Origin of the sequence: Streptomyces sp. NPDC018833 (assembly GCF_044390825.1) — a bacterium.
Taxonomy (GTDB): domain Bacteria; phylum Actinomycetota; class Actinomycetes; order Streptomycetales; family Streptomycetaceae; genus Streptomyces.
Genome location: NZ_JBIRZM010000013.1, coordinates 191,839 through 241,935, shown reverse-complemented (window position 1 = coordinate 241,935; position 50,097 = coordinate 191,839). Strand labels below are relative to the sequence as shown.

At 72.6% G+C, this 50,097-nt stretch carries 38 protein-coding genes; 20 read left to right on the top strand and 18 right to left on the bottom strand.

Annotated elements, in window-relative coordinates:
- Nucleotides 1-407 precede the first annotated feature (407 nt).
- Together ACH5AF_RS25330 and ptsP are read left to right on the top strand one after the other, a co-directional pair.
- The gene (locus ACH5AF_RS25330; RefSeq protein ID WP_398904477.1) at nt 408-857 is read left to right on the top strand and encodes a PTS glucose transporter subunit IIA; all 450 of its coding nucleotides are present in this window, start codon (nt 408-410) and stop codon (nt 855-857) included.
- 75 nt (nt 858-932) lie between these two features.
- Nucleotides 933-2,603, top strand: a complete 1,671-nt coding sequence (ptsP, locus tag ACH5AF_RS25325; RefSeq protein WP_398904476.1) for a phosphoenolpyruvate--protein phosphotransferase — start codon at nt 933-935, stop codon at nt 2,601-2,603.
- Nucleotides 2,604-2,663: 60 nt separating this feature from the next.
- Here ptsP and ACH5AF_RS25320 read toward each other — a convergent pair whose 3' ends face one another.
- Together ACH5AF_RS25320 and ACH5AF_RS25315 are read right to left on the bottom strand one after the other, a co-directional pair.
- Nucleotides 2,664-3,572 carry a hypothetical protein gene (locus ACH5AF_RS25320; protein ID WP_398904474.1) on the bottom strand — a complete coding sequence of 303 codons (909 nt, stop codon included), beginning with the start codon at nt 3,570-3,572 and terminating at the stop codon, nt 2,664-2,666.
- Between the two features lie 109 nt (nt 3,573-3,681).
- Nucleotides 3,682-5,658, bottom strand: a complete 1,977-nt coding sequence (locus ACH5AF_RS25315) for an acetoacetate--CoA ligase (RefSeq protein ID WP_398904472.1) — start codon at nt 5,656-5,658, stop codon at nt 3,682-3,684.
- Nucleotides 5,659-5,886: 228 nt separating this feature from the next.
- Between ACH5AF_RS25315 and ACH5AF_RS25310 the strand changes: the two genes are divergently transcribed.
- A complete protein-coding gene (locus ACH5AF_RS25310; protein ID WP_398904471.1) occupies nt 5,887-8,319 on the top strand; it encodes a glycoside hydrolase family 31 protein in 2,433 nt (810 codons plus the stop codon).
- Nucleotides 8,320-8,331: 12 nt separating this feature from the next.
- On the opposite strand, the gene ACH5AF_RS25305 is transcribed toward ACH5AF_RS25310, so the two are convergent.
- Complete coding sequence (locus ACH5AF_RS25305; RefSeq protein ID WP_398904469.1) at nt 8,332-8,841, bottom strand: NUDIX domain-containing protein; 510 nt, start codon at nt 8,839-8,841, stop codon at nt 8,332-8,334.
- Nucleotides 8,842-8,902: 61 nt separating this feature from the next.
- Here ACH5AF_RS25305 and ACH5AF_RS25300 point away from each other — a divergent pair, with 61 nt between their 5' ends.
- The 6 genes from ACH5AF_RS25300 (at nt 8,903) to glpK (ending at nt 14,535) form a co-directional block, all read left to right on the top strand.
- Nucleotides 8,903-9,718: a M15 family metallopeptidase gene (locus ACH5AF_RS25300; RefSeq protein ID WP_398904467.1), complete on the top strand. Its 816-nt coding sequence runs from the start codon at nt 8,903-8,905 to the stop codon at nt 9,716-9,718.
- A gap of 31 nt (nt 9,719-9,749) precedes the next feature.
- The gene (locus ACH5AF_RS25295) at nt 9,750-10,097 is read left to right on the top strand and encodes an Mpo1-like protein (protein WP_398904465.1); all 348 of its coding nucleotides are present in this window, start codon (nt 9,750-9,752) and stop codon (nt 10,095-10,097) included.
- A 64-nt stretch (nt 10,098-10,161) separates the two neighbouring features.
- Nucleotides 10,162-10,605, top strand: a complete 444-nt coding sequence (locus ACH5AF_RS25290) for a Zn-ribbon domain-containing OB-fold protein (RefSeq protein WP_398904463.1) — start codon at nt 10,162-10,164, stop codon at nt 10,603-10,605.
- Nucleotides 10,602-11,792, top strand: a complete 1,191-nt coding sequence (locus ACH5AF_RS25285; RefSeq protein WP_398904488.1) for a lipid-transfer protein — start codon at nt 10,602-10,604, stop codon at nt 11,790-11,792. The genes ACH5AF_RS25290 and ACH5AF_RS25285 overlap by 4 nt, the downstream gene beginning before the upstream one ends.
- 411 nt (nt 11,793-12,203) lie before the next feature.
- A complete protein-coding gene (locus ACH5AF_RS25280) occupies nt 12,204-12,965 on the top strand; it encodes an MIP/aquaporin family protein (RefSeq protein ID WP_398904462.1) in 762 nt (253 codons plus the stop codon).
- A gap of 52 nt (nt 12,966-13,017) precedes the next feature.
- Nucleotides 13,018-14,535 carry a glycerol kinase GlpK gene (gene glpK / locus ACH5AF_RS25275; RefSeq protein WP_398904460.1) on the top strand — a complete coding sequence of 506 codons (1,518 nt, stop codon included), beginning with the start codon at nt 13,018-13,020 and terminating at the stop codon, nt 14,533-14,535.
- Nucleotides 14,536-14,720: 185 nt separating this feature from the next.
- On the opposite strand, the gene ACH5AF_RS25270 is transcribed toward glpK, so the two are convergent.
- The 4 genes from ACH5AF_RS25270 to ACH5AF_RS25255 are packed head-to-tail and all read right to left on the bottom strand — an operon-like array spanning nt 14,721 to nt 19,025.
- Complete coding sequence (locus ACH5AF_RS25270) at nt 14,721-15,326, bottom strand: GTP-binding protein (RefSeq protein WP_398904458.1); 606 nt, start codon at nt 15,324-15,326, stop codon at nt 14,721-14,723.
- Entirely contained in the window at nt 15,307-15,711 is a 405-nt protein-coding gene (locus tag ACH5AF_RS25265; RefSeq protein ID WP_398904456.1) for a DUF742 domain-containing protein, read from the bottom strand. The genes ACH5AF_RS25270 and ACH5AF_RS25265 overlap by 20 nt, the downstream gene beginning before the upstream one ends.
- A 9-nt stretch (nt 15,712-15,720) precedes the next feature.
- A complete protein-coding gene (locus ACH5AF_RS25260; RefSeq protein ID WP_398904455.1) occupies nt 15,721-16,176 on the bottom strand; it encodes a roadblock/LC7 domain-containing protein in 456 nt (151 codons plus the stop codon).
- On the bottom strand, nt 16,173-19,025 hold the full coding sequence (locus ACH5AF_RS25255; protein ID WP_398904453.1) for a nitrate- and nitrite sensing domain-containing protein: 2,853 nt from the start codon (nt 19,023-19,025) through the stop codon (nt 16,173-16,175). The genes ACH5AF_RS25260 and ACH5AF_RS25255 overlap by 4 nt, the downstream gene beginning before the upstream one ends.
- A 496-nt stretch (nt 19,026-19,521) precedes the next feature.
- Between ACH5AF_RS25255 and ACH5AF_RS25250 the strand changes: the two genes are divergently transcribed.
- Nucleotides 19,522-19,986, top strand: a complete 465-nt coding sequence (locus tag ACH5AF_RS25250) for a hypothetical protein (protein WP_398904451.1) — start codon at nt 19,522-19,524, stop codon at nt 19,984-19,986.
- Nucleotides 19,987-20,083: 97 nt separating this feature from the next.
- Here ACH5AF_RS25250 and ACH5AF_RS25245 read toward each other — a convergent pair whose 3' ends face one another.
- From ACH5AF_RS25245 to ACH5AF_RS25230, 4 genes are all read right to left on the bottom strand, one after another.
- A complete protein-coding gene (locus ACH5AF_RS25245; RefSeq protein WP_398904449.1) occupies nt 20,084-25,474 on the bottom strand; it encodes a hypothetical protein in 5,391 nt (1,796 codons plus the stop codon).
- A 121-nt stretch (nt 25,475-25,595) separates the two neighbouring features.
- Nucleotides 25,596-26,534 carry a hypothetical protein gene (locus ACH5AF_RS25240; protein WP_398904448.1) on the bottom strand — a complete coding sequence of 313 codons (939 nt, stop codon included), beginning with the start codon at nt 26,532-26,534 and terminating at the stop codon, nt 25,596-25,598.
- A 70-nt stretch (nt 26,535-26,604) separates the two neighbouring features.
- On the bottom strand, nt 26,605-28,131 hold the full coding sequence (locus tag ACH5AF_RS25235; RefSeq protein ID WP_398904446.1) for a hypothetical protein: 1,527 nt from the start codon (nt 28,129-28,131) through the stop codon (nt 26,605-26,607).
- Nucleotides 28,132-28,252: 121 nt separating this feature from the next.
- Nucleotides 28,253-28,963: a GntR family transcriptional regulator gene (locus ACH5AF_RS25230; protein WP_398904445.1), complete on the bottom strand. Its 711-nt coding sequence runs from the start codon at nt 28,961-28,963 to the stop codon at nt 28,253-28,255.
- 320 nt (nt 28,964-29,283) lie between these two features.
- On the opposite strand from ACH5AF_RS25230, the gene ACH5AF_RS25225 reads away from it, so the two are divergent.
- The 4 genes from ACH5AF_RS25225 to ACH5AF_RS25210 all read left to right on the top strand — a co-directional run bounded on the left by ACH5AF_RS25225 (nt 29,284) and on the right by ACH5AF_RS25210 (nt 32,942).
- Complete coding sequence (locus ACH5AF_RS25225; protein WP_398904443.1) at nt 29,284-30,561, top strand: MFS transporter; 1,278 nt, start codon at nt 29,284-29,286, stop codon at nt 30,559-30,561.
- Between the two features lie 112 nt (nt 30,562-30,673).
- Nucleotides 30,674-31,438, top strand: coding sequence for a LamB/YcsF family protein (locus ACH5AF_RS25220; RefSeq protein WP_398904441.1), 765 nt, complete (start codon nt 30,674-30,676; stop codon nt 31,436-31,438).
- The gene (gene pxpB, locus ACH5AF_RS25215) at nt 31,435-32,079 is read left to right on the top strand and encodes a 5-oxoprolinase subunit PxpB (RefSeq protein WP_398904440.1); all 645 of its coding nucleotides are present in this window, start codon (nt 31,435-31,437) and stop codon (nt 32,077-32,079) included. Before ACH5AF_RS25220 ends, pxpB begins: the two co-directional genes overlap by 4 nt.
- Nucleotides 32,076-32,942, top strand: a complete 867-nt coding sequence (locus ACH5AF_RS25210) for a biotin-dependent carboxyltransferase family protein (protein WP_398904438.1) — start codon at nt 32,076-32,078, stop codon at nt 32,940-32,942. The genes pxpB and ACH5AF_RS25210 overlap by 4 nt, the downstream gene beginning before the upstream one ends.
- Nucleotides 32,943-33,043: 101 nt before the next feature.
- Here the strand turns inward: ACH5AF_RS25210 and ACH5AF_RS25205 are convergent, their stop codons facing one another.
- From ACH5AF_RS25205 to ACH5AF_RS25180, 6 genes are all read right to left on the bottom strand, one after another.
- Nucleotides 33,044-36,640, bottom strand: a complete 3,597-nt coding sequence (locus ACH5AF_RS25205; protein ID WP_398904436.1) for a hydantoinase B/oxoprolinase family protein — start codon at nt 36,638-36,640, stop codon at nt 33,044-33,046.
- Nucleotides 36,637-37,560, bottom strand: coding sequence for an SGNH/GDSL hydrolase family protein (locus ACH5AF_RS25200; RefSeq protein WP_398904434.1), 924 nt, complete (start codon nt 37,558-37,560; stop codon nt 36,637-36,639). The genes ACH5AF_RS25205 and ACH5AF_RS25200 overlap by 4 nt, the downstream gene beginning before the upstream one ends.
- Nucleotides 37,561-38,189: 629 nt before the next feature.
- Nucleotides 38,190-39,350, bottom strand: a complete 1,161-nt coding sequence (locus ACH5AF_RS25195) for a glycosyltransferase (protein WP_398904432.1) — start codon at nt 39,348-39,350, stop codon at nt 38,190-38,192.
- A complete protein-coding gene (locus ACH5AF_RS25190) occupies nt 39,347-40,471 on the bottom strand; it encodes a glycosyltransferase family 4 protein (protein ID WP_398904430.1) in 1,125 nt (374 codons plus the stop codon). The genes ACH5AF_RS25195 and ACH5AF_RS25190 overlap by 4 nt, the downstream gene beginning before the upstream one ends.
- Nucleotides 40,472-40,580: 109 nt before the next feature.
- The gene (locus ACH5AF_RS25185; RefSeq protein WP_398904428.1) at nt 40,581-41,999 is read right to left on the bottom strand and encodes a HEAT repeat domain-containing protein; all 1,419 of its coding nucleotides are present in this window, start codon (nt 41,997-41,999) and stop codon (nt 40,581-40,583) included.
- A gap of 331 nt (nt 42,000-42,330) precedes the next feature.
- Nucleotides 42,331-42,723 carry an ankyrin repeat domain-containing protein gene (locus ACH5AF_RS25180; RefSeq protein ID WP_398904426.1) on the bottom strand — a complete coding sequence of 131 codons (393 nt, stop codon included), beginning with the start codon at nt 42,721-42,723 and terminating at the stop codon, nt 42,331-42,333.
- A 310-nt stretch (nt 42,724-43,033) separates the two neighbouring features.
- Here ACH5AF_RS25180 and ACH5AF_RS25175 point away from each other — a divergent pair, with 310 nt between their 5' ends.
- Both ACH5AF_RS25175 and ACH5AF_RS25170 read left to right on the top strand, forming a co-directional pair.
- Nucleotides 43,034-43,228, top strand: a complete 195-nt coding sequence (locus ACH5AF_RS25175) for a hypothetical protein (protein ID WP_147990831.1) — start codon at nt 43,034-43,036, stop codon at nt 43,226-43,228.
- A 37-nt stretch (nt 43,229-43,265) separates the two neighbouring features.
- Nucleotides 43,266-44,858, top strand: a complete 1,593-nt coding sequence (locus tag ACH5AF_RS25170; protein WP_398904424.1) for a hypothetical protein — start codon at nt 43,266-43,268, stop codon at nt 44,856-44,858.
- A gap of 53 nt (nt 44,859-44,911) precedes the next feature.
- Here the strand turns inward: ACH5AF_RS25170 and ACH5AF_RS25165 are convergent, their stop codons facing one another.
- On the bottom strand, nt 44,912-46,411 hold the full coding sequence (locus tag ACH5AF_RS25165) for a PLP-dependent aminotransferase family protein (RefSeq protein WP_398904422.1): 1,500 nt from the start codon (nt 46,409-46,411) through the stop codon (nt 44,912-44,914).
- A 101-nt stretch (nt 46,412-46,512) separates the two neighbouring features.
- Here ACH5AF_RS25165 and ACH5AF_RS25160 point away from each other — a divergent pair, with 101 nt between their 5' ends.
- From ACH5AF_RS25160 to ACH5AF_RS25145, 4 genes are all read left to right on the top strand, one after another.
- Nucleotides 46,513-47,160: a YitT family protein gene (locus ACH5AF_RS25160; protein WP_398904421.1), complete on the top strand. Its 648-nt coding sequence runs from the start codon at nt 46,513-46,515 to the stop codon at nt 47,158-47,160.
- On the top strand, nt 47,157-47,921 hold the full coding sequence (locus ACH5AF_RS25155; RefSeq protein ID WP_398904420.1) for a glycerophosphodiester phosphodiesterase family protein: 765 nt from the start codon (nt 47,157-47,159) through the stop codon (nt 47,919-47,921). The genes ACH5AF_RS25160 and ACH5AF_RS25155 overlap by 4 nt, the downstream gene beginning before the upstream one ends.
- A gap of 39 nt (nt 47,922-47,960) precedes the next feature.
- On the top strand, nt 47,961-49,316 hold the full coding sequence (locus ACH5AF_RS25150) for an MFS transporter (protein ID WP_398904418.1): 1,356 nt from the start codon (nt 47,961-47,963) through the stop codon (nt 49,314-49,316).
- 255 nt (nt 49,317-49,571) lie between these two features.
- Complete coding sequence (locus ACH5AF_RS25145) at nt 49,572-49,946, top strand: RNA polymerase-binding protein RbpA (protein WP_026278069.1); 375 nt, start codon at nt 49,572-49,574, stop codon at nt 49,944-49,946.
- Nucleotides 49,947-50,097: the final 151 nt, after the last annotated feature.

The following is a 50,097-nucleotide window of genomic DNA, read 5'->3' as shown; positions in this document are numbered from 1 at the left end:
ATTTTTGGCACGCTGTTGAGTTCTCAAGGAACGGACGCTTCCTTTGTACTCACCCCGGACACTGTCCGACGCTTTCCTCCGGGCGCTTCCCTTCGACGTTTCAAACACTATCAGGCTTTCTCGGCCTCTCTGACCACCACCCTGCGGACAGCAGTGGTTTAGACCAGTTAGGATCTCGGCTTGATAGGCGCTGCCGACCTCCGACTCGATGTCGCGTTGGGGTCAGGCAGGGGTACGAGAGTACAGGTCGGCCGCAGACGAGGCAAATCGCTTGCGGCACCCCCTAGGTCCGTCAACTGGTAGTTGTTATGCGGAACTAGGACTTCTTGTGACATACCCTGCTGAACAGTGTGTCGTCCGGTACGAGCAGTGACGACGCAGCACGAATCCCCGCTCTGGGAGGCTCCATGACCACAGTGACGTCCCCTCTCGCCGGACGGGCCATCGGGCTCGCAGCCGTGCCCGATCCCGTGTTCTCCGGAGCGATGGTCGGTCCTGGGACTGCCATCGATCCCGATCGCGGGGCTACGGAAGCCGTCTCCCCCGTCGCCGGCATCATCGTCTCGCTGCATCCGCACGCGTTCGTCGTTGTCGACGATCAGGGACACGGTGTGCTGACGCACCTCGGTATCGACACCGTGCAGCTCAACGGCGAGGGCTTCGAGCTCCTCGTCAAGAAGGGCGACACCGTGCAGCGCGGACAGGCTGTGGTCCGGTGGGACCCGGCGGCCGTCGAGGCGGCCGGAAAATCTGCGATCTGCCCGGTCGTGGCGCTTGAAGCCACTCCCGACGCTCTTTCCGACGTCCGTGAGGACGGCGACGTGAAGGCCGGCGACAGCCTCTTCGGCTGGCAGTGACCGCCGTACGCCGGTGACGGCGAGTCGGACATCCACCGCGGCGGCACGCGCCGCCGCTCAATCGGAGACGGTGACATGGAGACAACGCTGCGAGGCGTCGGCGTGAGCCACGGAGTGGCGATCGGCGAAGTGCGGCACATGGGCACGGCGGTTCTCGAGCCGCCTGCCAAGCAGATACCGGCAGAGGACGCCGAGCGCGAGCAGGGGCGGGCTCGGAAGGCCGTCGAGGCCGTCGCCGCCGATCTGATCGCGCGGGGCAATCTCGCCGGCGGCGAGGCGCAGGCCGTGCTCGAGGCGCAGGCGATGATGGCGCAAGACCCCGAATTGATGGCGGACGTGGACCGTCGTATCGCCGTCGGCAGCACGGCCGAGCGTGCCGTGTACGACGCGTTCGCCGCCTACCGGGCCCTGCTGGCGGGTGCTGGTGAGTACCTCGCGGGCCGGGTCGCGGACCTGGACGACGTGCGGAACAGGATCGTGGCCCGGCTGCTCGGGGTGCCGATGCCGGGTGTGCCGGACAGCGACGAGCCGTACGTGCTGATCGCGCGCGATCTGGCGCCGGCCGACACCGCTCTGCTCGACCCCGCCCTGGTGCTCGGTTTCGTGACCGAGGAAGGCGGGCCGACGAGTCACAGCGCGATCCTGGCGCGGGCGCTCGGTGTCCCTGCTGTCGTGGCTCTGCCGGGCGCGGGTGAGCTGGCCGAGGGCACGCTGATCGCGGTGGACGGCAGCACGGGCGAGATCTTCGTCGAGCCGAGCGAGGAGAAGCGGGCCGAGATGGAGCGGGCCGCTGCCGAGCGCAGGGCCGTGCTCGCGGCGTCGAGCGGTCCGGGTGCCACGTCGGACGGGCACAAGGTGCCGCTGCTGGCGAACGTGGGCGGTCCCGCGGACGTGCCGGCGGCGGTGGACGCCGGGGCCGAAGGCGTCGGGCTGTTTCGTACCGAGTTCCTGTTCCTCGACGACAGCAGACAGGCGCCGTCGGAGGAGAAGCAGGTCCAGGCCTACCGCCAGGTACTGGAGGCGTTTCCCGAGGGCCGGGTCGTGGTGCGTGTGCTCGATGCGGGCGCCGACAAGCCGCTCGACTTCCTGACGCCGGCCGACGAGCCGAACCCGGCGCTGGGCGTGCGCGGGCTGCGCTCGCTGCTGGACCACCCGGACGTGCTGCGGACGCAGCTGTCCGCGCTGTCGAAGGCGGCGCAGGGGCTCCCCGTGTATCTCGAGGTCATGGCGCCGATGGTGGCGGACCGTACGGACGCGAAGGCGTTCGCGGACGCGTGCCGGGAGGCGGGGCTGCAGGCGAAGTTCGGGGCGATGGTGGAGATTCCGTCCGCCGCGCTGCGGGCGCGTTCGATCCTCCAGGAGGTGGAGTTCCTTTCGCTGGGGACCAACGACCTCGCTCAGTACACATTCGCCGCCGACCGGCAGGTGGGTGCGGTGTCGCGACTGCAGGATCCTTGGCAGCCGGCGCTGCTGGATCTGGTGGCGCTGTCCGCCGAGGCCGCGAAGGCCGAGGGCAAGAGCTGTGGTGTGTGCGGTGAGGCTGCCTCCGATCCGCTGCTTGCCTGTGTGCTGACTGGTCTGGGTGTCACGTCGCTGTCCATGGGTGCCGCGTCGATCCCGTATGTGCGGGCGACGCTGGCGAAGTACACGCTCGCCCAGTGCGAGCGGGCCGCGGCGGCGGCGCGTGCCACGGACACCGCCGGGGAGGCACGGCTGGCCGCCCAGGCGGTGCTGTCCGGCGAGTAGTCGTCGGGACGGATGTGTGGAGGGGGCCTTTCGCCGTGCGGCGGAGGGCCCCCTTCGGTGTCAGTGATGGGTGTCCGGGTCGTCGGTGGCGAGGGGGAATCCGGCGCAGTATTCGACGCCGGGCTCGGGTGACAGCGGTTCGCCGGTGGCCGCGTCGGTGCAGTAGGCGCTGAAGACCTCGCCCGCGGTGAGCGGGATCAGCCTGCCGTTCTCCAGGCGCCAGCCGTGGAGGTGGTCGGGGGTGCCTGGGACGCTGGTGCGCAGCACGACTCCGCCGGTGGCCTCAAGGGCGATCCCTGCGGCGAGGACGCTGACGAACTCGGCGCCTTCTTCGGCGTCGAGCTCGGCGGATGCGGTGCCCGAACCATGGGCGTGCAGCACGGCGAAGAGCTGTTCGTCGGGGCCGGGGACGCTGCAGACGAGATGGTGGGTGCCGGGTCCGGCGACGTCGAGGAGTCTCATGAGGATCCTCGAGGCCCGGTCGAAGGCGGACCGTCCGATGTCCTGGCCGCAGTCGGCGCACATGCCGAGGTCGGCGAGGAGCAGGGTCGCGTACTGCCAGGTGGCCTGGCGGACGGCCTTGTCGATGAGCCGGGGCAGCAGCTCGGCGAGCGGCTGTCCGGTGTAGGGGACGGTCGGACCTCGGCCGGCGAGCTCGGCGGTGAAGCGGCTGCGGGCTCGTGCCGTGTCGGCGTCGAGCCCCGCGTCGGTGCAGAACTCCGCGTATTCGTCGGGGTCGAACAGGGCGACCGTGGTGTGCAGTTGCCGGGTGGAGAGCGTCTTCAGCAGCTGCTCGGACTGGCGTAGATAGGTGGCGTGGTCGTCGAAGGTGAAGCTGTGGTAGCGGCGCATCGCGGTGAAGTCGCGGGCGTCGGCGAGGATGCCGACGGTGCTGGGGACTTCGCGGCGCAGGATGCGCCGCATCGATGCGTGGGTGCCGGGCCGCCGGGACCTGCTGGTGTGCGCCATGCTGATTCCCCCTGAGCGCTGTGGTCACTGTTCACTCACGGTAGGTGGTGGCACTGACAACGGCGGCCGGTCGCCCCGGACGCCGCTGGTGGGCGCCCGGGGCCGGGGGCTACATGCGGGTGCGGGCCAGATCCTCGTAGAAGCGCAGGAGTTCGAGGTTGTCCACGGATCCGGGGTTGACGGCCTTTTCGAGCGCCGTGCCCTGGAGCAGGCGCTTGACCGGAACCTCGATGCGCTTGCCGGTGAGGGTGTGCGGTACGCCGGGGACCTCGATGATGTCGTCGGGGACGTGGCGGGGGGAGAGCTGTTCGCGGATGGCGCGGGTGATGCGGGTCTTCAGGTCGTCGTCGAGTACGGCACCCTCGGCGAGGTGGACGAACAGGGGCATCCAGTAGCCGCCGTCGGGTTCTTCCAGTCCGATGACGAGGGATTCCCGGATCTCCGGGAGGCGTTCGACCACTTCGTAGATGTCCGCGGATCCCATCCGTACGCCTTGGCGGTTGAGGGTGGAATCGGAGCGGCCGTGGATGACGACGGAGCCGGTTTCGGTGATGGTGATCCAGTCCCCGTGCCGCCAGACGCCCGGATACATCTCGAAGTAGCTTTCGCGGTAGCGGCTGCCGTCGGGGTCGTTCCAGAAGCGGATGGGCATGGACGGCATGGGGTTGGTGACGACCAGTTCACCCACCTCGCCGACGAGCGGCTTGCCCTGGGCGTCCCAGGACTGGAGGTCGGTGCCGAGGCAGGCGGCCTGGAGTTCGCCGATGTGGACGGGGAGCGTGGGGACAGCGCCGGCGAAGCAGCTGCAGACGTCGGTGCCGCCGCTGACGGAGGCGACCCAGAGGTTGTCGGCCACCTCGTCGTGCAGCCAGCGGAAGCCGTCCGGCGGCAGGGGCGAGCCGGTGGTGGCGACGCAGGTGATCCTGGAGAGGTCGTGGTCGCGGGCGGGGTGGACGCCGGCCTTGGCGCAGGCCATGACGTAGGCGGCCGAGGTGCCGAAGAGGGTGGCGCCGGTCCGTTCGGCGATGCTCCACTGGGCGTCGGTGGCCGGGTGGCCGGGGCTGCCGTCGTACAGGACGACGGTGGTGCCGGTGAGGAGGCCGGAGACGAGGAAGTTCCACATCATCCAGCCGGTGGAGGTGTACCAGAAGAAGCGGTCGCCGGGGCCGAGGTCGCAGTGGAGGCCGAGCTGCTTGAAGTGCTCGATGAGGATGCCGCCCTGGGACTGGACGATGGCCTTGGGCAGTCCGGTGGTGCCGGAGGAGTACAGGACCCACAAGGGGTGGTCGAAGGGGACCTGTTCGAAGGCGGGGTCGGCGTCGCCGGAGGTGAGGGCAGACCATTCGAGGGCGCCTTCGGGAGCCGCGGTGCCGAGCAGCGGGATGTGGACGACGGCGCGGAGTGTGGGCAGCTCACGGCGGAGTTCGGCGACGGTCTCGGTGCGGTCGTGTTCCTTGCCGCCGTAGCGGTAGCCGTCGATGGTGAACAGGACCACCGGCTCGACCTGCTGGAAGCGGTCGAGGACGCTGCGGGCGCCGAAGTCGGGGGCGCAGGAGGTCCAGACGGCGCCGACGGCCGCGGTGGCCAGCAGGGCGGTGACGGCCTGCGGGATGTTCGGGAGGTAGCCGCTGACGCGGTCGCCGGGGCGTACGCCGAGGGTGCGCAGTTCGACGGCGAGTGCTCCGACCTGGCGGCGGAGCTCAGCCCAGCTGATGGGCGTGGGCTCATGTGTCTCGTCCACATGAAGCAGTGCGGGCTCGTGTGCACGTGCCGGATCTTCGGCGGTGCGCAGGGCGTGTTCGGCGTAGTTGAGTGTGGCGCCGGGGAACCACTGGGCGCCGGGCATGGACCGGTCGCCGAGCACGCGGTCGTACGGGGTGGTGAAGCGGATGTCGAACCAGTCGGCGACGGCTTGCCAGAACGTCTCGAGCTCTGCCACGGACCAGCGGTGCAGTGCCGGGTAGCCGCCCTCGGCCGGTGCTCCGTAGCGCTCGGCGGCCCAGGACTGGAAGTGGGTGACGCGGGCGGCCGCGATGCGGTCCGCGTCCGGCTGCCAGAGCGGGGCGGGGTTCGCTGCTGAGGTCATGGGTCGGCTCCCGGGCTTTCTCTACGCGTTTCGGTGCGCGGTGTCTGCGCGGCCCACGGTCGGGCGGGGTGTGCGCGGACGCGGGCTGACAGGGACGATGCCATGTGATCGTCTTTCGCACCAGGTCTCCCCACCCATGTCCGGCTTGGCGAATATGTGGTCTGACCATGGGTGAACGGCAGTTGAACAGAGCCCCTGATGTGTCGGCCGAATGGCAGGGTGAGCTGCATGGACGGTCGTGACCTGGTGCGCGCGGTGCGGAATGTCGGCGCGGTTGAGGTACTGCGGGCGGCACGCTCCGCATGGCGCCGTAGTCGTGCGGACACACGGGGGCTGTCGGCCCAGGGCACGGAGCGGGCCAGGGTGCCGGGGCCCGCGGTGGAGGCGGAGCCGCTGCCGGGCGGCGGGATCGTCCGGTTCGCCCGTTCCGAGCTGCGCGTCGTGGTCGCCACGGGCGGGGCGGTGTTCCGCGGCTGGGACGGTGCGCAGCCGCTGCCGTCGTACGGGCTGGCCGGGCCGCCTCCGGAGCCGGACCCGCGGGCCGGTCTGGAGCCGGACAAGGACGGCGGCTGGCGGGTGGTGTCGGAGCGGGTGACCGTCGAGGTGTCGCGGCACGGTGCGGTGGAGATCCGTACCCCGGGCGGTGTGGTCCTGCGCCGTGATCTGCCGCCGCGCTGGTGGGAGCCCGTTGCGGGCGGCGGCCCGGCGCGCTGGGCACAGCGCTGCGAGGTGGGAGCCGACGCGCGGATGTTCGGCCTGGGCGGCCGTGTGCCGGGGCCTCGGCTGCGTGGGGGTGTGTACCGGCTGTGGAACGGCGGTGCCGGTCGGCACACGGCGCCGGAGGGGGATGCCGCGCACATCACGATGCCGGTGCAGATGGTGGTCGCCGACGCGGGGACGCATCTGGCGTTCCACGACACCTCGTGGGACGGCCGGGTGACCGTGCGGGAGGGCGAAGAGGGTGCCGGCTCGGGGCACGACCGGCCGGGGACCATCGAGCTGCGGATGGACGGCGGGCCGCTGCGCAGTTGGGTTCTGGTGGGCACTCCCGCACGTGTTCTGAGCGGTTTCGCGCAGCTCACGGGTGCGCCCGCGCTGCCTCCTTCGTGGGCGCTCGGCCTTCAGCACGCGGGGGGTGGATCGGACGACGAGCAGGCGGTGCGGGAGCTGGTGGCCGCGTACCGGGAGCGGGGGCTGCCGTTGTCGGCGGTGCATCTGGGCGGGAGCGAGGTGCCGTCGGCCGGAGGGCGGCGGCGTGTGGCGGATCCGGGCGCGCCCGGGCGCCGGTGGTCCCGCGGGCCGCTCCCCGAGGATGCGGCGGGGCCGTTCGGCGTGGACGAGGCGCGGTTCCCCGATCTGCCCGCGCTGGCGAAGGACCTGCTGGAGGACGGGGTGCGGCTGGTCCGTGTGGTCGGTTCGACCGTAGCGGCACGGCCGGGTGAGGAGGTGTACGAGACCGGGGTGCGCGCGGGGGCGTTCGTACGGGACGCGCGGGGCAGGAAGGTGCGGGGCGTGGCGGCTTCGGGCGACCGTGTGCATCCGGATTTCACCGATCCGCGGACCCGGGTGTGGTGGGGCGAGCGGTACGAGGCGCTGCTGGAGCAGGGTTTCTCGGGCATGTGGCACGAGGGCGAGGGTCCGTGGGCGACATCGTTGTTCGGCGCCGTGGCGCTGCCTCGTTCGGCACGGCATGTGCTGGAGGGCCGTGGCGGCGACCACCGGGAGGCGCACAACGTGAGCGGTCTGGCGATGGCGCGCGCCGCGTACCAGGGCTTGTGCCGGGTGCGTCCCGGAGAGCGGCCGTTCCTCGTCTCCGGCTCGGGCTGGACCGGCGTGCAGCGCTACGGCGGTGTGTGGCCGGGGCAGGTGCCGGAGGGCTGGCCGGCGTTGCGTGCCACGCTGGCGCGGGTACTGGGGCTCGGGGTGTGCGGGGTGCCGTTCTCCGGCGCCGAGGTGGGGGTGTCCGGGGCCGGCCTGTCGACAGAGCTGTATCTGCGCCGGCTGCAACTGGGCGCGTATCTGCCGCTGCTGCGGACCGGGGCGCCGATCGGGCGGCAGGGGGCGGAGCCGTGGGAGTTCGGGCCCGAGGTGCTGGCGCATGCTCGGGCGGCGCTGCGGGAGCGGGAGCGGCTGCGGCCGTATCTGATCGGGCTCGCGCATCTCGCCCGGCTGACCGGTGCGCCCTGTGCCCGGCCGCTGTGGTGGGGCAGCCCGGGGGACCGGGTGCTGCGGGACTGCGAGGACGCGTTCCTGCTGGGTGATTCGCTGCTGGTGGCGCCCGTGCTGGAGCCGGGAGTGGACCGGCGGGCGGTCCGGCTGCCCCGTGGCCGCTGGTACGACACGGCGACGGGCCGCGTGTACGAGGGTCCCGCCCAGGTGCTGGTGGAGGCGCCGCTCGAGCGGATCCCGGTGCTGGCGCGGGCGGGAACGGTGCTCGCGGTGCGGGCCGATGACGGCCGGGTGGAGATCGAGGCGTGGGCGCCCGCGGCGGGGCGCGAGGGCGGCGGTCTGGTGGTGCGGGACACCGGCGACGGCTGGGCGCTGTCGGAGATCGAGCGGTACGCGACACGGCTGGTGGACGGTCGGGTGGTGGTGGAGCGGGTCACGGACGAGGGGCGGGTGCCGGTGGAGGGGCCGGTGCGAGTACGGGGGCTGGACTGACGGCGGTGCTGGTCAGCGGGAGGCGTATGTGCCTGCGAACCAGTTGCGTGCCGCAATCGTGTGGAGCGGGAACGCCAGCTCGGTGGGGGAGCGCAGCAGGTGCCAGCCGTCGGTCTCATCGGTGGGCCGGGACGGCGGCAGCGTGTCGGCGTCCTGTGCGGGCAGCAGTCCGAAGAGCAGCAGGTGCCCGGCCGGTGAGCTGAGGGCGTCGGCGAGGCGAACGTCCTGCGGCCCAGCCTCGATGCCGGTCTCCTCGGCGAGTTCGCGGACGACCGCGTGCCGCCAGTCCTCGCCGTGGTCGATGAAGCCGCCGGGCAGCGCGGTGCCGCCGCGGGCGGGTTCGATGGTGCGGGTGACGACCACGAGTCCGGTGCCCCGGTCGTCGTGGGCGGGGAGCAGCGCCACGGCGACGGGCAGGGGGTTGCGGTAGGCGGTCTCCCCGCACGCGGGGCAGGTGCGGGGCCAGCCGGCGGGAGCACCGTACGGCGTTCCGCAATGGCCGCAGTGGGAGTCCTTGGACACGGGCGGACTGTATCCGATCGCTGTTTCCCGTCAGGGCGGGAAAGTGATAAACGGTGTGCGCATGACACGACTTGGTTCCGCTTTCCGTGCTCTGACCGCGGCGGCCGCCGCGCTGCTCGCCGTCACGTCGGCCGCCCCAGCCGTGCAGGCGACGCCCGAACCGAAGGCGCCGCGTGAGTTCGTGGCACTGCGCACGGTCGCGCCGACGATCATCCAGGAGATGCGCTACACGACGGACCACAACTTCGTCGGTGAGCCCGTCGACGGATACCGCCAGCCGCTGTGCATCCTCACCGGGCCGGCCGCCGAGGCGCTGGGCCGGGCCCAGTCGCGGCTGCTGCGGCAGGGCTATTCGCTGAAGGTGTACGACTGCTACCGGCCGCAGCGGGCGGTCGACCACTTCGTGCGCTGGGCGAAGGATCTCGACGACGAGGCGATGAAGCAGGAGTTCTATCCGCTGGTCGACAAGTCGCGGCTGTTCGCGGACGGTTACATCGCGGAGAGGTCCGGGCACAGCCGGGGCAGCACGGTGGACCTGACGATCGTGAAGCTGCCGGCCGCGCCGACGCGGTCGTATGTGCCGGGTGAGCCGCTGACGGCATGCTACGCGCCCCAGTCGGAGCGTTTCCCGGACAACTCTGTCGACATGGGGACCGGTTACGACTGCTTCGACACGCTGTCGCACACCGACGATCCGCGGATCACCGAGGCCCAGCGAGCCAATCGGCGGCTGCTGAAGGACACGCTGGCCGCGCAGGGGTTCGTGAATCTGCCGGAGGAGTGGTGGCACTTCACGTACAAGCCGGAGCCGTTCCCTGACACGTACTTCGATTTCCCCGTTGCGCGGCGTTCGGTCGCGGGGCACCGGGCGGGCTGACGCGGAAGCGCCTGGCCGTTACCGTGCGGTCATGGCGCAGCAGACGTTTGATTCGTACGAGGAGTTCTGGCCCTACTACGTGGCGATGCACTCGCGGGCCACGACTCGATGGGTGCACCTGGCGGGCACCCTGACGGGACTCGCGATCAGCGCGTACGGCCTGGCGCGGGGGCGGCTGCGGTATGCGGCCGCCCTCCCGCTGATCGGTTACGGGACGGCCTGGCCGGCCCACTTCCTGATCGAGAAGAACAACCCGGCCACGTTCGGGCATCCTGCCTGGTCCCTGCGGGGTGACGCGCAGATGATCCGGATGATGCTGACGGGCCGGGACGGGGAGCTCGCGGAGATCGCCGCGAAGTGGCTCGCCGAGAACCGCTGACGGCCCGGGCCGGGCATGGCAGACTTCTGACGATCCGTCAGTTCGCTGTGCCGGGGAGGGGTTCGTGACACGCACACCCGTAGTGGCGCGATGGTTCACCGAAGAGGGCGGCGAGGAGGACTTCCGGCTGCTGGGCACGCGCTGCACCGCCTGCTCGTCGGTCTCCTTCCCCCGCGAGGACGCGTTCTGCCGCAACCCTGACTGCGAGGGCGGCGACCAGAGCGAGGTGCCGCTGTCCAAGCAAGGCAGGGTGTGGTCGTACACCGACTGCCGCTACCGGCCCCCGGCGCCGTATGTCTTCGACCCTAACGTCCCGTGGCGGCCGTACACCCTGGTCGCCGTGGAGCTGGAGGCCGAGCGAATGGTCGTGCTCGGCAGAGCGGCGCCCGGTGTCACCCCCGGCGACCTCGCCGTCGGTACGGCGGTCGAGGTCGTACCGGGTGTGCTCGACGAGGGCGACGGCACCGGTCCGGCGACCTGGCACTGGCGTCCCGTGGGGGCGTGGTGAGCACGGACGTGGCGGTGCTCGGTGCCGGGATGCACCCGTGGGGCAAGTGGGGCCGGAGCTTCGTGCAGTACGGAAGGGTCGCGGCGCTGGAGGCCCTCGCCGACGCGGATGTGGAGTGGCGGCAGGTGCGGTCGGTGGTCGGGGCGGCCACCCTGCGCGGCGGTTACCCGGGCCATGTGGCGGGCTCGTCCTTCGCGCAGGCGCTCGGCTGGCAGGGCGCGAAGGTCACCAGTGTCTACGCGGCCTGTGCCTCGGGCGCGCAGGCGATCGCCACGGCGCGCGCGCAGATCCTCGCGGGGCAGGCGGATGTGGTGTTGGTGGTCGGCGCGGAGTCGGCGCCCAAGGGGTTCTTCGCGCCCGCGGGCGGAGAGCGTCCCGACGATCCCGACTGGCTGCGCTTCCGGGTGCTGGGGGCGACGAACCCCGCGTACTTCGGCCTGTACGCCCGGCGCCGCATGGCCGTCCACGGGGACACGCCGGAGGATTTCGCGCTGGTGAAGGTGAAGAACGCCGCCGCCGGCGCGCTCAATCCGTACGCCCGCTACCGCAGGGCCGTCACGCCCGAGGAGGTGGCCGCCTCCGCGGTGGTCGCGGATCCGCTGCGCCTGCTGGACATCTGCGCGACCTCCGACGGCGCCGCGGCGCTGGTGCTGTCGAGCACGGACTTCGCCCGGCGGCACGGAGTGGCCGATCCCGTCCGGATCCGCGCCGTCTCCACGGTGACCCCGGTCTATCCGCGTGATGTGCTCGACCTGCCGGACATCGCGACCGACTCGGCGGCCGCGGTGCCTCCTCCCCCGCACTCGTTCCGGGAGTCCATCGCACGGACCGCGTACGAGGAGGCGGGGATCGGCCCGGAGGACCTCTCGCTGGCCGAGGTGTACGACCTGTCCACGGCCCTGGAACTGCAGTGGTACGAGGACATCGGGCTCTGCAAGGAGGGCGAGGGCGCCTCGCTCCTGCGGTCCGGGGGCACGTCCCTCGGCGGCCGGACACCGGTGAACGCCGGCGGGGGGCTGGCCTCGTTCGGCGAGGCCGTGCCCGCCCAGGCGATCGCCCAGGTCTGCGAGCTGACGTGGCAGCTGCGCGGCACGGCGGGGGCACGGCAGGTGCCGGGCGCACGCGTCGGGATCACGGCGAACCAAGGGCTCTTCGGGCACGGTTCGGCTGTTGTGGTCGTGCGCTGAGGCAGCAGCGACCACGTCCTGAGGCCTTCGTTCCACGTGCGCTGGAACCGGCGGTGTCCTGCCATGGGGACGGCTCGGCCACGCCCCGCGGGGGCGCCGCGGTGGGCGGGGGCGGAGGCAGGGGCCGGGGGCCGGAGCGGGTGGCGGACGTTGACGTTCCAGCCCGTCGTGTCCAGCGCACCCACCCTGAACTGCGCGTGCTGCCCGCGACCTTGACGCCCCATCGCAGCAGGGGAAAACTGCGTTCTCGTCGGCATCGCCGCACTTCGGCACGCTCACCATGCTCGTCACGGACGCCGGGCGGCCGGGGGATCTCCCCCTGCCTCCGGGTCCGCAGCCATGGCACGCCATGGAGCACGCACCCTGCACGGAGGCCCGGGGCCGGCCCCGGGCCAGGGCAAAGGAGCAGCCATGAGCAACGGAGACATATTCCTCGGTGAGGTCATCGGCACCGCGATCCTCATCCTCTTCGGCGCGGGCGTCTGCGCCGCCGTCACGCTGCACCACTCCAAGGCGAGGGCAGCCGGGTGGGTCGTCATCGCCTTCGGCTGGGGCTTCGGTGTCCTGGCGGGCGCCTACACCGCGGCTCCCTTGTCCGGCGGGCACCTCAACCCGGCCGTGACCCTGGGCGTCGCCGTCGACACCGGTGAGTGGAGCAAGGTGCCCCTCTACATCGTGTCGCAGATGGTGGGCGCGATCATCGGCGCCGTACTCGCCTATCTCGTCTACTACGCGCAGTTCCGGGCCAATGACGACATCAGCACCGCGCAGCCGACGCTCGGGATCTTCTCCACCGGCCCTGAGATCCGCAAGCCCGCCGCCAATGTCGTCACGGAGATCATCGCCACGGTGGGCCTGGTGCTGCCGATCCTCGCCTTCGGGAAGAACGACGGCATCGGCGTGGGCCAGATACCGGGCCAGGACGCCGGCATCTACGGCTCCGGAATCTCCATCCTGCTGGTCTCGCTCCTGGTCGTCGGCATCGGCCTCTCGCTCGGCGGGCCCACCGGATACGCCATCAACCCGGCCCGCGATCTCGGCCCGCGCATCGTGCACGCCCTGCTCCCGATCCCCAACAAGGGGACGTCCGACTGGGGTTACTCCTGGGTCCCGGTCGCCGGGCCCCTCGTCGGCGGACTGCTGGCGGGGCTGATCTTCAACGCGGCCTTCTAGCCGCATCCCTCCGGCCTCCCGGCCGCTTCGACAAGGGACGTAAGGGGACGTCATGACCGACAGGTTCGTCGCCGCAATCGACCAGGGCACCACGTCCAGCCGCTGCATCGTCTTCAACCAGGACGGCGAGATCGTCGCCGTCGACCAGCGCGAGCACCGCCAGATCTTCCCCAGGCCCGGCTGGGTGGAGCACGACGCCACCGAGATCTGGTCCAAGGTGCAGGCGGTCGTGGCGGGTGCCCTCGCCAAGGCCGCGCTGCGCGCGGGCCAGTTGAGCGCGCTCGGCATCACCAACCAGCGTGAGACAACGGTCCTGTGGGACCGGGCCACCGGCAAGCCGGTGCACAACGCCATCGTCTGGCAGGACACCCGCACAGCGGCGCTCTGCCGTGAACTCGGCGGCGCGGACGGCCAGGACCGCTTCCGCGACACCACCGGCCTGCCGCTCGCCAGCTACTTCTCCGGGCCCAAGGCCGCCTGGCTGCTGGACAACGTGCCCGGACTGCGCGCACGGGCCGAGCGCGGCGAGATCGCCTTCGGCACCATCGACTCCTGGCTGATCTGGAACCTCACCGGCGGCACCGACGGCGGCGTCCATGTCACCGACGTCACCAACGCCTCGCGCACCATGCTGATGGACCTTCAGACCTTGCGGTGGGATCCGGCCATCCTGTCCGCGATGAACCTGCCCGAGGCGATCCTCCCGGAGATCAGGTCGTCCGCCGAGGTGTACGGCACGGCCGTCGGCCAGCTCTCCGGCGTCCCGGTGGCCTCCGCGCTCGGCGACCAGCAGGCCGCCGTCTTCGGGCAGGCGTGCTACGACACGGGCACCGCCAAGAATACGTACGGCACCGGCAGTTTCCTGCTGCTCAACACCGGCAACCGGCCCGTGCCCTCCAAGAGCGGGCTGATCACCACGCTCGGCTACAAGATCGGCGACCAGGCTCCCGTGTACTGCCTGGAGGGATCGATCGCGATCACTGGTGCGCTGGTGCAGTGGTTCCGCGACCAGCTCGGGATCATCCGGTCGGCCGACGAGATCGAGACACTGGCCGCGAGCGTCGAGGACAACGGTGGCGCGTACATCGTGCCGGCCTTCTCCGGCCTCTACGCGCCGTACTGGCGTTCCGACGCGCGCGGTGTGATCACCGGGCTCACCCGGTACGTCACCAAGGCACATCTGGCGCGGGCGGTGCTGGAGGCGACGAGCTGGCAGACGCGCGAGGTCGTCGACGCGATGTACCAGGACTCCGGGGTGCGCATCACCACGCTGAAGGTCGACGGCGGCATGACCGCCAACAACCTGCTCATGCAACACCAGGCGGACGTGCTGGCCGTACCGGTGATCCGGCCGAAGGTGTCCGAGACGACGTGCCTGGGCGCCGCGTACGCGGCAGGGCTCGCCACCGGCGTCTGGTCGGACCTGGACGAACTCAAAGCGCACTGGCGGCGCGACATCGAGTGGTCACCGCGGATGGCGGCGGAGGCACGGGAGCGCGAGTACCACAATTGGCGCAAGGCGGTGGAGAAGAGCTTCGGCTGGGAGGAGGAGCCTCCGACCGCAAGCTGACAGGGCCGAGCGGAGACTTTGCGGGTCCGCCTCGCAGGACGCACGGCCCGTACTCCGGTCGGTGGGGTGGGGGCCGCGGCCGCCGGTGCCGGCTCCCATGGTCACCGGCTCGCGGAGGTGGTCGTGCACGGCCGCGCGGATCCGGTCCGCGCGGGCCGGTGCCTCTTCCGCGACGGCGGCACGTCTCAGGTCGTCACGGCTTCGCGGGCCTGGTCGGCACGGGCCAGCGCGTGTTCCACGACGGCGACCAGGATCGCCTTGACCGACTCGCGTTCACGCGCGTCGCCCATCAGCAGCGGCACTTCGGGGTCCAGGTCCAGTGCGGTCCGCACGGTCTCGGCGGGGAAGCGGTTCGCCCCATCGAAGCAGTTGACGGCAACGGTGAAGGGAATGCCCCGTCGCTCGAAGTAGTCGATGGCCGCGAAGCAGTCCCCCAGGCGGCGGGTGTCGGCGAGGACGACCGCCCCGAGCGCCCCCTGCGCCAGCTCGTCCCACAGGAACCAGAAGCGGTCCTGTCCGGGCGTGCCGAAGAGGTAGAGGACCAGGTCCTCGCGGAGGGTGATGCGCCCGAAGTCCATGGCGACCGTGGTCGTCGTCTTGGCCTCCACACCGGAGAGGTCGTCGACGCGACGCCCCGCCACGCTGAGCGTCTCCTCGGTGCGCAGGGGTCTGATCTCGCTGACGGCGCCGACCAGGGTGGTCTTGCCGACGCCGAAGCCGCCGGCCACCAGGATCTTCAGAGTCACCGGTTCGATCGGTGCCTCTCGGCGGCTAGAGCGCCCGAAGGCCATTGATCACCTCGCGCAGGATGCTCACGTCCGGCAGTTCGGCCGGGGGTACGGGACGGGTCACATGGACGAGTTCGTCGTCGACGAGGTCACCGACGAGGACCCGGACCACACCGACGGGCAGGTCGAGTCCGGCGGCGAGCTCGGCGATCGACTGCGGTGTGCCGCCGCAGCGTTCGACGATCTCGACATGTTCCGGGGACAGGGTGTGATCGTGGAGCGGGTCGTCGGCCGACACCTCGGGCACGACCAGCGCGATCAGATCGAGCCGGTGGCGGCTGTCGTGCGCGGTGCGGCCGCGGGTCATGGCGTAGGGACGGACCACGGGACCGGCGTCCGCGTCGATCCAGTGGTGCAGGCTGCGGCTGTTGCGGAGTGAGTCACTCATGGCAGCCGCTCACCCCCCGGCGGCCGGACCGGTGCGTGGTGCGGTGACGAGGTGGACGCCCACCCGCTTGACCATGAGCGTCATCTCGTAGGCGACCTGGCCCACGTCGGAGTCGGCGTCGGCGAGAACGGCCAGGCAGCTGCCGTCGCCCGCCGCGGTGACGAAGAGGAACGCCTCGTCGAGCTCCACGACCGTCTGGCGGACCGCGCCGGCGTCGAAGTGCCGGCCGACGCCCTTGGCGAGGCTGTGGAATCCAGAGGCCACCGCAGCCAGGTGCTCGCTGTCCTCGCGAGTCAGCTCCCGGGAGGTGCCGGTGGCGAGGCCGTCGCTGGAGAGCACGAGCGCCTTGCGGATGCTGGCGACGCGGTCGACCAGTTCGTCGAGAAGCCAGTTGAGTTCGCCGGAACCCCTCGCGGCGAGCTGTGCGCCGGTGGCGCTGGATGCTGCGACGTGCGGTGCGGTCATCGACCGTCCCCCTCCGATGTCGTTCCCGGTGCGTTCCGGCCAGGGCCGGTGGCCTGGTCCGTGCCGTTCTCGGCGGCTGCTTCCTCGGCGTTGTGCCTACGGCCGCGCTGCCACCCTCGTTGCATGGACGCCATGCGCCGGCGGACCTCGTCGGCGTCGCGCTCGGCCTCGCGCCCGGCGGCCGTGCCCCTGGGCGGCTGCGCGGGCGCCTCGGGCGCTTCCCTCAGCTGGGGGGCGAGGCTCGCCTGCCGGACCCGCCGTGGCAGTCCCTCCAGCAGCGGCGGTGCGGCGGAGGTCCCTTCGGGAGCGGGTGCCGGGTCGCGGGGCGCTTGCGGCAGATCCGTGACCGGGGGCCCGGGCTCCCGCCGCTGCCCCGACCGGTCACGGCGGTCCACGGCGAGCGGGATCGCCGCGGAGGGCGCGGTGGGGCCGCCGTTGAGCGGCGCGCCGCGGCCGAACGGCGCCGCGGCCTGCGCCCCGCCGCGTGCGTCGGTACCGGCGGCGGGATGGTGCCGCCCGGCGGCGCCGCGCTCGTCGACGCGGCGGCCGTGGTCGGCGACCAGCGTCGGGGGCCTGCGCCGGGGCAGCGGGAGGGGTCCGGCGAGCGGCTCCGGTCCGGGACCCGGCGCGGGCCGGCCCCCGCCCGTGTCCTCGCGGCGGCTGCGGGAGCGCGGGCGGAAGATGCCGCCGCCTTCGTTCTCGGTGTCCTCCAGGTCGGCAAGGGCGTCGTCGACGATGCCCGCGCGGTGGCCGGTGCCGGTCCGCTGGCGGTCCCCGCGGCGATCGTCCGGGCCCAGGGCACCGACCGGCGCCTCCAGTTCCACGGGCCCGTCGAGCAGGGCGGACCCCGTCAGGCCGGAGGAGACCTTCGACAGGGCGAGCCTGCCGTGGTCACGCCGTCCGGCCACGCTCTCGGTCTTGCGGTCGAGCCGGAAGCCCACGCCCTCGGTCTCCGGCGCGTCGGTGAGGAGGGCGGCCGGGATGAACACGACGGCCGTGGTGCCGCCGTACGGGGACTGCTGGAGCGAGACCCGCACGTTCTGGCGCTGGGCGAGCCGGCTCACGACGAACAGCCCGAGCCGGTCGGTGTCGGACAGCTCGAACTCGGGTGTCTCGGCGAGCCGGAGGTTGGCGTCGAGGAGCGCGTCCGGTGCCATGCCGAGACCGCGATCGTGGATCTCCAGGGTGAAGCCGTTGGCGACGCGTTCGCCGTGGACCTGGACGCCGGTGTGCGGGGGCGAGAACACCGTGGCGTTCTCCAGCAGTTCGGCGATCAGGTGGGTCAGGTCGGCGACGGCTGGGCCGCCGACTCCGATACGGGGCAGTCGGCGCACCTCGATGCGCTCGTAGTCCTCGACCTCGGCGACCGCGGCCCGTACGACGTCCATCAGCTGGATGGGTTTGCGCCATTGGCGGGAGGGCGCTGCGCCCGAAAGGATCACCAGACCCTCGGCGTGGCGGCGCATACGGGTGGTGAGGTGGTCGAGGCGGAACAGGTCCGCCAGTTCCTCGGTGTCCTCCGTGCGCCGCTCCATCGCGTCCAGCAGGGTCAGCTGCCGGTGGAGCAGGACCTGGTTGCGGCGGGCGAGGTTGACGAAGACGTCGGAGACGCCGCGCCGCATGTCGGCCTGACGGACGGCGGCCTCGACGGCGGCGCGCTGCAGCGTGTTGAGCGCCTGTCCCGCCTGCCCGATCTCGTCCTTGTCGTACTCCAGGCGCGGCGCCTCGGTCTCCACGTCGACGTGCTCGCCTGCGGCGAGGCGGCGCATCACACTGGGCAGGCGTACGCCGGAGACCTCGTGAGCCTCCTTGCGCAGCCGTGTCAGGGCGCGGACCAGGTCGCGGCCGATGCGGACGGAAACGATCACGGATATGAGGACGGCGAGGAAGCCGAGCACTCCGGCGATCCCGGCCCGCACGAAGACGCTGTACGCGGCCGGCTCGATGCGGTCCTCGTGGCGGTCGCCGGCCTCCTTGCTCTGGCGCGCCAGATCGTCGAGGACGGGTGTCGCGGCCTCCTCCCAGCGTCCGACCTCCGCGGAGGCGAGCCGTTCCACCGGGCCCTCGGTGATAAGGCGTTCCTCGGCCTCGCGCAGCGGCACGGTCTCGGGGCTGCGCCAGTACTGCTCGAGGATCTCGCGGTCCTCGGCGGGCAGGCTCGCGAGGTTGAGCTCGTAGTACAGATTGCGCTGCGCGACGAGGTCCGTGAGCGTGCGTATCTCCTCACCGGTGACCTTGCGGGTGGTGAGCGTGGAGGCGACCAGCGCGTCCTCGCGGGCGAGCATCTCGCGCGCCCGGAGCAGGCCGACCAGGCCGGCTCCCTGCCGCTCCAGCTCGGCGTCGCCCAGTCCGTGCAGGGTCAGCAGGAAAGTGTAGGAGGGGTCGACGAGGCGGTTGAAGAACTCGAGTGCCTGGACCCGGGTGATCGTGTTGGTGTCCACGGAGCGGCGCAGTGCGCCGAGGCTGTCGAGCGCGTCGAGGAGCGAGGTGAACTGCTGGGCGGTCGCGGGCGTCATGTCGTCGCGCACGGACTGTGTCCGGGCCTTGTCGCGCAGGGCGGCGATGACCCCGTCCGACTTGTCGCGCCGGGTGCTCAGGGCGGGCAGCGCGTCGGAGGCGCGGCGGTCGGCCAGGTAGACGAGGGTCTGGCGACGTTCCCTCTGGAGGGCGTCGACGGTGTTCTCGACGGGTGTGCCCACCTGTTCGGCGACGGAGCTGGCGTCCAGGAGCTCGGCGGCCTCCCGGCCGGTCAGGACGGTGGCGAACCCCCACAGAGCCGTGAGGGAGAGCAACGGCACGAGCAGCAGCGCCACGATCTTCCGGCGGATGGACTTCCCGCGAAAGCGCATGGCCTCCCCCTGCTCAACCCGGCCCGTTCCGGCGGGTGTTAGGTCAACAAACGGCGTGAGCCTACTACTGTCGCCAGACAACTCGAAGGAACGTCCGGGCGATTTTCGGCCGACGAAAGTGACCCTGGTTACGGGATTTCCTGGTATTCGCGGTGTTGGCCTTCCCTGTGTGCCACAGGGCAGCGACGACGCGTCTCTTTTCGGACCGGACCAGTTGGCCGGAATTCTTCGGCCATGGAGTGCACTGGAGCGCGCGGCAGAGCAATGGGCGGGTGCGGACGGGAATCTTCGCGGCTCCTCGATCGTCCATACGTGCGGGGAGCCGCGGGGGTTCACTGTCGTCTCGGCCGGCACCGCATTCCGGGGATCGCGGGCCATGTCCTTGCAAGGACATACAGGGCCGTGCGAGGACGTGCGAGCCGGACCGGCCTGAGTAGAACGACGGATTCCGGGCAGCCACCCATAAGTTGGACAGAGGTGGGGAGTGACAGGATCCATGGACACGCACGAGCGTCGCGCGGAGACACCCGTCTCCGCGCCGGAAGCGGCGTCGGCGCACGACGAGGCGTATCCGCCGCGCCCGCTCTGGGTCGAGGAGCCGAAGGCCAGGCGGCGTATGGCGGACCCGGTGCGTACGGCCGCGGTCCGGGCCGTCATCATCACGTCGCTGACGTTGATTCAGGCGATGGCGGCGTTCCTGTTGTCGTTGACCGGGTCCTGGCTGGCGTTCCCGACCGTGCTGAGCAGTGTGGCGAGCACCGTGGTGGCGACCTGGGCCGTGCTGGACGTATGGGTGACGCGCCAGGTGTGGAACCAGCGCCACGGTGTGCTCTCGGAGCCGAGCAGCACCGCGCGGCACCTGCGCCGCGAGCGCCGCCGGGCGCGCCGGGCGGCCCGCGCGTCCGCGCGCGAGGCGGCCAGAATACGGAGGCGCGGTGCGGGCGGGCTGTCCCGGGCCTGACCCGCACGAGCCTCGGGCCCACCGAGCCCACCGCGCCCGGCGGGACTGCCGCAGCTGCGCTTGAGGCGCCACGGGGTACGGGGGTGGCCGCGGCGCGTCAGGGAGCGGCCGGGGCCGTCCCTTCCTCCGCAGCCGGGGGCTCCGATACTGCCGGCTCCCGGACCGCGGACGGCTCCGATACCGCCCGATGCGGCTCCGGTGTCGCCTGCTTCCCGGCCCCGTGCGGCTCCGATACCACCTGCCCCTCGGCCCCGTGCGGCTCCGATACCGCCTGCTCCGGGACCGCGGCCCGCCTGAACATCCGCGTGGCCGTGATCTCGCCGTGCACCGTCTCCCCCGTGGGCTCGACCTGGGGAAGCCCGGGACGCAGGTGCTCCTCGACGCTGATGTATTTCAGGCCCGCCCGCAGGTCGGCGTCGTTGCGCAGCCGGATCACCAGGGGGAACTCGGCCAGCGCCGTCGTGTCGAACAGACCCGTCGTGTACAGCAGCTGCACGCCGAGGGCGTCGGACACCGCGCGCTGGAGTTCCAGCAGGTAGGTCGCGTTGGCCCGGCCGATGGGGTTGTCCAGGAAGAGCGTGCCCGCGTGCCGGTGCTTGTCCCGGCCGCGGTCGTTGCTGCGCAGCGCCGCCATCGTGCAGTACAGCGCGATCGCCGCCGTCAGCAGCTGGCCGCCGGAGAACACGTCGCCCATCTGCCCGACGGACACCCGCTCCGCGCGGAGCACGGCGTCCGGCTTGAGGATCTCCACCGCGACACCCCTCGGCTCCAGGGCCGCCTGCACACCCCGGAGCAGCAGGGACATGCCGTCCCGGCGACTCTCCCCGTACGCGGCGGAGGCGTTCTTCCGTACGGCGGCGCGGGTCGCCTCATCGATGACCTCGCCGAGCCGTTCGGCGAGCGCGGCCTGGTCCGGTTCGTCGAAGCGGATCCGCAGGAACTCCTGTCCGGACCATTCCCCGAGCCCGTCCGGCAGCCGGGACAGCCGCTGGGCCGAACGCAGTGTCGCCAGCGCCGATTCCACCAGGCCGCGCAGGCGGTCCACGATGGTGTCACGATTGCGCTCCAGCTGCGCCAGTTCGTCGGTGAGCACGCGCAGCCGGGGCGCGAACGCCTCCGCCCACTTCGCCGCGTGCTCGGGCAACGCGGCCGCGGGCAGTTCGCGGATCTGCTGGCGAGCGGGGGTCCGCACCTGCTCGTACCGCGTGGAGTTCGCATGCCGTACGAGCACGTCGCTCGCCTCGCGTACCGCCGACTCGGCGGCCGACAGGTCCGTCGCGCAGGCCCGGAGCGAACGGCGGGCCCCGGCCGCGGAGTCGCGGGCTTCCTCCAGCGTGCCCGGAAAGGGCTCCGGAGCCCGCGCCGTCTCGTCGTCCTGCTGGTGGTCGCGGAGCAGGTCGCGCAGGAGCGCGGCCGTCTCGTCGAATCCGCCGGCGGCGTCCTCGGCGGCGCGGTGGGCCCGGAGCAGCGCGGCATGCGTGGTGCGGGCGGTCTCCAGCGCCTCGGTGCGCGCCGCCAGTTCGCCGCCGGCCGTGCGCAGCAGCGCCTGGGCGTGCTCGGCGTCGGCGGGCACGAGGTCGTCGGGGAGGTCGGTGTGCGCCGCGCCGTCGGCCGGCGCCAGCCGCTCGGCCTCGCCTCGGAGGCGGCCGAGCTTCTCGCTCGCCTCGGACGCCCGTGACTCCAGCATCTGCACGAGCGATTCGGCGCGGGCGGCGGCTGCCTGGCGGGAGGGACCGTCGGCGCCGTCGGTGCTTTCGAGGAGCTGGGCGGCGCGGGTGCGGACCTTGTTGGTGAGCCGGTCGAGCTCCGCGAGCGCGGCGCTCTCGTCACTCTCGGCGCGGGCCTGCTCGGCGCGGAGGTCGGCGCCGACGCCCACCTTCTCGTAGAGCTGGGAGGCCGCGCGGTACGCCTCGCGGAGTGCGGGCAGGGCGGCGCGCGGGGTGTCGCCGTCGTCCTCGGGCAGGTTCTCCGGGGCTCCGGCGATCTCGGCGCGCTCGGCGCGCAGGGCGCGGGCGGTGCGGCGGGCGTCGTCACCGGCGCGCTGCGCGGCACGGCGGTCCTCGTCGGCGGCCTTGGCGCGTTCCAGGCAGGTGGCTGCGCGTGCCTCGGACTCGGCGGCCTCGTCGGCGAGTTCGCGCAGCTTGGTCTGCCAGCCCGCGCGTTCACGCAGCCGGAACGCGAGGCCGGCGAGCGCGTCCGCGGCGCGCCGGGCACGCTGTGCGGCCTCTTGCCGCTCGTCCCGCACACGCACGGCGTCGGCGGCCGCCTCGTCGGCCTCTGCCCGTGCCGTACGGGCCTCGGCGAGCACCTCCTGGGCCTCCGCGGCGGCGGTGCGGGCGGTGCGCGCGGCGGCGGCGAGCTCGGCCAGCCCGCCCGGCGGGCAGGCGTCGCGCCAGGCGGCGAGGCGGGCGGCGAGGGAGCGGTCCCCGGCGAGGCGGGCGGCGAGCGCACGGATCTCTTCGTCGCGGGCGGTCGCCCTGGCCCGCAGTGCGTGCCGCTCCTCGTCGGCGGCGGCCTCGTCGTGCATGGCGGGGTTCGGCGGGACGAGGAAGACGTCCTGCTCGGTGCCGGTACCCGTCGCGGGCACCGGGGCGAGCAGCGCGGCGGCGGTGCCGACGGCGACGGCCGAGCGCGGCAGCAGCGCCGCGCCGGCGAGCGCCTCGCGCGCTCGGGCGTGCGAGGCGGGGTCGGTGATCACGACACCGTCGACGAGCTCGGGCCGTGCGGCCAGTACGGCGGCGTGGTCGGCGGGGTCGACGGACTGCGCGAGGTAGCGCCAGCCGGGCAGCGCCGGGATGCCGTGTTCGCCGAGGTACTCGACGGTGGCGAGCACGTCCGGTGCGGGCGGCAGCAGCCCGCCGTCACCGAGAGCGCCGAGGATACGGGCGTCGTCGGCGGCGGCGGTGCGCAGGTCGAAGAGCTGCCGCTCGGCGGAGGCGACGGACTGCTCCAGCAACTCGCGGAGTTCGTCCGCGAATCCGTCGAGCTCGGCAGCGCTGAGGGGGCCCTCGCCGACCGGTCGCGGCGTGGCGCCGCGCCCGCGGACGGCAGCGCCGTCGCGCTGGGCGCCTGCGGGAGCCCCACCGTGCGCTACGGCGGCGGCCCCGGGGCCTCCGTGCCCGGAACGGGCCGCGTGACCTTGGGCGTACCCGGCATCGCCGTGCCCTGAGGCACCGGCCGGTCCCGATGTGGCGTCGGCCTCAGCGGCGTGGCCGCCGTCACCCAGGGGGTGTCCGGATGTCCCGCCGGACGCACCTGCGGTCCCGGTCGTCGGAGCCCCGGGTTCACCGTGCCCTGAGCGTGGCGCGCTGCCCTGGGCGTGGCCGGCATCGCCATGTGTCGAGGCGCCCGCCTCGGTCGCGGATCCAGCACCGCCATGCCGCGACCTGGCGTCGCCCTGGGCATGCCCGCCGTAGACAGCGGCACCACCCGTGAGTGGCGCCCCGGGGCCGGCAGGTCCCGATGTGGCGTCGGCCTCAGTGCCGTGGCCGGCCTCAGCTCGGTGGCCGGGCTGAGCGCCCTCGGTCGAAACGGCGGCACCGGGGGGAGGCACGTGAGCTGTGGCCCGCTGGCCGGGGGCGTGGTCCGCGGGGACTGCGCCGGGGGCGCGCGGCGCAGGTACCGCCGGGCCCGGCAGTTCCACGGCTGGGATGCTCAGCAGATCCGCCAGCCGGCCGTCCTCCGCGATGGACTCGGCCGCGCGGCGCTCCGCCTCGTACACGTTCTCCGCGGCCTGCGCCGCATCCTCCGCGCGTGCGGCGGTCAGCTCCGCGCGCGACTCCGCAGCGGCCGCTTCCCTGGCGCGCTCGGCCGTGCTGCGCGCGGTCTCCCGGGCGGTGTCCCACGCGGCGACGGCGGTCTTCTCCGCGTCGCTCGCCGCGAGCGCTGCGCGGGCCGGGTCGGCATCGGGCGCGGTGTCGTCGAGCCATCCGGCCCGCACCGCCTCCGCCGTCTCCTGCTCGACCTCGGCGAGGCGCTGGCGCAGGTGGCCGATCTCGCTGCGGGCGCGCTGGGCCTCCGTGGCCGCGACCGTGGCGTCACGATGAGCGGCCTCACCGGTCTCCTGGAGAGCGCGCGAGCGCTCCTCCTCCTCGTTGGCGACCCGCTCGCCCTCCTCGGCGGCCTTGTGCAGGGCGCTTACGAGATCTCCTGCCGCCTTGGCGCGCGCGGCCAGGGCGGGTGCCGCGTCCCGCTCGGCCTCGCGGATGGCCGCAGCGACGCGGGCGGAGCGGTCGGCGGCGGCGCGGTGGCGCAGCACGGCCTCGGCGGCCTGCCAGGCCGAGTGCAGCGTGCGTGCGTCGATGAGCTCACGGCGCTGTGCCGCGGCGCCCTTCTCGGCGACGGTGAGGGCCAGGGAGGCGTGCCGGTAGGCCAGTTCGGCGGCGATCAGGGAGCTGCGGCTGCGTGCCTGGTCGGCCTCGGTGACCGTGTGCGCGGCGGCCGTCACCTGCCGGGCGAGATCGGCGGCGCGGACCCGCTCCTCCGCGGCACGGGCGGAGAGGCGGCGCGCCAGGGTGCGGGTGCGGCGCTCGGCGCCCGTGTGGATGTCGCGCGCCCGCGTACGTGCCTCGGCGGCCTCGACGATCCGGCCGAGGAGGTCGACCGAGCCCGCCGTGAAGTCGCGCTCCGCGGTGAGCTCGGCGCGGCGGCCGAGCTTGTTGCCGAAGCCGCTGACGAGGTCGGCGAGGCCGTCGGTGTCCCGGGTGTCGGTGACGGCGCGCAGCAGCAGGTCGGTGAAGTCGGAGTCCTTCTTGACCGCGAAGAGGCCTGCGGCCTCGCCCTCGTCGGCGTTCATCTCCCGCTGGTAGCGGAACAGTTCGGGGTCCAGGCCGAGGTCGCCGAGGTGCTCGTTCCAGCGGTCGTGGATCTCCTCCCAGTACACGTCGAGGTGCGGATACACCTTGCCTGCCTCGGTGACGGCGTCGCGGAAGCCCTTCATGGTGCGGCGGCGGCCGCGTGCTCCGGAGGCTCCTTCGGCGGGCGGCCGCACGGCCGTGGACTCGGCGACGGGGAGGGAGTCGAGGCTGAGTCCGGGGCCGGGCCGGAAGGAGTACCAGGCCTCGGCGAACTTTCGCGGGTCGTTGGAGACCTGGCGTCCGCGCCACTCGCTGACCTTGCCGACGACGACCAGCTCACCGGTCTGGGTGTGCTGCCACTCCAGGGCCACATGTCCGCAGTCGTCCGCGAGCAGGAACTTGCGCAGCACACCGGAGCTCGCGCCGCCCAGGGTGTTGCGATGGCCGGGCAGCATCACGGAGAAGATCAGCTTGAGGAGGACGGACTTGCCGCCGCCGTTCTCCAGGAAGAGCACGCCGGCGGGCGCGGGGCGGCGGGGCGGACCGACCGGCTCCTCCTCGAAGAACTCCGCCTGCGCGGGAGCTGGGTGGGGCACCGGCTCGCCGACTCCGCGCAGGTCGAGCACGGTGTCGGCGTAGCGCGCACCGGCAGGACCGATGGAGTAGAGGCGGACCCGGGACAACTCGTACATGGCGGCGGACTCTCAGTCTTCTTCTGGCTTCGTCAGCGGTGTGGCGTCTGACGCGTGGGGGGCGGCTGCGCGGCGGCGGCAAGGCGGGGCGGTCACGCCGGGAACGGCGAGGCGGGGGCGGTCACGCGTGGAACGGCAGCCCCGCGTCGGCCACCAGCTCCAGGTCCTCGCCGTCGGGCGGAGCGACGAGCGTCGCCGTGCCGTCGCTGACCGCGACGACGCCCAGCTCCAGCAGCTCGGTCATCGCGGCGCTCCCGGCCATGTCGCGCACCTGCAGCTGATACCGGGCGGTGGTGCGGTAGGCGCCGCCCGCGTCGTCGCCGGTCCGCTGGAGGAAGCCCGAGTCGGTGAGGAAGGCAACCGCCTTGCCGACGATGCCGGTGGTGGATCCGGCGAGCCGGCGGGCGTCCTTGGTGGCACCTGTCGCGCTGCGCCGCGCGTACACCCGCCAGGCCGCTTCCAGTCCCGGGGCGTCGCTGGCCGGGTCGCTGTTCTCGCCCTGTTCCTCGGCGCGTTCCTCCAGCCGGCGGCAGGCCTGCCGGACGAAGGCGTCCACGCCGTTGACGGTGATCCGGCCGATGTAGCCGTCGTCGGCGAGGTCCTCGGGGCGCGGGAAGGCCATCGCGGCGACGGCGAGATGGGCCAGCCCGTGGAGGAAGCGGTCGGCCGAGTCGGGGGCCGCCCGGCGCGCATAGTCGCCCATGCGGACGGCGAAGACGGAGTCCTCGGCCGCGGTGACGGCCATGCCCGCGCGGGGCGAGACCTCCAGCACGACGAGGCCGAGGCCGGTGGCGACGGCGTCGGCGAGGCGTGCGAAGGGGGTGTCCTCGCGGTAGCGGCGCAGGAGGTCGGCATATTCGGCGTCGCGGGCGGGGAGCAGCTTGGGCTGGAGGCCGAAGGAAACGAGACGTGCGGCGTCGGCGGCGTCGGCGGGGGTGATGGTGCCCGTGCCGCGGCCGGGTGCGGGTCCGGTGGGGGCGGAGATGGGGCCGGTCGGGGGGCCGAGCGGCGCGTCGGCCTCACGCCACGGTGTGGCGTGGTCTGCGTGCTGCTCGGTCACGGTCGCTGCTCCTTCGTGCGGTGGTGGTGCGGGTGCGAGCGGGGGCCGCCTGTGGCGGCCCGTGGAGACGTCACACTCCCTCCGTGCGGTCCGCCGCCATGCCTGCCGCGTCCAGCAGCGCCGTGCCCACGATCAGGTCCGCTCCGCCGAACTCGCGGTCGTCCAGCTCCGTACCGTCGTCGACGGCGAAGAGCAGGCGCTGCTCACCCTGCCGGTACGCCGTGCCGACCGGCGGGCTCGCCGCGTGGACGGCCAGCAGGGCGACGAGGTAGGGCAGCTCGGGATCGGTCCGGCGGGCATCGGCGAGCAGACCGGACAGCCGGCGGGGTGCGTCGTGCTCCAGGTCGAGCAGCTCCATGGCGCTCGCGAGCTGCTCCTCGCTGAAGCGGCTGTCGTCGGGGGTGGCGATCAGGTCGGGCTCCGGCATCTCCGCGCCGAGGTGCTCGCGCTCCGGCGGCGGGGTGAGCAAGAGGTCGATCAGGTCACCGACGCGGACGGAGGCGGGGGTGCGCGGTCCGGTGCCGCGTGCGAAGAAGGCGTCGGTGACGCGGGTCGCCGAGGCGACGGGCAGGGGGAGCAGGGGCGCCACCAGCTGGCCGTACAGGTCGAGTCCGGTCCGGGCGGTGGGGCGGGCGAACGCCTGGCGGTCCTGCTCGGCGCGGAAGAGCGGACCGGCCTCGAGGAGCCGGGACTGCAGTTGGGTGTGACGGCGGATGCAGTCCTTGACGATGTCGACGAGCTCGGCGGCGCGGCGCTTGTGCTCGGGGTCCTCGGCCTCGTCGCGGGCCTTGCGGATGTTGGTCAGGATGGCGTTCTCGTGGCGGTAGCGGTCGGCGACGTGGTCGAGGGCTTCCGCGATCATGTCGGGGACGGCGTTGAGCCAGTCGACCGCGCGTACGTTGCGCCGGGTCGCCTCCAGGGTCCGGCGCAGGGTCTCCGAGTACTGCACGGTGCGGTAGCGCGCCTGCTCGGCGGCGAGCTGGGCGTCGGCGAGGCGGCCCCTGCTGATGAGGATCTCCAGCTTCACCTCGGCCGCGATCTGTGCGCTGGTGACGTCGGTGTCGAGTGCGCCGACGAGGACGTTGACCGCTTCGTCGGTCGTGCGCAGATAGACGCTGCCGCCGTATCCGGGGACTTCCTCGATGAGCTTGAAGTCGTAGTCGCGCCGGGTGTAGACGCCGTCCGTGCCGAAGGTGCCGTACACGGCGCGGAATCCGCGGTCCACGCTGCCCACGTTGATCAGGTTCTCCAGGACCCAGCGGGCGACGCGCTCGTGCTCGGCCTGCGGACGGTCCGGTGCCTGGGCCGCGACGCGCGGGAGGAGTCGGGCCACTATCTGGTCGTGGTCGGCTCCGGTGTCGAAGTCCATGTGGAGGGTGACGAGGTCGATCGCGGCGAGGGCGACCTCGGCCATCGCGTAGACCGTGTACTCCCCGGCGAGGTTGGCCTTGCGGGCGTCGAGGTCGTGCAGCGGAGCGGTGCAGGCGAGCGCGCGAAGACGCCGCGCCAGTCCTTCGTCGGCGGCCGGGCCCTGCGCGGGCCGCGGCCCCGCGCTGAGCTGGGGCGGAACGAATTCCGTCGGGGCAGGCGAAGTCACGGTGCACAGATTAGGTCCTCGCACCGACAACGGAGAAAACGGCGCAGAAGCGACCGCTCCCGCGCGCTGCAAGCCCCGCACGCTCCGCGCCCGCAGGTCCCGCCGCCTGCGCCGGGGCCTGCTACGTCTCGTCCACTTCGAGGACGGCTCCTGCGTACGTCTCGACGAGCCGGGCCCGCGAGTCGTCGAGGTAGTCGGCGAGGAGCCGTTCGGCCTTGGTGCGCTCGCCGGCGCGCAGCGCCTCCAGAATCTCCCGGTTGCGCACGAGATAGGGCTGGTGCAGTCCGCGGAGGTCGTCCACGACGTGGAACGCGAGACGGAGCTCCGCGAGGACGCCGCGCATCAGTTCGTCGGTGCGTGTGCTGCCTGCCAGGGCCACCAGTTCTCGGTGGAAGTGGATGTTGGCGGTCGCCACGCCTTTCCAGTCGCGTGCGCGCGCGGCGCGTTCGCCACCGGTGACGGCCGCGTCGAGTTCGGCGAGGTCGTAGGGCGGCTCGCCGAGGCCCTGCACGACGGCGCATTCGACGAGCTGCCGGGTGCGGTAGATGTCCTCTACGTCCCTGACTGCGAGCATGCGCACGAAGACGCCGCGGTTGAGCCGGTGGACGAGCAGCCGTTCATGGGTGAGCAGCCGGAAGGCCTCGCGCAGCGTGTTGCGCGAGACGCCGAGCGCCTTGCCGATGCTGTCCTCCGACAGCCGCTCGCCGGGCGGGAAATAGCCCTCGGCGATGCGGGTGCGCAGGACGTCGGCCACCCGCTCGGCCGTGCTCGTGCGCCCCAACAGCGGGCGGTCGTCAGCCAGTCCGCCGATAACGGGCTCCGTCGTCCCCACAACGCCCTCTCTCCCTCGCCGGGCAGCTCACACCGGCGCACGGAATCCATCGTAGAAGCTCGAACGTCTCAACGCGCCCCTTGTCGGATCGTTCAACAATCCTCTACGTTGGCGTCACCGCTCGGCCCGCATGGGCACTCGTGCAGCATCCACACAGCCCGGCAAGACTCCCGAACGCACTTCCCCACACCCTCCCGAAGGCACTCCCCACACCCTCCCGAACGCACTCCCCAGCAGCTCACGAACGCACTTCCCAGCGCACGCCCCACCGGCACTCCCCAAGGCATCCGACGGCACTCCCTCCCCTCAGCGAGGTGCAGATGAGTACGACCCAGGCCCAGCTGAAGCACGGCGAACTGCCGGAGCACACCGGCACCTTCGCGTGGTTCCGCTCCCTCGGCCCGCAGGGCCGGCGCGCCTTCGGCGGCGCGTTCGGCGGCTACGCCCTCGACTCCTACGACTACTTCACGCTGCCGCTGAGCATGGTGGCGATCTCCGCGTACTTCAGCCTCGACAACGGACAGACCGGACTTCTCACCACGGTCACACTGGTCGTCTCGGCGATCGGGGGCGCGCTCGCCGGGGTCCTCGCCGACCGCATCGGCCGGGTGAAGGCTCTGATGATCACTGTGATCACCTATGCGGTTTTCACCGTTCTGTGCGGTTTCGCTCCTAACTACGAGACGTTGCTGGTTTTCCGCGCGCTCCAGGGCCTCGGTTTCGGCGGTGAGTGGGCCGTCGGCGCGATCCTGGTCGCCGAGTACGCGACGGCGAAGCACCGGGGCCGCACACTCGGCGCGGTACAGAGCGCGTGGGCGGCCGGCTGGGCGCTCGCGGTCATCGTCTACACGCTGGTCTTCGCGTTCCTCGACGCCGACACCGCCTGGCGCGTGCTGTTCTGGACGGGCGCCCTGCCCGCCCTGCTGGTCGTGTACGTTCGGCGCAATGTCAGCGACGCGCCCGAGGCGGCCAAGCAGCGCCGCAGCAGCACCGAGCGCGGATCGTTCTCCACCATCTTCAAGAAGGACCTGCTGCGCACCACCGCCTTCGCCACCCTGCTGTCCACCGGCGTCCAGGGCGGCTACTACACGCTCGCGACATGGGTGCCGACATATCTCAAGACGGAGCGCGGTCTCACCGTCGTGGGTACGGGCGGCTATCTCGCGTTCCTGATATCCGGTGCCTTCATCGGCTACCTCACCGGCGGATATCTGACCGACCGCATCGGCCGCAAGAACAACATCACGCTGTTCGCCGTCCTCTCGGCGGCCGGAATCGTGGCCTACACCAACATCCCGTCGGGGGCCAACGGCCTGCTGCTCGTCCTCGGATTCCCGCTCGGCTTCTGCATGTCCGCGATCTTCAGCGGCTTCGGCTCGTACCTGAGCGAGCTGTATCCGACCGCCGTGCGCGGGACCGGCCAGGGCTTCACGTACAACAGCGGCCGTGCGGTGGGCGCCTTCCTGCCCACCCTCGTCGGATTCCTGTCCGACAGCTGGGGCGTCGGCGGCGCCCTGGTCCTCGGCGCCGCGGGATACGGCGTCGCGGTGCTGGCGCTGGTGGGTCTGCCGGAGACACGTGGAAAGGAGCTGGTGTGAGCGTGACCGTCTCGCCCCCGCCGTTGGCCCCCACCCATCCACCGGGCCGGGTACGCGTCACGGGCGCCCGTGACAAGCAGTACCCAGCGGCCTGACCGAACAGGAGCATCACATGATCTGGGCGTCCATCGACCTGAACGCGGACCTCGGCGAGGGCTTCGGCCGCTGGCGGCTGACGGACGACGAGGAGTTGCTCTCCATCGTCACCAGCGCCAATGTCGCCTGCGGCTTCCACGCCGGCGATGCGGCCACCATGCGCCGTGTCTGCGAGCTCGCGTCCGCGCGCGGGGTGCGGATCGGCGCCCAGGTCTCGTATCGCGACCTGGCCGGCTTCGGGCGGCGTTCCATGGAGGTCCCGCCCGACGAGCTGGCCGCCGAAATCGCTTACCAGATAGGAGCGTTGGAGATCTTCGCGCGTGCGGCCGGCTCCCGGGTGTCCTACGTCAAGCCGCACGGCGCCCTGTACAACCGCGTCGTGCACGACGAGGAGCAGGCCGCGGCCGTCGTCGAGGGTGTGCTGTTGTCGGGCGAGCGGCTGCCGGTCCTCGGGCTCCCCGGATCCACGCTGCACGTCATGGCGGAGAAGGTCCAACTACCTGTGGTGGCCGAGGCGTTCGCCGACCGCGCCTACACGGCTGAGGGCACCCTGGTGCCGCGCGGGCAGGACGGAGCCGTCATCAGTGACACGGCGGCCGTCGTGGAACGGTCCCTGAATCTGGCCCGTTCCGGTGTGATCACCGCGCGGTGCGGACGTCCCGTCGGGGTGCGAGCGCGTTCCCTGTGCCTGCACGGGGACACACCGGGCGCCGTTGCGCTCGCCCGCGAGGTCCGGCAGCAGCTGGAGACGTCCGGCGTGCGCGTGGAGGCCTTCGTATGAGCGCCACCGCCCCGGCCCGTGATCTACGCGTCCTGCCCGTCGGCGACCGGGCGCTGCTGGTCGAGCTGCCCGGCGGCAGGGAGGCGGAGGCGCTGCACGCGGAGCTGCTGCGCCGGCGAGCGGCGGGCCTGCTTCCGCCGGTGTGGGAGATCGTGCCGGCCGCCCGGACGGTGCTGTTGGACGGCGTGGACCATCCGCGTGCCCTCGCCCGGGAGCTGGCCGGCTGGGTGATACCGGACCTCGACCCGCCCACGGAGCGCTCGGTCGAGATCCCGGTCCGCTACGACGGCCCGGACCTGCCGGACGTCGCCGCCCTCTGGGACGTGTCCGTGGAGGCGGCCGTGCGGATCCACGCCTCGGCCCGATTCCGCGTCGCCTTCTGCGGTTTCGCACCCGGCTTCGGCTATCTGACGGGCCTTCCCCAGCGGTACGCGGTCCCCCGCCGGGCCACCCCCCGCACCACGGTTCCGGCCGGGTCCCTCGCCCTCGCGGGGGCGTACTCCGGGGTCTATCCCCGCTCGTCACCGGGCGGCTGGCAGCTGATCGGCTCGACGGACGCCGTTCTGTGGGATCCGGCGCGCGAGCCGGCGGCCCTGCTCTCCCCCGGGACGCGGGTGCGTTTCGTGCCGGAGGCGCGATGACGGACCGGGCCCTCGCGGTCGTACGGGCAGGGGCGCTGACCACGGTTCAGGACGGCGGCCGACCCGGGCACGCCCATCTCGGGGTTCCGCGTTCGGGAGCTCTGGACGCCCGGGCCGCGCACCTCGCGAACCGTCTGGTGGGCAACAACGAGGGCGCGGCCGTTCTGGAGACGACGCTCGACGGGTGTGCGCTGCGGCCACGCTGCGCGGTCGTGACCGTGGTGGGCGGTGCGCCGTGCGCGGTCGCCGTCGACGGCCGCCCGGTGGCATGGGGCGCACCCGTGCGGGTGCCGGCCGGAGCGCTGCTGGAGGTCGGACGGGCCGTGCGGGGCGTGCGGAGCTATGTCGCCTTCGCAGGCGGCATCTCCGTCGATCCGGTGCTGGGCAGCCGCTCCACCGATCTGCTCTCCGGCCTGGGGCCGGAGCCGCTCACGGTCGGTGCCGTGCTGCCATTGGGGGCGCCCTGCGGTCCGCCGGGCCATGTCGACGGCGCGCTGCCCTGGCGCGCTCCCCCGGCCGAGCTGGTCCTGCGGATACGGCTCGGGCCGCGCGACGACTGGTTCACCCGCCAGGCCATCGGGACGCTGACCGGGCCCGGGTACCGGGTGTCGTCGGCGAGCAACCGCATCGGGCTGCGCACGGAGGGCCCGCCGCTGGAGCGTGCCGTCGCCGGTGAACTGCCCAGCGAGGGCATGGTGCTGGGCGCGGTGCAGGTGCCGCCGGACGGCCGGCCCGTGGTGTTCCTCGCCGACCATCCCACGACCGGCGGCTATCCCGTGGTGGGCGTTGTCGACGGCCGTGACCTCGCAGCGGCGGCGCAGGCGGTGCCGGGCACCCCCGTGCGCTTCACGCCGGTGCGATGACCCCCAAGGATCCGGCGGGCGCGCCCGACCGCTGTGGCACCAGGCAACCGGCTGGCCCGGTGCGGCACCAGGCCACTGGGCGGCCCGGGCGACGCACGCGCTCACCGGTCGGGCGGGCCGTAGCCGCCGCCCCCGGGCGTCCTCAGGACCAGCACGTCGCCGGGTCCCACGTCCACGGAGGCGACCCCCGCCAGCCGCTCCACGCTCCCGTCCGCGCGTACGACATGGTTCTCGCCGAGGGCACCGGGTTCGCCGCCGGCCATCCCGTACGGCGCGATCCGCCGGTGTCCGGTCAGCAGCGCCACGGTCATCGGCTCCAGGAACCGGATCCGCCGTACGGCTCCGCTGCCGCCGTGCCACCGGCCGTGCCCGCCGCTGCCCTCCCGTACGGCGAAGGAGTCCACCCGTACCGGGTAGCGCCACTCCAGCACCTCCGGGTCGGTCAGCCGTGAGTTGGTCATATGGGTCTGGACGGCGTCCGCGCCGTCGAATCCGTCGCCCGCCCCCGAGCCGCTGGCGACCGTCTCGTAGTACTGCACACGGTCGTTGCCGAACGTCACGTTGTTCATCGTGCCGGAGCCTTCCGCCTGCACTCCGAGCGCCGCGTACAGCGCGCCCGTGACGGCCTGCGAGGTCTCCACATTGCCCGCGACCGTGGCCGCCGGGTAGGACGGCGCGAGCATGGACCCCTCGGGGACCCGCACTTCGAGCGGCTCCAGACAGCCGCTGTTGAGCGGAATGTCCTCACCGACCAGCGTCCGGAAGACGTACAGCACCGCAGCCATGACCACCGACGTCGGTGCGTTGAAGTTGCCGGGCTGCTGCGGCGACGTACCCGTGAAGTCGATGAGCGCGCTGCGCCGTTCACGGTCCACCCGGACGGCGACGCGAATGACCGCGCCGCCGTCCGTTTCGTAGCGGTACTGGCCGTCGCCGAGGCGGGCGACGATGCGGCGTACGGACTCCTCCGCGTTGTCCCGGACGTGCCGCATATAGGCCTGGACGACGTCCGTGCCGAACTCATCGGTCATCCGGCGCAGTTCGGCGATCCCCTTCTCGTTCGCGGCGATCTGGGCCCGCAGGTCGGCGAGGTTGGTGTCAGGGGCCCGGGAAGGATGGCGGGCGCTGGTCAGCAGCTCGCGGGTCTCGGCCTCGCGCAGGCGTCCGTCGCGTACGAGCAGCCAGTTGTCGAACAGCACCCCTTCCTCGTCGACGGTCCGGCTGAACGCGGGCATGGACCCCGGGGTGATGCCGCCGATCTCGGCATGGTGTCCGCGCGACGCCACCAGGAAACGCAGCTCCTCGCCCTCGAACACCGGTGTCACGACGGTGACATCCGGCAGGTGGGTGCCGCCGTGGTACGGGTCGTTGATCGCGTACACGTCGCCCGGCCGCATCGATCCCGCGTTGCGGCGCAGCACCTCCTTGATCGATTCCCCCATGGAGCCGAGGTGTACGGGGATGTGCGGCGCGTTGGCGATCAGGTTGCCGTCGGCGTCGAACAGGGCGCAGGAGAAGTCCAGCCGTTCCTTGATGTTGACGGAGTGGGCGGTGTTCTCCAGGCGTACACCCATCTGCTCGGCGATCGCCATGAAGAGGTTGTTGAACACCTCCAGGAGCACGGGGTCCACGTCCGTGCCGACCGCGACCCGTCCGGGCCTCGGCAGCACGCGGGTCAGCAGCAGGTGTCCGGTGTCGCCCGCGGCGGCCTGCCAGCCCGGGTCGACGACCGTCGTCGCGTCGGCCTCGGCGACGATCGCGGGGCTGGGGATCGCGTGTCCCGGCCGCAGATCGCCGCGCCGGTGGAGCGGTACGGTCCGCCGCTTGCCGTCGACGAAGACGGGGACGCGCGCGGACGGCGCGGACTCCCCCTGGCCACCGGCCTGTTCCACCAAGGTCTCCGCGTGCTCGCCTGCCGCGCCCACGGCCTCGACGGAGACGGCCTCAACGACGAGCGGCTTGTCCATGGTGAAGGCGTAGCGGGTGCGGTGGAGCGATGCGAACCGCGCCTTCATGGCCTCGGCGGAGCCGAGGGGGACGGGAAGGCTCGCGTCGGTTCCCGCGTACCGCACCAGGACGCGCGCGTGCGTGGTGATCGCGTCATCGGGGACCTCGTCGGCCCGCAGTTCGGCGCGGGTGCGGTCGGCGAGTTCGTCGCACAGGGTACGGACACGGGCGACGGTGTCCTCGTCGAGCGGGGCCTCCACGGACTGTTCTCGCATGGCGGTGGCATCGGCGAGGCCGATGCCGTACGCCGACAGCACTCCGGCGAGCGGCGGCACGATCACGGTGTCGACGCCCAGGGCGTCGGCGACGGCGCAGGCGTGCTGGCCGCCCGCACCGCCGAAGGAGGTCAGCGCGTAGCGGGTGACGTCGTGGCCGCGCTGGACGGAGATCTTCTTGACGGCGTTGGCCATGTTGAGGACGGCGATCTCCAGGAAGCCGGCGGCCACCTGCTCGGCGGTGCGCGCTGTGCCGGTGGCGCGCGAGACCTCCTCGGCGAGCGCGGTGAAGCGTTCACGCACGGTGTCGGCGTCCAGGGGCTGGTCGCCATTCGGCCCGAACACCGCGTGGAAGTGTGCGGGCTGGATGCGGCCGAGCATCACATTGGCGTCCGTGACGGTCAGCGGACCGCCGCGCCGGTAGCAGGCGGGGCCGGGGACGGCGCCCGCCGAGTCGGGGCCCACCCGGTAGCGGCGCCCGTCGAAGTGGAGCACGGACCCGCCGCCGGCGGCGACGGTGTGGATGCTCATCATCGGCGCACGCATCCGGACGCCCGCCACCTGGGTGCCGAGCTCCCGCTCGAACTCTCCCGCGTAATGCGACACATCGGTGGACGTACCGCCCATGTCGAAGCCGATGACCTGCCCGTACCCGGCCTGCTCCGATGTACGGGCCATGCCGACGACACCGCCCGCGGGCCCGGAGAGCACGGCGTCCTTGCCGCGGAAATGGGTGGCCTCGCGCAGCCCTCCGTTGGACTGCATGAACATCAGGCGGATGCCGGCGAGTTCGGCGGCGACCTCGTCGACGTAGCGCCGCAGGATCGGTGAGAGATACGCGTCCACGACCGTCGTGTCGCCGCGGGGGACGAGCTTGATCAGCGGGCTGACCTCGTGCGAGCAGCTGACCTGGGCGAAGCCCAGGTCGCGGGCGACGCGGGCGATGCGCCGCTCGTGGTCGGGGTGGCGGTAGCCGTGCATCAGGACGACGGCGGCGCTGGACAGGCCGTCGGCGCGGGCTGCGGTCAACTGCTCGGTGACCGCGTCGATGTCGAGCGGTACGACGACGGTGCCGCGGGCGTCGATGCGTTCGGGGACCTCGACGACCCGGTCGTACACCGCCTCGGGAAGAACGATGTGGCGGTCGAAGAGCCGGGGCCGGTTCTGGTACGCGATGCGCAGCGCGTCCCGGAAGCCCTGGGTGATCACGAGCACGGTCGGCTCGCCCCGGCGCTCCAGCAGGGCGTTGGTGGCGACGGTGGTGCCCATCCTGACCGCGGCGACGCGGTCGGGCGGGACGGGCTCGTCGTCGGGTGTGCCGAGCAGCAGGCGGATGCCCGCTACGGCGGCGTCCCGGTACCGCTCGGGGTTGTGCGAGAGCAGTTTGCGCGTCACGAGCCGTCCGTCGGGGCGTTTGCCCACGATGTCGGTGAAGGTGCCGCCACGGTCGATCCAGAACTCCCAGCGCCCGCTCATTCCCCCATTCTTGCCCCGGCGGGTCGGAAGGAGGGCTCCGGCGACAGGGCGGCGAGCGCGGCGGACAGGGCGTGCTCGGCGGAGCGGTCCAGGCGCGCGCTGGTGCCGCGGGCCCAGTGCCGTATCTCGTCGCCCGCGAGCCGCAGCAGCTGCGGCACCAGGTCGGTGCACCGGCGCGCCACCCAGCCGGTGCCTGCCGTGGCCAGCCACAGCAGCGCCTCGGCGCGGGTGGGGCGCGGCCGGTCGGGTTCGGTCGAGGGAGGCCGGCCGTGGGCGAGTCCGCGGGCAGCGAGCAGGTCGTGGAAGGAGCGGGCGAGCATGCGGTGTCCCCGCTCGCCCGGGTGCAGTCGGTCGGCGCTCCACATCGAACGGTCGGCGACCCAAACGGGGTCGGCGGCATGCAGATGGACGGCGCCGTAGCGGTCGGAGAGGGCGTGGACGACGGCGTTGACGGCCCGCTGTCGCCGGGCCAGCGGCCGGGCGAGGGGCGCGGGCAGAGCGAACATGGCGCCGGGGTCGGGCAGGCAGGCGGTGAGCAGTACGGTGCCGTGGGCAGCGAGCGCACCGCACACCTCGTCGAGGTGGCACGTGAGCCGCCCGATGTCGAAGGTGCGCCGGAGGGTGTCGTTGACGCCGACGACGACGGACGCGATGTCCGGCCCGAAGGCGAGGGCCCGTGGCGCCTGGTCCTCGGCGACGTCGCGGCTGAGCGCGCCGCTGACGGCGAGGTTCCGGAAGACGGCGGGCCGCTCGTCGCTCCCTACGCCGTCGGCGAGCAGCGCGGCCCATCCCCGCCACCCGTCGTCGACGGGGTCGCCGACGCCTTGGGTGAGCGAGTCCCCGAGCGCGACGAACCGAACCGGCCGGGTGCTGACGGTCTGGCCCCGGCCCCGCGCGCCGCCGCGCCCCTGCGCGGCCACGGCACAGCGCCCAGCGGGGCGCAACGCATGTCCCCCGGGGAGGCCGTCGCCGTCCGGCCCCTCGCCGGCTCCGTCCGGCTCCCCGCCGACTCCCTCCGCGCCATGCCCGGATCGGACCACTTCGTCGGGCGGGACGCCGCCGCTGGCACAACCACCTGGCTCAGCGCTGCCCGGTAGCACCGGCCCCGCGAGCACGCCGCCGCACGACGGCCACTCCGCGGCCGCACCCACACGACCACCCCGCTCCTCACCGTCCACAAGCACCGGCCCCGCAAACACGCCGGTATGCGTTCCCTCGGCGCCCAGGCGCGCCCGTCCCGCCGGACCGGTCGCACCACCCCCGGGAGACGGGCCTGCCTCGCTCACCAGCCCCGGCCTCGTGCGGACGGGCTCGCAGCCGCAGGGCTGCGGGGCCGCCTCCTCCGGACGCACCGCTCCCGCGAGGCCCGCCTCGCCACGGGCGTGCGGCGTGTCGGCCGCGGGGGCCCAGACCCGCGCCGGAGTCGTCGCAGGGACGGCCCGCTCCCCCACGCCGCGCCCGACCGCAGAGCCACCCCGATCCCGCAAGCCCCCGAGCCCGTCGCCCACCGTGGCATCCCCGCCGCGTATGTCGTCGACACCCCCGGTCCTCATCCCCGCGCTCCCCGTTTCTTCGCCCCGTTGCGTACCGGCAGTGCGTCGTGCGCGGCCAGGAACGCCGTGACCGAGCTGTTCCAGTCGAAGAGCTCGGCCCGTGCCCGGGCCGCCTCACGGCGCGCCGGCTCCGGGCGGCCGAGGATCGTCAGGACCGCGTCCGCGAAAGCCGGGCCCGTGTCCGCCGCTGCGACGCCTGCGTCGCCGATCACCTCCGGCAGCGCCGACGACGCGCTCGCCACGACGGGCGTGCCGCAGGCCAGCGCCTCCAGCGCGGACAGGCCGAACGTTTCCGCAGGGCCGGGTGCCAGGCAGACGTCCGCCGCGGCCTGGAGGTCGGCGACGGCCTCCCGGTCGGTGACGTGGCCGAGGAACCGGACCGGCAGGCGCTCGCCCTCCGCCCTGCGGACGAGCGAGGGCTTGAGCGGCCCGTCCCCGGCGACCACCAGCGCCGCCCGCACGCCCCGCGCGCGAAGTTCCGCCAGAGCGTCGAGCGCGGCGCCGGGTCGTTTCTCCACCGACAGGCGCGAGCAGAGCAGCAGCAGGACATGCGCGCCGACGGCGTACGGGGCGCGCAGTGCCGTGCTTCGCCGCCCGGGCCGGCATCGCTCGAGGTCGACGCCGAGCGGCGCCCGCACGACGTTCTGCGCGCCGATACGGACGAATTCGCGCTCCGCCCACTCCGTCGTGCACACGATCTTCGAATAGGCCCAGGCGCTGCGCCGGTTGAGCCGGTCCGCCGTGCGGGCGGCGAACGCGTCCGGCAGCCCCCAGGTGCGCAGCACACCGTCGGCCGTCTCGTGCGAGACCATCACCGACGGGACCCGGTGGCGCCGCGCCCATTCGCCGGTCCAGCGCAGGGTGGTGCGGTCGGAGACCTCCAGGCGCTCGGGTCCGAGGTCCTCCAGGAGGCGGCGCAGCCGTCGCCGCCCGGCGAGCACCCGATAGCCGCCGGTGCCGACGAGCTCGGGACCGGGCAGGGTGATGAGGCGGCCCTGCGGGGTGTGCCGGTCGCTCTCGGCATCGCCGGGCACGACGAGCACTGGCTCGTGTCCGGCGGCCAGATAGCCGCGGCCGAGTTGGTCGAGTGCGGTGCGGAGCCCGCCGGACGAGGGGGTGACGAAGTTCGCGAGCCGTACGATGCGCAGTCCGCTCATGCGGCCACCGCCGTGCGTGCGCCGAGGACGTCGGCGTAGTGGTCCAGCAGCATGTCCCCGACCGCGGTCCATGTGCGGCCCTCGACCGCGACCCGCCCGGCGCGGGCGAAGTCGGCCCGCAGTCCGGGGTCGTCGGTCAGGGCACGGACCGCGTCGCGCACGGCGTCGGTGCTGTGCGGTGGAACGAGCAGTCCGGTCCGTTCGTGGTCGACGAGGTCGAGCGGGCCGCCCGCGGCGGGCGCGACGACCGGGACACCGCTCGCCATGGCCTCCTGCACGGTCTGGCAGAAGGTCTCATACGGGCCGGTGTGCGTGAACACGTCGAGGGAGGCGAAGATCCGCGCGAGGTCGTCCCCGATGCGGCGGCCGAGGAAGACGGCGCCGGGAAGTGCCCCGCGCAGCGAGGTCTCGCTCGGTCCGTCGCCGACGACGACCACCCGCACGCCGGGCAGGGCGCAGGCACCCGCGAGCAGTTCGACGTGCTTCTCGGGCGCGAGGCGGCCGACGTAACCGACGATCAGTTCTCCGCCGGGCGCGAGCTCGCGCCGCAGTTCCTCGTCGCGCAGCGCGGGCCGGAAGCGGGCGGTGTCCACGCCGCGCGGCCACAGCCGTACGCGCTCGACGCCGTGCTCCTCCAGGTCGCGCCGGGCGGCGGTGGACGGCGCGAGGGTCCGGTCGGCGGCGCTGTGGACCGCTTTGATGCGCCGCCAGGCCGTGCCCTCCCCCGCTCCGACGTAGGTACGGGCGTAGCCGGCCAGGTCCGTCTGGTAGACGGCGACGGCAGGCAGGCCCAGCCGGGCCGCCGCGGCCATCCCGCGCACACCGAGCACGAAGGGGCTGGCGAGGTGGACGATGTCGGCGCGGTGCGCGGTGACCGCCGCCGCCACCCTGCGGCTGGGGAGAGCGACCCGCACCTGCGGATAGCCGGGCAACGGCAGGGAGGGCACCCGTACGACGGGGCACGGCGCATGAGGGTCGGCGCTCATCGCCCCGGCGGCGGCCGGGGCGATGACGAGCGGTTCGTGACCGCGGGCGGCGAGGTGCCGGGCGGTCTGCAGGGCGCAGTGCGCCACACCATTGACGTCGGGCGGAAAGGACTCGGTGACGATGACGACACGCATACCCGTGTTGTCGTCGGGCCCGGGGTGGCTGCGCCAACGTGGATCTTTCCGGCCGGGGAACGTCCCATGAGCGTTGTGTTGCCGCCCCCGGGCCGTGGGCGGCGAGTCGTCACACAGCGGGCATGTCGGGCCCGATCCTGCTGCGTACGGCGGTCTGCACCTCCGCCTCCTCGGCGGGGTCCGCGGCGAGCCGGCGCAATCGCTCGGCGACGCGCACGTCACCGGTCTCGGCGTGGCGAGCGGCCACCTCTCTGGTGGTCTCCTCGCAGTCCCACAGGCATTCGACGGCGAATCCGGTGGCGAAGGAGGGGTCGGTGGCGGCGAGCGCCCGGGCGGCACGGCCGCGGAGATGGGAGGAGGTCGTCTCGCGGTAGACGTGGCGCAGTACGGGGGCGGCGCAGGTGATGCCGAGCCGGCCGGTGCCGTCGACGAGGGTCCACAGCAGCGGGGCGTCGGGCCCGTCGGCGCGGACGGTCTCGCGGAGGGCGCCGAGAACGAGGGGGGCGTCCTTCGCGGCCCCGCGGCAGGCGAGGACTCCGGCTGCGGACGCGCCGAGGGCGTCGGGGCGGTGGATCCAACCCCGGGCCCGGTCCACGGCCTCGTCGCCGCACATCCGCTCGAACGCGGAGATCGCGGCGTCGGCGACGGTGGACGAGCCGCCTGCGACCGCCGCCTCGATCAGGTCGAGGACCACCGGGTCCCGGGATTCGGCGAGGTAGTGCAGGGCGGTACAGCGGGCTCCGTCGGATCCGGTGTGCGCCGCGCGGACGATCTCGGGCCGGTCCTCGGGGCCGGCGACGGCGCCGAGGCAGCGAGCGGCGGGCACATGCAGTGCGCTGCCGCGCTCCAGCCCCTGGTCGGCCCAGTCGAGGACGGCCTGGACGCTCCAGCCGGGGCGAGGGCCCGACGGACGCATCTGGCGCTGCCAGCGGTCGAAGGAGCCGGCTTCCTGCGCGGCACGTACCCGGGCGCCGATGAACTCCCGGTGGTCGTCCGCCCACAGCCGCCACGGCCGCGGTTCGAAGGCGTCGCGCACGGCGACGGCCAGTTCGGCGTCACCCTCGGGGGTGGCGGGGAAGCGGGCGAGGATCGGGTCCGCGAGGGATCGCAGGCCCGCGTCGTCGTCGCGCAGGGCGAGTTCGTCCAGGGCCCATGCCCAGTTGGCGCCCTGCGCGGCGTACCGCCGCAGCAGTGCGAGGGCGTCGCCCCGGCCGTAGGAGGCGAGGTGTCCGAGAACGGCGAGCGCGAGTCCGGTCCGGGTCTCGTCGGCGTCGAGGTGGTCGTCGGCGTCGCACAGGTGCCGCTCGATCTCCTCCAGGCTGCCGTGGAGGTCCAGGTACAGGCGTGCGTAGTACAAGGAGCGGTTCTCGACCTGCCAGTCGTGGCGGGGATCGCTCAGAACGCAGTGGTTGAGTGCCGCGAGCGCTTCGGCCCGTGGCGCTGCGAGCGCGTGCAAGGTGCCGTCGCCGCGGCCCCTCTGCAGCAGGCCGAGCAGGGTGCCGCTCGGCGCTATGACTGGATCGAACATGGGGAAAGCCTCACATCAAGCTGTCGACGCAACCGGGGACTGGAATGCCTAGGCCGCGCAGCAGCATGTCGGGCCGCCCGTCGTCATACGCGTCTTCTGCTTGGTGGTGAGCATGTCCTTCTGCCTCTCTTCGGTGGCCCCAGGGGAATTCCCGGATGATGGGTCCGGGACAGGGCTGACGTCATGATGACCCACGCATTTCGCCACCGCGACCACATTTACGGCGTCTCCTCGGACCTTGCGGCCGTAGGAGGTGCCCACCCCCGCCGGTGACCGCGTCGTGGCTGGCCGAAGCGTGTACGGCGCCGACCGGGACGTGCGCGACGGCCGCTCAGCGGCCGTCGAACAGCTCCAGAAGGTCCGTCTTCCCAAACATCCGCGCGGTATCCACGGCGGATGGGGTACCGGCCTGCGGATCGGCACCGCCGGAGAGCAGGGCGCGGATGACGGCGTCCTCGCCCTTGAAGACCGCGCCGGCGAGAGGCGTCTGGCCGCGGTCGTTGGCCCGGTCCGGTTCGGCGCCCCGCGCGAGGAGCACCTCGACGGTGGCGGCGTGCCCGTGGTAGGCGGCGAGCATGACGAGCGTGTCGCCCTTGTCGTTGGTGAGGTCGGCCGGGACGCCTGCGTCGAGATACGCGGCGAGCGTCTCGGTCTCCCCACGGCGCGCCAGGTCGAAGACCTTGGTCGCGAGTTCGATCACCTCGGAGTCCGGGACTTCACTCATCGGACGGACCGCCTTTCACCATGTTGACCTGGGCCGCACGGCAGAAGCAGCCGTACGAGTGAACCGACAGGTTACTGCCAGGCGCCTGCGGGGACGGGTCCGGCGAGGGGAAACGGACCACGCGCTTCCGCAGGAGCGGGAGGGCACTGTGCCGCCCCGCCGGGCCGCGGGCACGCCGATCAAGGGACGACTCTCGCCCAGTGAAGTGAAATGCGTCCGTTTTCACCCATTTGCAGCTTTTATCGTATAGACACTTTCTGTAAGCATGGAAGAACTCATGGTGAATGTCCCCCTCACCCAGGAGAACCTCATGATCCTGTCCATGTCAGGCGTCGTGCTGCTCGGCATCATCGTCTTCCTCTTCTTCCGGAAAGACGGGCTCAAGGCGTCCCACGCATTCGTCTCCGCGCTCTTCGGCTTCTTCCTCGCGGGCACCGCGATCGCGCCGAGCATCACGGCGGGCACCACGAGCCTCGCCGGGCTGCTGGGCGGGATCAAGTTCTGACCCCCGAACCACCGACGAGCACCTTCAGGAGACAGATGTGGCCCGGCGACCACTCCCCCGCATTCTGACCAGCGGCAGCGCACAGATCGCCCGTAGTCGTGAGATCGCGCGCACGGCCGCCGACAGCGCCACCGATGTCCTCCATCCACTGATCACGGTCACCCGCGGTCTCGGAAGGCTGGCCGCCATGGGCCGGAGCAAGTGGGCCGCCACGCCCAAGGAACGGCGTGGTCCCACCCTGTTCTTCGTGGCGGCCTGCGTCCTGGTCGTCGCGGTCATCCCGTACGGGCCGCTGATCACCCTGATCACGGTGATGGCCGCGGCCGCCTGGGCCGGCCGCGTCAGGGCGCCGGTCAGGACCGGCCCGAGCGATGCCGAAATCGCCCGGCTGCGCGCCCTGCACGAGGCCCTCGTGCCGTACTTCTCGGTCCCCGAGGACCCGGCTCCGCTCTTCACCCACGGCGGGGAGTGGAGCAAGGCCTTCAGCGAGTACGCGTTCGACGACACCGGCCGGCTCACTCGTCTCCGCGTGGCCTACCCGGCGTACTTCACCGACTCCGAGGCCGCGTCACGGGCCCGGATCGAGCAACTGCTGCACGCGAAGTCCGGCCGCGGCCGGGAGTACCGCTTCAGCTGGGACGAGGAGAGCAACGAGCTCGATATGAGCGTGCTGCCTGCCCTGTCCACCTCCATCGCCGCCCAGCGCTTCGTCACCTCACCCGGCGAGACCGTCCTCGGCTTCACCGATGCCGACGCCGTCCGGCGCACGCTGCCCGTCTCCTGTGGCGGCACCACGGAGCAGGCGCCGCCGGTCGTCTGGCGCACCGGTCCGCGCTCCACCGAACCGCATCTGCTGGTCGTCGGCGAGCCCGGCAGCGGCACCACGACGCTGCTGCGCTCCATCGCCCTGCAGGCCCTCCAGCACGGCGACGTGCTGATCGTCGAGGGCGGCGGCACCGGCGAATACGCCTGCCTCACCGGCCGCACGGGCGTGCTCGGCGTCGAGTGCGGTCTCGGCGGAGCGCTGTCGAGCCTCGAATGGGCCGCCCACGAGACGGAGCGACGCCTGATCGCCGCAAACCGAGCTCGTCAGGCGGGGCTTCCGGCTCCCGACGACACGAAGCGGCCCCTGTGGATCCTGCTGGACCGGCCGAGTGTCCTCGGCCATCTGGCCGCGGCCGACGGTCACATGGACCCGCAGGAGCTGCTCCAGGTACCGCTGCGGCACGGGCGGGCGGCGCAGGTCACGGTCGTCGTGGCCGAACAGTTCGACAGCACCGACGCCCTGACCGAGACCGTGCGCACGCACACGCGCGCCCGCGTCACGCTCGGCCCGGCGGACTTCGGCCGGTTCGAGGCCGTGCTGGGCACCGCCCCGCGCACCACACCCGCCACGGAGGTCCCGCCCGGGCGCGGATACGCACGGCTGGGCACGGGTCCGGTGCTCAGGCTGCAGGTGCCGGCCACGCCGGACCCGTTCGACGACGCGACGAGCGAGGCGCACCGGCAGGCGGTGCTCGACCTGCTGCCCCCGCGTCCGGGCGAGCCGGAGCCGCATGCGGTTCCCTCGGCGGCCGCGCCCGTGGCCTCCCCCGCTCCGCCGGCCGCCGCCGTTCCCGCCGAGGGCTGAGGCCGTCGCCCTGCCCGGGCCGGGGCCTTGCACGAGCCCGCCCAGGCCGGGCCTTACGCGACGAACGTGCGGGGCGCCTCCGTGCCCGTGGTCGCTCCCGTGCGCACCAGTCTTGCCGCCGCCGCCAGCCGCGTGGCGGCCTCATCGGCGACGGGTCCGCCGACCGTGAACGGCAGCCGTACGTATCCCTCGAACGCGCCGTCGACCCCGAAACGCGGTCCGGACGGCACCCTGATCCCGACCCGCTCGCCGACCTCGGCGAGCCGGGAGCCGGACAGGCCACCGGTACGCACCCACAGCGTCAGACCGCCGGAGGGCACGTCGAACTCCCAGTCCGGCAGCTCCCTGCGCACCGCGGCGACGAGCGCGTCACGGTTCTCCCGGGCCTGCTCGCGCCGGATGGAGACGGCGCTGTCCCATCCGGAGGTGTGCATCAGCCAGTTGACAGCCAGCTGTTCCAGCACGGGTGTGCCGAGGTCGGCATAGGCGCGGGCGGCGACGAGGGAGCGGATGACGTCGGGGGCCGCGCGCACCCAGCCGATCCGCATGCCCGCCCAGAAGGCCTTGCTCGCCGAGCCGACTGTCAGGACGGTGGCGCCGGCGGGGTCGAAGGCGCAGACGGGACGGGGCATCTCCATGTTCGGGTCGAGGTGGAGCTCGGACATGGTCTCGTCGACGACGAGCACCGTGCCCGCCGAGCGGGCCGCCTCCACCATGGAGCGGCGCTGGTCCTCGTCGGCGAGCGCGCCCGTCGGGTTGTGGAAGTCGGCCACGACGTACGCGAGCCGGGGCGCCGCGTCGCGCAGGACCTGGCGCCAGCGGGCGAGGTCCCAGCCGGTCAGGCCCTCGGCCATGGCCACCGGCACCAGCCGGGCCCCGGCCTCGCGCATCAGCTGGAGGATGTTGGCGTACGACGGTGACTCGACGGCGATGCGTTCACCGCGCCCGGCGAACAGATGGCAGATGGCGTCCATCGCGCCCATCGCGCCGGTGGTGACCATGATCTGCTCGGGCATGGTGGGGATGCCGCGCTCGGTGTAGCGCTCGGCGAGCATCCGGCGCAGCGCGGGCAGGCCCGCGGGATAGTCGCCGTGGGTGTGAGCGTAGGGCGGCAGTTCCTCCAGGGCGCCCTGGACGGCCCTGGTCAGCCAGGGCTCGGGAGCCGGCAGGGACGCGCAGCCGAGGTCGATCATGGAGCCGAGCGACTCGGGCGGCAGCGGTTCGAGGCCGCGGGCGGGCAGCGGATTGCCCGCCGGAACGGCGGTCCAGCTGCCGGCTCCCCTGCGGGACTCCAGGAACCCCTCGGCACGCAGGGCCTCGTACGCGGCGGCGACGGTGGTACGGCTGACGGAGAGCGAGAGGGCCAGTTCCCGTTCGGCGGGCAGCCGTGCGGCGACGGGGACCCGGCCTTCGAGGACGAGAAGCCGGATGCCGTCGGCCAGCGCGCGGTACGCGGGCGGCTTGCGGGTGCCCGGCCCGGCGGGGTGCGGTTGTTGGGAGGTGAGCTGCCGGGCGAGCTGCGCCGCCCCCACCGCCGAAGTCCACTGCGACATGGAAGTCAGTCCACCTTCCTCGAATTGGCCATGGTTGCCCATTCTTCCGTAGCCACAGAGTGTCATGCATCGGTCCACTACCACCACAGGGGGACGCCATCGTGTCCGGACATCTCACCCGCAGACTGCTGCAGCTGTACGTCGGCCTGGCGTTGTACGGGGTGAGTTCCGCTCTCCTGGTGCGCGCAGGACTCGGGCTTGAACCGTGGGGGGTGCTGCACCAGGGACTGTCGGAGCTGACCGGCATCTCGATCGGCGTGGTGTCGATCATCGTCGGCGCCGTGGTGCTGCTGCTGTGGATCCCCATCCGGCAGCGGCCCGGCCTCGGGACGGTCTCCAACGTGTTCGTCATCGGCATCGCCATGGACGCGACGCTCGCCGTCGTACCCGATGTCCATGGGTTCGCGTCGCAGGTTCCGCTGCTGGCCGCCGGTGTCGTACTGAACGGTGCGGCGACGGGCCTGTACATTGCGGCCCGCTTCGGCCCCGGCCCCCGGGACGGTCTGATGACGGGTCTGCACCGCCGCACGGGCCGGTCGATCCGGCTGGTGCGCACGGCACTTGAGGTGGTGGTGGTGGCCACCGGGTTCGTGCTCGGCGGGTCGGTGGGCGCCGGCACGGTCCTGTACGCGCTGGCGATCGGACCCCTGGCGCAGCTGTTCCTGCGTGTCTTCGCCATCCCGGGTGCGGACGAAGGCAGCACCGTGGTCGCCGGCTCGTCACCGAGGCAGGCCATACTGCCGCGGTGACCGCCATACGCCACCCCTATCTGGACCACCCGGCAACACTCGCCTTCGCCCACCGCGGGGGTGCCGCCGACGGCATCGAGAACACCGCGGCCGCCTTCCGCCGCGCGGCCGACGCCGGGTACCGCTATTTCGAGACCGATGTGCACACCACGGCGGACGGACGGCTGGTCGCCTTCCACGACGCGACGCTGGACCGGGTGACCGACGCGGGAGGGCGGATAGCGCAGCTGCCGTGGAGCGAGGTGAGCCGGGCCCGGGTGGCGGGCCGGGAACCGCTTCCGCTCTTCGAGGAGTTGCTGGAGGAATTCCCCGAGGCCCGCTGGAACGTGGACCTCAAGGCGGAGTCAGCACTGGAGCCACTCATGGATCTGATCCGCAGGGCCGACGCCTGGGACCGGGTCTGCGTCGGCTCCTTCTCCGAGGGCCGGGTGGCGCGGGCCGTGCGCCGGGCCGGTCCCAGGCTCGCGACGTCGTACGGGGTCAGGGGCGTCCTCGGCCTGCGGCTCGCGTCGGTGGGGATTCCAGCCGCGGTACGCAAGGGCGCGGTGTGCGTCCAGGTTCCACAGTCCCAGAGCGGTGTCCGCGTGGTGGACCGCCGCTTCGTGCGGGAGGCGCACGCACGGGGCCTGCAGGTCCATGTCTGGACGGTCAACGACCCCGAGCGGATGGCCGCGCTCCTGGACCTTGGCGTGGATGGCATCATGACCGATCATCTTGAGACGTTGCGCACGGTGCTGACCGACCGTGGACTGTGGGGCTGACCCGGCACATCTGCCGACAGCACGAGCGAGGGGGCGCGGATGACGGCCGGCACCGCCGACCGCACGGACGGCGCGGACAGCGCCCGCGAGCGAAGACGTGAACAACACGGCTGGTACTTCTACGACTTCGCGTGCTCGGTGTACTCGACGAGTGTGCTCACCGTGTTCCTCGGGCCGTATCTGACGTCGGTGGCCAAGGCCGCCGCCGACGCCGACGGCTTCGTCCATCCGCTGGGGATCGCGGTGCGGGCCGGTTCCGTGTTCCCGTACGCGGTGTCGGCGTCGGTCGTCCTCGCGGTGCTGGTGATGCCGTTCGCGGGCGCGGCAGCGGACCGCAGCGGGCGCAAGAAGCCCCTCCTCGCCTTCGCGGCGTATCTGGGCGCCGCGGCGACGACGGGCATGTTCCTGCTGGACGGCGACCGCTATCTGCTCGGCGCCCTCCTGCTGATCGTGGCGAACGCCTCGCTCGCGGTGTCGATGGTCCTCTACAACGCGTATCTGCCGCAGATCGCGGAGCCGCATGAACGCGACGCGGTCTCGTCGCGGGGCTGGGCCTTCGGTTACACCTCCGGCGCGCTGGTACTGGTGCTCAATCTGGCCGTGTATTCCGGCCATGACTCCTTCGGCCTGTCCGAGGGCGATGCGGTGCGGATCTGCCTGGCGTCCGCCGGACTGTGGTGGGGTGCCTTCACGCTCGTGCCGCTGCGCCGGTTGCGGGACCGCCGGCCGTCGACGAGCGGAGAGGGCAGGGTCGGCTCCGGCTGGCGCCAGTTGACGGCCACGCTGAAGGACATGCGCCGCCATCCGCTGACGCTGTCGTTCCTGCTGGCCTACCTCGTCTACAACGACGGCGTGCAGACCGTGATCTCACAGGCCTCGGTCTACGGCTCCGAGGAGCTCGGCCTGGACCAGGCAACGCTGATCACGGCGGTGCTCCTCGTCCAGGTCCTCGCGGTCGCGGGCGCTCTGGGCATGGGCCGGCTGGCCAGGACGCACGGTGCGAAGCGCGTCGTACTCGGCTCACTGGCGGTGTGGACCCTCATCCTGGCCGCCGGATACTTCCTGCCCGCGGGTGCGCCGGTGTGGTTCTACTGCCTGGCCGCGGCGATCGGACTGGTGCTCGGCGGCAGTCAGGCGCTGTCGCGTTCGCTGTTCTCCCATCTGGTGCCGCGGGGCAAGGAGGCGGAGTACTTCTCGGCCTACGAGATGAGCGACCGGGGTCTGAGCTGGCTCGGCCCATTGGTGTTCGGTCTCGCGTATCAGCTGACCGGCAGCTACCGAGATGCCATCATCTCCTTGGTGATCTTCTTCGTCCTGGGATTCGTCCTGCTCGCGCGGGTCCCGGTGCGGCGCGCGGTGGCCGCCGCGGGCAACCCCGTTCCGGACCGGATTTAGACGCGGAAGTGAAAGGGCGGTAGTGTACGCCTTTGGCCCGCCAGGCGGACCGTTACTGCGTGCTCAAGTAGCAAAGACGCTGGGTGACATCTAATGCCAGATGTGACAAACCGGGCACTGGTGGGTAGAACAAGGGGCGGCACGACGGGCGACGCATGACCCGCAACGGGAATCTTTACCGCCGACCGGACGTTGACCGGATGACGACGACAGCGACACCTGTCCTGTGGGCGACAAGCCCGGGAGGCACGATTCATGAGTGAGCGAGCTCTTCGCGGCACGCGCCTCGTGGTGACCAGCTACGAGACCGACCGCGGCATCGATCTGGCCCCGCGCCAGGCGGTGGAGTACGCATGCGAGAAGGGGCATCGTTTCGAGATGCCGTTCTCGGTCGAGGCGGAGATTCCGCCGGAGTGGGAGTGCAAGGTCTGCGGTAGCCAGGCGCTCCTGGTGGACGGGGACGGCCCCGAGGAAAAGAAGGGCAAGCCGGCGCGTACGCACTGGGACATGCTCATGGAGCGGCGTACCCGCGAGGAGCTCGAGGAAGTGCTGGCCGAGAGGCTGGCGGTCCTGCGTTCCGGCGCCATGAACATCGCGGTGCATCCGCGCGACAGCCGCAAGTCCGCGTAAGCGCGTAACAGCGCGCGGATCCGCTCACGCTACGGAGCCGCGGGGGGGGGGCCCCCCCCCCCCCCGCCCCCCCCCCCCCCCCGGCCATGGGATTAGAAGCCGACGGGCGCGGGGAGGGTGAGGGGGGGGATGCGGAGCCGGCCCGGGCCCC

Coding starts and splice junctions, on each gene's coding strand:
- ACH5AF_RS25330 (WP_398904477.1), top strand. CDS start 408: ATGACCACAGTGACGTCCCCTCTCGCCGGACGGGCCATCGGGCTCGCA.
- ptsP (WP_398904476.1), top strand. CDS start 933: ATGGAGACAACGCTGCGAGGCGTCGGCGTGAGCCACGGAGTGGCGATC.
- ACH5AF_RS25320 (WP_398904474.1), bottom strand. CDS start 3,572: ATGGCGCACACCAGCAGGTCCCGGCGGCCCGGCACCCACGCATCGATG.
- ACH5AF_RS25315 (WP_398904472.1), bottom strand. CDS start 5,658: ATGACCTCAGCAGCGAACCCCGCCCCGCTCTGGCAGCCGGACGCGGAC.
- ACH5AF_RS25310 (WP_398904471.1), top strand. CDS start 5,887: ATGGACGGTCGTGACCTGGTGCGCGCGGTGCGGAATGTCGGCGCGGTT.
- ACH5AF_RS25300 (WP_398904467.1), top strand. CDS start 8,903: ATGACACGACTTGGTTCCGCTTTCCGTGCTCTGACCGCGGCGGCCGCC.
- ACH5AF_RS25295 (WP_398904465.1), top strand. CDS start 9,750: ATGGCGCAGCAGACGTTTGATTCGTACGAGGAGTTCTGGCCCTACTAC.
- ACH5AF_RS25280 (WP_398904462.1), top strand. CDS start 12,204: ATGAGCAACGGAGACATATTCCTCGGTGAGGTCATCGGCACCGCGATC.
- glpK (WP_398904460.1), top strand. CDS start 13,018: ATGACCGACAGGTTCGTCGCCGCAATCGACCAGGGCACCACGTCCAGC.
- ACH5AF_RS25270 (WP_398904458.1), bottom strand. CDS start 15,326: ATGGCCTTCGGGCGCTCTAGCCGCCGAGAGGCACCGATCGAACCGGTG.
- ACH5AF_RS25265 (WP_398904456.1), bottom strand. CDS start 15,711: ATGAGTGACTCACTCCGCAACAGCCGCAGCCTGCACCACTGGATCGAC.
- ACH5AF_RS25260 (WP_398904455.1), bottom strand. CDS start 16,176: ATGACCGCACCGCACGTCGCAGCATCCAGCGCCACCGGCGCACAGCTC.
- ACH5AF_RS25255 (WP_398904453.1), bottom strand. CDS start 19,025: ATGCGCTTTCGCGGGAAGTCCATCCGCCGGAAGATCGTGGCGCTGCTG.
- ACH5AF_RS25250 (WP_398904451.1), top strand. CDS start 19,522: ATGGACACGCACGAGCGTCGCGCGGAGACACCCGTCTCCGCGCCGGAA.
- ACH5AF_RS25245 (WP_398904449.1), bottom strand. CDS start 25,474: ATGTACGAGTTGTCCCGGGTCCGCCTCTACTCCATCGGTCCTGCCGGT.
- ACH5AF_RS25225 (WP_398904443.1), top strand. CDS start 29,284: ATGAGTACGACCCAGGCCCAGCTGAAGCACGGCGAACTGCCGGAGCAC.
- ACH5AF_RS25220 (WP_398904441.1), top strand. CDS start 30,674: ATGATCTGGGCGTCCATCGACCTGAACGCGGACCTCGGCGAGGGCTTC.
- pxpB (WP_398904440.1), top strand. CDS start 31,435: ATGAGCGCCACCGCCCCGGCCCGTGATCTACGCGTCCTGCCCGTCGGC.
- ACH5AF_RS25210 (WP_398904438.1), top strand. CDS start 32,076: ATGACGGACCGGGCCCTCGCGGTCGTACGGGCAGGGGCGCTGACCACG.
- ACH5AF_RS25205 (WP_398904436.1), bottom strand. CDS start 36,640: ATGAGCGGGCGCTGGGAGTTCTGGATCGACCGTGGCGGCACCTTCACC.
- ACH5AF_RS25195 (WP_398904432.1), bottom strand. CDS start 39,350: ATGAGCGGACTGCGCATCGTACGGCTCGCGAACTTCGTCACCCCCTCG.
- ACH5AF_RS25190 (WP_398904430.1), bottom strand. CDS start 40,471: ATGCGTGTCGTCATCGTCACCGAGTCCTTTCCGCCCGACGTCAATGGT.
- ACH5AF_RS25185 (WP_398904428.1), bottom strand. CDS start 41,999: ATGTTCGATCCAGTCATAGCGCCGAGCGGCACCCTGCTCGGCCTGCTG.
- ACH5AF_RS25180 (WP_398904426.1), bottom strand. CDS start 42,723: ATGAGTGAAGTCCCGGACTCCGAGGTGATCGAACTCGCGACCAAGGTC.
- ACH5AF_RS25175 (WP_147990831.1), top strand. CDS start 43,034: ATGATCCTGTCCATGTCAGGCGTCGTGCTGCTCGGCATCATCGTCTTC.
- ACH5AF_RS25165 (WP_398904422.1), bottom strand. CDS start 46,411: ATGTCGCAGTGGACTTCGGCGGTGGGGGCGGCGCAGCTCGCCCGGCAG.
- ACH5AF_RS25150 (WP_398904418.1), top strand. CDS start 47,961: ATGACGGCCGGCACCGCCGACCGCACGGACGGCGCGGACAGCGCCCGC.
- ACH5AF_RS25145 (WP_026278069.1), top strand. CDS start 49,572: ATGAGTGAGCGAGCTCTTCGCGGCACGCGCCTCGTGGTGACCAGCTAC.